Source organism: Pseudomonas cerasi, assembly GCF_900074915.1.
GTDB classification, from domain to species: Bacteria; Pseudomonadota; Gammaproteobacteria; order Pseudomonadales; family Pseudomonadaceae; genus Aquipseudomonas; species Aquipseudomonas cerasi.
In genome coordinates this window covers 1-55953 of the sequence record NZ_LT222317.1, presented here as the reverse complement: position 1 = coordinate 55953, position 55953 = coordinate 1, and the positions used below count along the sequence as shown (strand labels likewise).

Here is a 55953-nt window from a genome sequence, read left to right as displayed (position 1 = left end):
GGACTGAGAATAAAGTCAGGAGCCAAGAGCGGAGGAACCGTCGACAGCGTCAGCTACGCGAACATATGCATGCGCAACGTCAAATTCCCGCTAGTGTTCGACACTAACTACGGCAGCGTCGGCGGAACCTCGTACCCTGATTTCAGTGGTATCACCGTGAAAGGCTTCCACTACCTGGGCAGCCAACGCTTCGGTGGCGGTAAGACGACTTTTGTCGGATACAATGACAACGGCCAAAAACGACCGATTTCCATCACGCTGGATAACGTTGTCTTTGACGGAACCCAACCCAGCTTCACCGGACTCACCTCGACCCACTTCATATTGGGGCCAGGGCCGGTCAGTTTTGCCAACAAACTGGTGCCTTCGATAAAGGATGACGTCACGGTGTCCGTAAGTCCTGGTAACGGAACACCGGTCGATTGCACGGCAGCGTTTGTACCGATGAAATCCGTGGTGCCTGAGGCTCCGTTCTAGGGGGCGGGGGAGCAATGGAACAGCCAACCGACTTAAGGAGCCGCAGGACTCTCCTGCGATCACGGTACTTAATTGCACTTTCTGTTCCATTGCACCCCTGACCCCAAAAATGGGGTTTGGGGATCAGTGCATTCGAGCTGTCATATCCACGCCCAAGGCTCTCATTACCGTCAACATATTGGCAGCTCAATGACGCCAGTTTTGCCCAAGTGGGTCAATTTTACTTCGGCGTTAGTGGGTCAGTTTTACACCGGCGGTACATGTAAGCCCTCGTGCAGCCTGGCCGGTACGCGGGTTCACAGACACCTGCAAACCCCGCCGCTTGTAGGTGGCAGTTACGCATGCTTCGATTGGGCCTCCGCTATTGTTTACCCCCGACGGTGGAGTTGGCGGCAATGACGTTGGCGACAGGTCTCACATCCTCTTTAGGATCGCCACCTCGGGCGATTTGCGTCACGCCTTGCTCGTTCCGAATGCCTAGAAACACCGAGCCGCCTCCATCCAGATTGAGGGTGGAGACTTGGGCGTTCTTGGTAACGCCTTTACGCGTGCCCGATGGATCAGCACCGACACCGGTGATGGTCTGCCAGTCTTCCATCTTCACGCCCTTCGATCGCTGGCTATTCGCCGTCAAGGTGTGAAATACCGCATCGCTCGGAGCGTTTGACTCGTCGTGGAGCACGCTTAAGGCGGCTCGCTCGTTGGCGTCGCAGGCATGGGTAAGTGCGCCGGCAAGCTTGTTTAAGGGATTGTCTTTCCCCTCGAGTCGGTACTGGAACCGATCGGCATTGCCGAGCTTTGTCTGCTGTCCGCTCAACGCGAGCATTGGACCACTCGTGACGGCGACCTGGCCATTTGCAAATCGGAGTTGGCCATTGTCGTGCTCCCAGGCTGGCGCGACCGGCACATGGTCAGTTCGCGTTGCGGTGAGGCCCACGGGTCTACCTAAATAGCTCTTCCCCGCACTCACGCCATCGGGATTCCCGTCGATCCTCAGTTTTTCTTTATGCACGAAGTAGCCACCGTTGATGACAGCCGATGACGGGGGAGCATGTTGGGAAAGCTCTTTTGGCAACTGAGCATCTTCGCCGTTCTCCGTCCCGATCAACATGCCGGACTTTGCGCCGCCAAGGACAGCTAGCCTGGTGTAGGTTGCGCCGTCCTGCAGTTTGTTCAGAATATCGGCGAGCGCTGTGCCCTCGGGAGGCGTGCCCTTAAACCCACCGTGGATATTCGTCTGAATCATTCCGGGGACGGGCTGCTTCACGCTCACCGTGTTCGCTCGTACTTGGTAGCCTCTGAAGGCACTTTGTATGATGGTAGCGGCGTCATCTCTAGGATCCTCGGTGGCGGGCTTTTGCGAAGCACTGCGCGGCTTAAGTCCGGAGATCGCGGGATTATCTGATGCAGTTGTCGACAACGACGTGTTGATAACCGGCGCGTTGAAGTCGACGTGTTCAGAACCAGTGATGTACAGAGTTGACGGTCCAATGATCTTGGTCATTTGAAAGCACCTATCGGATTGACTGGTGGGTAACTATTGATGCATAGGGAAACTCTGAAAAAGACTTCCAAATCTGGTGAAATACGCCAGTCCCAAGCACTGAACGGTTGAGTCCCGATGAAGCAGATGTCCTTCGCTGACGCCGAATACGCTGGCAAACGCAAACAAACCCGCCGTGAACGCTTCCTGATCGAGATGGATCAGGTCGTGCCCTGGAATGGCTTGGTCAAACTGATCGAGCCACACTATCCAAAGGGCGAAGGTGGTCGCCCTGCCTATCCGTTGATGGCGATGTTGCGGGTTCATCTGATGCAAAACTGGTTCGGCTACAGCGATCCGGCCATGGAAGAATCGCTCTACGAAACCACAATTCTGCGACAGTTTGCAGGACTGCACCTGGATCGGATTCCGGACGAAACCACGATCCTCAATTTCCGCCGACTGCTGGAGAAACATGAGCTGGCCGGTGGGATTTTGCAGGTCATCAATGGCTATTTGGGCGACCGTGGTTTGTTGCTGCGCCAGGGCACCGTGGTCGATGCAACGATCATCCATGCGGCGAGTTCGACCAAGAACGAGGACGGAAAACGTGACCCTGAAATGCACCAGACGAAGAAAGGAAATCAATATTTCTTCGGGATGAAAGCGCACATCGGTGTCGATGCCGAATCCGGTTTGGTGCATAGCGTGGTGGGCACGGCGGCGAATGTAGCTGACGTAACTCAGGTCGACCAGTTACTGCACGGAGAAGAAACTTACGTCTCTGGCGACGCGGGCTACACCGGTGTCGAAAAGCGTCCCGAGCATCAAAATCGCCAAATGATATGGTCGATTGCAGCGCGGCCCAGCAGTTATAAAAAGCATGCAAAGGAAAGTCTGATCGGGCGCATGCGTCGCAAAATCGAATACGCGAAAGCTCAACTGCGCGCCAAGGTTGAGCATCCGTTTCGAGTGATCAAACGCCAGTTTGGTTATACGAAAGTACGCTTCCGAGGCCTGCTGAAAAACACTGCGCAGCAGACCACGCTATTTGCTCTGTCCAATCTGTGGATGATGCGAAAACGACTGCTGAATACAGGAGAGGTGCGCCTGTAATGTGGACAATTGACGCTAAAAAGCGCTTGTCCGAAGAAAAAAGAGGAGTTGGGCGAGGCAAAGGTCTGATTTTCGATTGAAACGACGTTTTTTGAAACTTTGAAGCAACGGGAGGGTTAAAAAGTCTGCCTACTTCAGACCTTCCATAGATATACTGAAAGCCCATATCAATATTCAATCAATATTTTGATATGGAGTGCTTTTAATATCTAATCAGTCTTCGCCACCGACCGATATTCCCCGATTCAGGACCTGATCGATTCCAATGTTGATCAGTGCCGCACGGGAGATCCCCAACTTGGCGCTCCAGGTTTGGGCGTGCATCCCCTGATTGGAGATATCAGAAGCTCAGCGCACTGCCAGCTCGTCGCGGACCTTCATGACGGTCGTAGTTGAACACGCAGCATGCCTCGCTACTGCGCGGATCCCGAGCCCTGCAGCCAGCAGCTCACGCACTCGGTTACGCAGCTCTGCGTCTACGGGTCTGCCTTTGTAGACGCCTGAAGCTTTTGCCTTCTCAATCCCTTGTGCTTGGCGCAGTCTTCTTTGTTGATAGTCCTTCCTGGCGATCGCGGCCATCATATCGATCATCATGTAGTTGATGGCCGCCAGCATGCGGTCGGTGAACTCGTCCCCCGACTGGGCCGTCATGCCTTGATGACTGGTAGGCAGATCTACAGAGACGATCCGTATGCCTCGGTTATCGATTGCTGTTTTGAGGGATCGCCAAGCCTGGTCATCCATCCGCGACAGCCGATCGATGCTTTCCACCAGCAGCACGTCACCTCGGCGAGCATCTTTGAGTAGTCGAATTAATTCCGGGCGGTCGGCATGGCTGCCACTGGCATTTTCCATATAGGGGCGAATAGAGAAAACGGAAAAAATTGTACGCTAGCGTGAATTTTGTCAGGTTGAGGTCATAGAAGTTGACGGCGATCCGTCAGGAAATACAGAAAACCGTCCTAGTCTGACAGGGGGCTGGTGAGTGGCCTGACGCCGGGTTGAGGTGTACTTCAATCGGACACAGTCCAGGCTGCACGAGTGCCTGTCTCATGTTGGCAGTGCTTACCGTACGATTTTTTCCGAATTCTGCGGGCACCCCTACATGATGCGTGCGTCTGAAAAATTACGCGCCCAAGGCTCCGTGTGTAAAAAGATCAGGGTGAGCATCCGCACCGGCCAGTTCAATCCTGACGAGGCCAAGTATGCAGATGGCGCAATGGTTCAGCTGCCCTACCCCACCAACGATGTGAGGGTGATGACCCAATACGCGACGGAGGCGGTCTCGCGGATTTTTCGACCAGGTTTCAGGTACAGCAAAGCCGAAGTGCTGCTGATGGATATCTGCCAGCCAGGCGAATTTACTGATGACCTGTTCGCGGTCAATCAGCCGGTGAGTTCAGTTCGACTGATGGCTGCTTTGGATTCAATCAACGGCAAGTGGGGTCGTGGGACTTTGCGCACTGGTTCAGTGCCAATGACGCCGAACTGGGGCATGCGGCGTGAGCAGATGAGCCAGAGCTACACGACGCGGCTTGATCAGCTGTGGGTTGTAAAGGCTAAGTAAACACATGCCCAATACAGCTTCAGCTTAGCACGCTTAAAATCCGCTTTCTGAAGCGCACCCTTATCGACAAGTAGTAGCCAGTAGGCTACAATCGAAGCCATGACGGATCTCATCGAAAACACCATAAACACTACACCTGAGTTTGATGATTGGCTTGATGGTGTGAGGAATGCCCAGGGTAAAGCAGCTCTTTTGGCTCGTTTGGATCGAGCCAAAGCAGGCAACTTCGGTGATTGTGAGCCAGTGGGGGATGGTGTCAGTGAAATGCGGGTCTTTGTTGGGCCTGGGTACCGAGCTTACTTCGTTCGCACTGGCGGGACCACTTACCTGATGCTTTCGGGTAGTGACAAAACGGACCAAAAACGCGGGATCAAGGAAGCAAAAGCGATCCTTGATGCCCTTACGGGGAAAACGAAATGACTGAAGCCAAATTCAACCCCAAGGATATGCCTATCCTCGAACTGAACACATCCGGTACCAGCCGTTATGAAGCTTCGCGCTTTCTCGACAACCCGGAAGCGATCAGCGCTTACCTTGCAGAAAGCATGAAGGAAAACGACCCGGAATTGCTCATGCGGGCGCTTTCTGAAGTCGCAAAAGCGCAAGGCGTTAACAAGGTTGCCAAGGACGCTGGAGTCAATCGGGAAAGCCTTTATAAAACGTTCAAAGGTGGCGTTAAAACACGATACGACACCATTAGAAAGCTGATGGAGGCTGTAGGGGTAGAGCTTACCGTGCAGCCTATTGCCTCAAAAGCTGCGGCGGTTAGCTGGTCAGTTGCGCAGCCGCGCAAAGCATCTAAAGCAGCGGCTGCTAAGCCTGACGGTAGGCCAACCGCTAAGGCAGCAACCAAGCCAAGAGCGACTACAAGACATGTTGGCGCATGATTTTCAAAATATTAAAAGAAAAGGACAACGCTCCATGAGTGATAACCCCTATGCCGACTGGCCGTTGCATCACTTGGTGTTTGTGAAGGTGCGCGACGGCGGCGGTCCTGCCGCCATTGCGCACAGTGTCGCCCAAGTGCATGGAATCAGAGTGGATGAACTCAAGGCCCTCTGCCGCAAGACCGGTGACGAATGGATTGCTCGCGATGGCACATTAGACCCGATCAATCAGGCAGTGTACATCTGGGCGCAAGAGTAGGCCCCGCAGCGTTACGAACGGAGATTATGTAGAATGGCCCCTCCTAAGGGGAAGGTTGCAGGTTCGAACCCCGCCTGGGACACCATACAATTCAGCGCTTTCAACGACTTCTTATATTTCCGAACGGTGGCCATGACAGCAGGGTGACAGCGGCATACTTTACGGTCTGCCTTTTTGATCTGTCATCGCGTGTCTTAATTCTCCAAATTCATTGAGCGCATAAGCAGCCCATGTTCACGGATGTAGGCACTGGCAATCTCTGCGCTTACGAACTCGTTCTCCTTAGGCACGGCCCTTTTAGGTATCTGTTCGTCTGCGTATTGTTTCAATTGTGGAAAAACCCACTCCTTGTCTGCCGGGTCGGTAACGTTGTCCTTGAAAACAAAGATTTCCTTCTTCAGCGCTTCCATCCGAGCGATCAAACGACTGGGATCGGCGGCGCCAGATTCGCGTTTGATGTAGTCGATCTCATCAGCAATTTTTTTCAGCGTCCCACATACGCCGGTTCGTGCTTCCGTACGCAGCACGCAATCATGGCGAGATTTAGTCAAAAACAGGCTTTCGGATATCGCGTAGTCCGATACGCGCTTGGAGTCTGCCGCGAATAGCTCTACGCTCTGCCGGAAGTCGGGATACTGGGCTATACCCGCGTATAGGGTCCCCAGAATTGTGAGATAAATTTTGAGTGATCCTTCCTTAAGCTCAACCTCGGTTCCGACGTCTTTGTAGAGAAAGAACTCCGCCCTCACGCCCAGAAAGCTTTCTAGCTCTGCTTTGAGGGCTGCCTCGTCTAAGTCCTTTGGCACTGGGTCAATGTGAAGGTATGCCTGGCATATGATGCTTTTGTTGATGTAGTCGGCCACTGAACTTCCTTTCTCTTGGGCGGAAAAGCCTTGCTCATCACATTACCCGATACAACCGCATTAATGCAGGTTGCTTCACCGCGAAACTTAGGTGCGGGCGCACCTTCCCTCTGTCAGGGCTCCACGTACCTCATCTGCGCGATCGCCTGAGCGTTTGAGGATCACTCCAAAAACGCAGACGGTCAGGGAACAATTCTAAAAGCGTACTTAGCGATAGTTTCGGCATCAAGTCTTTGTCTGTTCAGCGGATGCTCGGGCTTGTCTGCCAGGTATTGGGCAAGTTTTTTCATATCCATGAATGTAAGGGCCTTGTTTACCTCTTGGCTGTAAGGCTGCGGCTTATCCGTCGGATTAACCGCTAGACCTATCACCTGCTGATCCGGATTACTCAGTGACAAATCTTCACCAAAAAGGCAGGACGTCGCGTTGTCGGGATGATCTGCCGCATCTCTGAAACCCAGCTCTTCAGATTCAGCATCGGCCTTCGAGATCGTACGCAATTGATTAAACTGTGGAGCTATATCCAAGGCTGCGCGGATATCATCCACAACTTGCTGTCGAGCCGCCGGGTCAGTTATAAAGGATGCAACTACCCTACTTACATCCGCACCCGGGTTCAGTCTACGCAAGCGTATTGCGTAAGCCACATTACTTTCGTCATGCTCCTGCGGCGGCATCGCCGCCAATCTTGCAGCCCTATTGAGGCTTGAGGATTGAGGCTCTGCTTCCTGCCGAATGTTCTGCTCAATCCATTCTCTGATTTGGCCAGACAAAGGTGGGGAACGTAGCAGCCTCCGGCTTCCGGATTCCGCAGGAGATGCGGGCGGCGGCAACTCCGGACTGTTCGCCGAACTGGCACTGCTACTGGAGTCATGTTCGCGCTCAGTTACTGGCTCGCCGTCTGTGCGCAAATGCCAAAAAAAATTTGATGGCCCTGCTCCGTTGATACCCGGCATATAGACTCTCCACTCCTGATCTTGTGTTTGCGGACTGTTCCGTCCTCGGCAATTGGACATGAGTTGGCGATCGGACATGATAGGTTCCACTACTGGTGCATATCAGATCGAGCGCCTGAGTGGTACTAACACGCAGGCACACCGCGCAACATTGAGATTTGTCATGATGTGGCCTTTTTAGGTATACCCAAATAAGCTGAGCTTATCAGCTATGGCTCAATTGACCTAAAGGCAACCCTAATGAGCCGTGCCAGAAAGAACTACTCTTTTGAGCCATACCTAACGCCAAGGACATGGTTGTGTTGGACCAGCCGGAGCTGACACCTTGTCACAGCAAGAAATACATGCTTTCATGAATAAATGCTTTCATGAAATTATTCTTTCAGTATACTGTCTCACGCTGGCATTGCCGACCAGGCAGATAATTTCAACATTTCAGCATTTCATGAAGTCGGAGTAGCCATGGCTATCATCGCGGTATTACAGCAAAAGGGTGGCGTCACCAAGTCAACGCTTGCTAGAGCTATTGCCACAGAGGCTGCGAGAGCTGGCTTGGATACTCTATTGGCAGATATCAACCCACAACAACAGACCTCGTACCTCTGGTCTGTCGCTCGCGATGAGGCGTCACTGCAACCTAGAGTCGATTCTACGGTTTACCATCGTTCTGATAAGTTGATTCGAGAAGCAGAAGGACGGCAGTTGGTTGTAGTGGACGGCGGGCCTCATGCAAGCAATCAAAGTCTGGAGATTGCTAAGGTAGCTAGCGTGATAGTGATTCCTACAGGTGTCACAAAGGACGATTTACGAGAAGCACTGAAACTAGGAACAGAGTTTGTAGCAGAAGGCGTACCACGGACCAAGCTTCTCTACATTTTGAGCCGAACACCACAGTCTGACCGTGAGCTAGATAGCGCTAGGTCTAACATTGAAGCTTTTGGGTTTGCGTGTGCCACGGGCTCTATACCGCTTTCTACGGGGTATGGCGCGGCGATGGATTTGGGTCTAGCAATTACTGAAACTAGGTTCAAAGGGCTTAATGACAAAGCGTTATCTGTCGTGCAGCAGGTGTTCAACCACGCGAATAATGCATGATATAATGAAAGCATTAATTCATGAGAGCATGAAGTATGACTGATAAATCTCCACCAAACCGCAAACCACAGGCTCCAAAAATTGATGTGGGCGCGTTTGGTGCCGCTTCAAAAGCACCCACAGGCCCGGTCAATATTGAACGCAGCTCATCAAACCTACCGAAGCCCATTCAGATTCGTGTGCCTATTGAAAAGCATTCCGAAATCAAGGCTTACGCTGCTGAGCAGCAGATGAGCATAACCGATCTTTTGATGAAGGCTTACGAGGAGTACAGGACGAGACACAAATAATATGAATTCATTATTTCATGAAAAAATGAATTCATGATTGTTCGAAGGAGTCTCGAAATGTTTCGTATGGATTGTGAGAGCTTCAAGGGAATTGGCATGAATTCATTGTTTCATGCTAGACGTATCGCTGTGTAATAGCAGCGAAAAAGGTGGCCCGCAGGGAAGGTGAGAGTTCCCAACGGGCCGTATAACACAGAGAACCCACACGAGGGAAAACCATGTCACATGCTGAATATATCATGCTGCGCAGCATTAAAGTTGTGGACTTATGGCGTATGCAACCAAATCAGGTAGCTGCTTTCGCCCAAACCTGCTCTGGGCGATTGATGGCCACTATCGAATTAGCCATGCTCAGGAGAAAAATATCTGCCGAGCGACTTGTGCCGATGAGGTGCCGCAGTACGGTATCGAAATGACCAAATAGATTTCTAGGGGAGAGGGTATGGACGCAGTAACAATTGAGCGTTGGATTAAAAATCTAGGTCGGCAGCATTCAGAGTTGGTATTAGAAGCAGTCATCCCCGACTTGCCGCTTGCGTGTCTTTTCATAGATGACGACGGACTGCAGATGGAGCCTGAGAACGCTATCGAGCTTCATTTTGACCCACGAACCATGCGGTTCGAAGAGATAAGCTTCATTCTCCATGAGCCTGAGCCTAGTCCTTTTGAAACGTACAAGGGCGAGCTGCCCTGGCCGTTTACGATAGATATGGGCAGACGGCAGGTATGGCTTGCAATGGGAGGGGAACCTATCTCAACTTATTCTGGCTGCCCAAGACGCAATGATACCTACATGCTTGATCCAAAGTACCACCCCGACGCTATTGTGACATTTCAATACACGGTAAATCACAAAGTAGAGCGATTGACATTCACGGTGGGTGATCGTGCATTTTGGTTTGGGTGAAGTGGGGGGAGCACTCTAGCCTTCAACATATAAAGCGTTCGCTGCCACAGGATCGAGTTGTCGCACTCTCATCAGTGCCGGGGGAGGGAGCTTAAAGCCTCCCCGGGTGAAGGATATGGAGCTCGTCAACGATGCCTGCGAAAACCTTGCTGAGGCATTTGGCCATAGCGATAGATGCTCGCTGCTCACCGTGTCCTATCCTCGAAAAATTGTCAGTGTCTAGCTTCAGATCGCTGATTGCGGATGCCCTAACGCACACATCTTCGATATTTATAATACTGACCTTGGCCATTTAGCGTCTACAACACGGCCAATTATCTGCCAGTCCTCATCAATTTCAATTGTGCTATAAACAGGATTTAGGGGCCTAAGATAAGATCGCCCTGAATCTTTATAGAACTGTTTGAAAGTTGCTTCGTTCGTATCAGTAATTTTGGCAACAACATATTGGCCGCTTTGAATGTCGAATCCTGGTGCGATGAGGATTAACATTCCTTCCACAAAGGAAATTCCTCCTGGGGCAGTCATTGACGGGCCTTTGACCTTTAACCAAAAACCATTCGGCCCAGCCCAAGCATCTGACGGGTGGACTTCGCAATTCGCTACATTTCCAATCACTAAAGCCTCCGTGGCCGCGCCAGCTTGTACCCAGCTTATTTCAGGGTATTCATAAAATTTCACCGGTGCTAAGGCGGGTTCTACGTTCGCATCAAATCCTGAAGTTTCAGGGAGCATGCCTCCCTGACCGTTTACCAGCCATTCAGCGTTAACTCCGCATGCTTTCGCGATACTGACTACGAAGGCGCTGCCAGCATTTTTTCCTGTCTCGAGCTGCGAAATCACAGGTTGCTTTATCCCCGCTTTTAGGGCGAGTTCGCCCTGGGATAGACCTGCGTGAGCGCGTGCGATTTTGAGTCTGTCGGCTAGGTTAGTCATCTGATCAGCTTATAAGTTCGCTTATGGCGTTGCAAAAAATAAATCTTATATTTATTGTATAAATATTCTTATTAGGACTACCTCCCTATGACCCCTATCCAGAGGCTTGTGAATTTTTTTGGTGGCCAAGCGAAAACTGCAATCGCTCTCGGCGTTACCCAAGCTGCGGTTTCATATTGGGTTTCAGGAACCCATCAAATGGGTGCTGCCAAGGCTTTCCTCGCCGAAGAGTTAACTGGAGGGATGGTCACGGCACGTGATCTATGCCTAAACCAACCCAACCGAACTGAGAAATCAACCAATTACGGCGACAAATAGTGCCATTTGCAGAGGGTTTTTTATGAGAGGCATCAAAAATATAAGAAAAATTATTGCTTCGGCAGATAAGGAATATTATATTTCGAGTGCCGGTCCTCTTGGTGTTCCGCATAGGCGCACAGGGAGCGGGTTTAGAGGCAGCGATGGGTCGGCCTTAACGGCTCAGAGGGTTGGCAACTGGCCCAGGGTGCGCAGCGTAAAGCCCCAAACAAGTTTTCTGGCGGACAGGGTCGCGGCCGGAAATACGATTTAAGACCCCTCGATCTCATTATTGGGAGATCGAGAGGTTTCACCAAATGGCCTTGTACAAGGCCATTCGGGAAACCTCCCATAACGTAAGGAACCTGCAATGCTCACCACCAGCGCCTTCCTGGCCCTGGCTATGCAATGCGCTCCCTCTATACACCCTGCCACGCTTACCCCCATCGTCAAGACAGAATCCTCCTTCAATCCCTATGCCATTGGCGTGGTCGGCAAAGTGTTGCCGCGTCAACCGCAAAGTCTGGATGAAGCTGTATTGGTGGTGAAGCAGCTGGTACATGGCCATCGTCAAACGTTACGTCGCGCAGTTCTTGCCCGAAAAACGTTACCTCAGTGCCGAAGTGCGTTTTGGCGTGAACGGCCACATCTTCGTTGCGCGCTCCACCAAAGTGACGCAGCCCGGTTGGACGGCGCAGGTCACTGAAGAAAACGAGCAAGACGAAGACGCGTCGGACGCCGCAGAGGTCGCAAGCCCCTTCGATGCACTGGCGGATCTGAAAGTTGGTGACGCCGGAGTGTGCGATGGCATCACGGTGGCCAAGGAAAAGACCAAGCCCCTGCCGCTCTACACCGAAGCCACGTTGCTCAAGGATCTGCAGCGCGTGGCCAAGTATGTGAAAGACCCGCGCATCAAGCAGCTGCTGATCGACCGCGACCAGGGCAAGAAAGGCGAGAACGGAGGCATCGGCACCCCGGCAACCCGCGCCGCGATGCTGGCCAAGCTTCAGGAGCGTGGTTTTTACGCGGTAGAGAAGAAAAAACTGATCCCCACCCAGCTGGGGCTGGAGTTCATTGCCGCGTTGCCAGCGATTGCCACCACGCCGGACATGACCGCGCTCTGGCATGAACAGCAACAGATGATCGAGGCCGGTGAACTGACCGTGGACGCGTTCCTGGACGAACTGGAGGACTTCATTGCCCACCACCCGCGTCCTGATCCGCTTCACCAAGCTTTTCTGGAAAGACCTTGGCCTGGCCTATGTTCATGAACGCGTGCAGAAGTCGGCCAAGAAGCGTCGCAATGCTCAGCTGCGCGACATAGGGCAACAGCGCTTGGCGGACATGGAAAAGCACTCTCTGGAACTCCAGCGCCGTGAAACGTCGCGTCAGCGCTGGCAGGCCAAGGAAAATCGGGAGGCGGGCGTACCGGATACGCAAGATGTCGCGGACTCCAGCACATCGCCGCCAGTGAGCAACACCGTGTTCAGTGCGCTGGATAGGCTCCTGGCGTCGAGGAGCAAAAAAGCCTAACAGGCCCCCACTTTGTCCGAAAACTGCATCCGCTCACGCGGAGCCATTGTCACGCCTGCGTTTTAAGGGAGGTGGGTGACCCTATGGCCAGGCACCACCAGGACCGCTCGACGGCGCTGGTTGTGCCGCTTTTTAGCGTTACCAACTGCTCTTTTTGGCCATTTTGCAGGTGTCGTTCTGAAGGCTTTGAAATAAATGAAATTTTATCCCCCCTTCAGTTACCCCTTTCAGGAAAAACAGGGATTTACGCGGTGGGAACCCACCTCATAAAGCAGTAATGCACGCGCAAGTCGTGCCTTCGGCACGGCGCGTATGATCTGCGCCTGAAACACCGTGGGTCAGCCTGTCTAAGCGGCCCAGGGCGATGAAGCTGCCCTGCCCTGGCCTGCGGCCACCCTGCGGGCGCTAAGACCCGGATAAATCGGCCTGGAACGGCAAGCCGCCCCAGTCCTCAACCGGGCACGTGTGCGCGCAGGCTGCTCAAATAATTATGTGCATGGTCAATCGCTCTTTGCCTTCAATGAAGGCATGCGTTTTGCGCAGTTGGTCGGCTTGATGCATAGGAATTTCAAAATGCCTATGCATCAAGCTGACGCTGTGGAAGGAGCGTCATGCCTTCAAAGCGATGCGTAGGAAGACGCTGAGGCGTTACTTATGCAGTGAAAATCCCTATCAACAAGCATTAATGCAGGTTATTTCACCGCGAAGCCTAGGTGGGGGGTGTAAGCCGGAACCCCGGAAAATTCCGTCGGAAAACGTCACCAGAGCGGTTTACGGCTGCTTTTGCTATCCGACACGGTTTTCCGTACATGTTTTGGCCGCTCAATCAAACAGTTTTCGGCTTGGCGACGTCGCAGCCGGAAAATAAATGTTTGGCGTCAATCCGCACCATTACTGGCTTCCCGCCCATGACGGAAATTTCTGGGGTTCCGGCTTACAACCCCGCACAGCACGCAACTGAACGGATCCTGTTCTGGAACCTAATCAACGGATACGCCACTAAGGTACGCGTTACTCAAGACTTAGTTAAAATCAAGATAAAATATTATTGGAGTGAATTATGTTGAATTCGCCTGGTTCTATTGGCATTAGCGGCCCATCATTGCATCATGAGCCTGATAGATTGGAAGGCGTAAGTGCCAATAATTTATTTCCAAAACTCAATCCTGCCGCACTACAAAAAGATAGCAATGTTCTATCGCAACTAGCGGCCTTAAACAATATAGAGATCGATACTAAAAAAATTATTGTTCAGGAGCTGAAGGATAAGTTATCTAACGTTTGTTGTCTTGACAAGAAATATGTGGAAAATGATATTGATTTAATTAAGCAGATATTGTCTGATATCTCGACGGCATCAAAAGGATCGCTTAACCTTGTTTTAAAGAATCATGCAGTTAAAGCTGTAAAGGATGCTGTGTATTGCTTTACTTTTGATGACTTTTCTATAACGCACCCCAATGTAAATAACGAGTCTTCAAACTTTAATCGCATTTTGCCTAGTCTTGGTTGTGCTGCTCAAAATTATGGATATTTTGGTCGAAAGATTATTTTGCATACTGCCGAGCAGATGTTGAGCGACTATAAAAAAGCTGATCGACTAGGAAAATTTGAAAAAGTAATACTAAATGATCCAAGTAACGAGGCGACTGAACTATCGACTGGTGATTATTATATGAAATATCTCACAGACCACGGTATCTCCTTAGATGAGGAGTACGACAAGACCAAAATGTCTTAAGTGGGGAGCGGAGGTTTGGGGTGCAATGGAACTGAAAACGGAGGCCGGGGATCACTCAAGCGGCGCGGTTTGCACGTCGGGATTTTCGGTGCGCTGCACACCTATGGCCGGCGGCTCAACTGGCATCCCCACGTCCACCTGTCGGTGACCGCGGGCGGCCTGGATGAGCAGGGCGTCTGGAAAAATCTGTCGTTCCACAAAGAGGCCCTGCGGCGGCGCTGGATGTGGCTGGTGCGCGATTACCTGCTGGGACAGCCGCTTTCGCAACTGACGATGCCGCCGCCGCTGGCCCACATCCTCTGTGAAAGCGACTGGCGCCGTTTGATACTGACCGCTGGCGGCCAGCACTGGCACATCCACTTGTCGAAGAAGACGGAAAACGGGCGAAAGACCGTCAATTACCTGGGCCGCTACCTGAAAAAACCGCCGATCTCGGGCAGTCGTCTGGCGCATTACACCTCCGGAGCCACGTTGAGCTTTACCTACCTGGATCACCGCACGCAGACCTATCAGCAGGAAACGCTAAGCCAGGCCGACATGCTGCGCCGGGTGGTGCAGCACATCCCGGAAAAGCATTTCCGGATGATCCGGTATTTTGGTTTTCTGGCCAATCGGGTCTGCGGGCAGTACCTGCCGAAGGTCTATGAAGCACTGAAGATGGCGACGCCAGGACCGGTACCAAAGCTGTATTTTGCGCAGATGGCCAAAGCCTTTCTAAACGTCGATCCGTTCCGTTGCGTGCTGTGTGGCGCACGGATGGTATACACGGCGGCAATCAGCGGGCTGACGGTGCAGGGACTGGTCCTCAACGCTCAGGCGATCGCGCAGATGAGGTTCGTGAAGCCCTGAGAGGGGGAAGGTGCGTCCGCACCTGGGGTTGTAAGCCGGAACCCCAGAAATTTCCGTCATGGGCGGGAAGCCAGTAATGGTGCGGATTGACGCCAAACATTTATTTTCCGGCTGCGACGTCGCCAAGCCGAAAACTGTTTGATTGAGCGGCCAAAACATGTACGGAAAACCGTGTCGGATAGCAAAAGCAGCCGTAAACCGCTCTGGTGACGTTTTCCGACGGAATTTTCCGGGGTTCCGGCTTACACCCCCTGATAGCCGTATAAAGCCTGCTTTTGCTGGGTTCATGGCATTGCATAGAGCCTGACCATGGCGCGACTTCCTTTTCGTACGTAAGTGAGTAAGTACGTGCTTACGTAATTATGTATTTACTTTTTTATGTTCTCCCTGTATAGTGTCTCTGTCAGGCAATAATAGGGAGAAGACTATGACTACATATGCGGTGGTGAACACCAAAGGTGGTGTTGGAAAATCAACAAATAGTATCCATCTGGCTTGTCATTTATCAATTGCGGGTCCGACGTTGCTGATTGATGGAGATCCCCAGGAAAGCGCCGCGACCTGGGCCGCATGGCGCCGCGATTGTAACGAGGCCAAAGGCTTGCCAATGCCCGTAACTATATGTCTAAGGGGTAAGGCTATCTATGATGAGGGCCGGCACCTGGTTACCAACTATCAGAATACAGTAGTTGATGCAGGTGGCCGCGATGCTCCAGGTTTGCGCAACGCATTGCTATTGGCTGACGTCGCGATAATTCCGGTCGGTGCATCTGATTTGGATGCCGCTGCAATGACTGACCTGTTAGAAGTGGTTGATATTGCAAAAGACTACAATCCAAAGCTGATAGTGAAAGTGCTACTAGCGCGAGTTGACCCCCGCACCAAAGACACACGCGATATGCTCGTATGGCTTGCAGACAATAAACTGAATGCCCTTGCTGCACGAGTGTGTGAGCGCGTGGTTTTCCGCCGAGCAATTGGTGAAGGCAGAACAGTAGAAGAATTGGCCAAAGATCCGCAGGCAATCGCGGAAATGGCAGCATTTTACAAAGAGGTGACGTTATGAGAAGCAAGCCAACTTTGGATGAGTTTCGTTCGGGTGGGGCAGAGGGAGCTGTGGAGGAACAAGCTCCTAAAACAAAGCAGTCGAACGTAAGCCCGCCAGCAGTTGATGAAAAGCAAAACAAAACCATCCGAATCCGAAAGTCTTTCAATTCGCGGCTTGCCGACGAGGCTTTTGCAAGATCAAAGGTCGAAGGCCGTAAGGTCAATGAGTCAGATATTGTGGATGAAGCCCTAGGTGAGTGGTTCGCCAAGCTGGATCAGGCACGATCAGAGCAATCCATCTGAATTACTTACGTACGTATGTGTTTACGTAATTACGCATGTATGTAATTACAGGTAGGCTGGAATTTTGAGCGTAAAAAAACCGAAAGCCCAGCCAGGCTTTCGGTTCGGTGCTTACCGTACTGAGACATACGAAATGCACGCACCAATCCGATCGGCCTGACAGTTACGCGGTTGAGGCTTTCTCCCCCATCAAGCGATTAGCGGGTGGCTCCGTTCTTCAGCATCCAACCCGGCGTCAGGCCGCTCACCGGCACCCCGTCAGAGTAGGGCGGTTTTCAGTATTTCCTGGCGGATCGCCGTCAACTTCTATGACCTCAACCTGACAAAACTCACGCTAGCGTACGTTTTTTTCCGTTTTCTCTATTCGCCCCTAACAGGCTGAAATCGACCGAAGCTATCCGTGGTGGATCTTCAAGTTGTGGGTCGTGGAAACAGAGGCGTCCAGACACCCACCTTCGCTTTGTAGAGTATCGGTAATGAATTGTTCGGGCACGTCTCAGGAAGAACCAACAGCAAGCCCTGATTTTTGAACCCTAGGTGTAACGACCTGCAATCGAAATGGCCTCGACCTGCAATCATCGCATTTTTCGACCGGGATTAATTGCGTCTATCCGAGCCAGCAGACCGAGATTATTTGCGAATGAACCTGCATTCATCTGATTCGACCTGCAATCGACCGTCATGAACCGGAATTGACTGCGAATGAGCGCACGCCGTTTCTGTCTCATTCGAGTACCCTTATGAGACGCGTGGCTGACTCGTTTTTTGCGTCTCAATAGGGTGGTTTTTCATTATTTGATACGGTAGGTTCTCCACTTCTAGAGCCTAATGAGGCAAGTTTGGCGACGGCCCTTTACGGATACGCTCGTGTTGCAGGTCGAGGCCATTTCGATTGCAGGTCGCTATAACTACACCTTCCTGAGCGGTAAAATAATCGACCTGCACGCGCTCACACCAAAGTCCCGGCCCCAAGGGCGAGTTTCATGTTGAAGCCAGGTCGGGCGTCTCGCCATCATGAGGTCACCAACTGTTTGATCTTCTCGATGCCTGCGCCAAATCTGGCCGCCAACTCCTGGCGTTGCTCGACAGTGCTGCTGGCATCGCCGTTTAATTCTTTCAGGGCTTTATTCAAGCCAAAGTGGATCGCTAAAAGTTCATTAAAATTTAACTGCCCAGAAGATTCAGAGCTGTCCAGATGTAAATGTTTTTCCACTTTCAACAAGTCTTCCATGACCGATACTTGGCCTGCCGAAAAGCATTCAAATATAGGCTCGGCCGGTCGGAAAGAATTCATATGCGCGTTCCGAATAAACAAGCGACTTTTATCAGCTGCCAACTCAGTGTTGTGACTCGATAAGGAAATGAAGTCACCTTCAAGCTCGTCGCGGCGTCGCACTCGTTCTGTTGAATCTGTTATTTCGTTGGGCAGCAGTGGACGATGTTCTCTTACCATCGCTGCATTGAAGCCGGGTGTGCCATTGCGTTCTGGAAGTTTTTCTAAAACAGCGGTAATTTCTTTTTCAGTCAGAATGTCTTTCCCTATTATTTTTTTGCCTAAGTGCTTCAGATTTTCGAGTATTATACCGACATTGTTTTTTTCTAATTTGCCATTAAACTCAAGATGGTAATGCGGGAGCATTTTTCCATTATCGGCATAACTGACGCCTAGCGTGTGGTAATAATCGTAATCCTTTTCATTCGATTTGCGTGGAATATGTCGATCCTCATACACCTTGCCATCGCCCTTCAGATGATTTTCATGAATACTGATCGGTGCTTCCCCATGCTCGGCAGCCATCTGGTTATAGGTCATTACGATACTGGTGACGGCGCGCTGAAGATCGCGTTTTTCTGTTTGACTAAGTTCGCCGCTGCAAAACTTTTCCGATCCGGTCAGATTCAGCAGGCCTTTTTCAGGACGCACTTCGATGTTCTGCAAAAGTAAACCGGGTGAGCACGTCACACGATCCCATTGACGCTTGTCGTTCTGAGCTAGCATTAAAATTCCTGCATTGAGATTGCTGGCATTTTCAGCGGGATGCAGCAAGGTGTCGAACCGCCGGACGTCGGGTGCTAGTTTATGTGTTGTTTCTGCGGGGGTTGAATTTGAACGCCGTAGCGAGGGAAAAAGTGCATTTAATTTCGATTGCAACGCCTTGTCGTGCATCGAATTAGCAACCGAGGTTGTGCCCGATGTTTTATCCAGCTGTGACGACGGTGCTGGCGCTGGTGCTGGTGCCGCCGACACCGCTACGGGTTGCTGATAGTCCGTTGACAACTGATGTTTTTGTAACAGGGATGGATAGGGTTGAGCGCATGATTCCCCTCATAAAGGTGACAGGTTATAAAATCGGGGCTAGTGCGAATCTTCGGCGCGTTTCGTGAGTTAAAGGCGCATCTTCCCTGCATAAGGGCCGACACGTCCCCCCAAATGCGCGATGCGTTGGGCATTGTTGACCAGGACCTGAACTATCTCAGATAAATTAATTGGATCCTATGTGTGGTCGCAAGAGCCCGTGGGTTCCGAAGACAGGCTCAAAACTGACGAATGGGTCGATCGGGAAGCACCATGATGACGTGGACTCAAATTAGACAGACACGGCGTGCGCTCACTCGCAATCACTTTCGGCTCATGACGATCTATTGCAGGTCTAACCAGATGAATGCAGGTTCATTCGCAAATAATCCCGGTTTGCTGGCTCGAATAGACGCAATCAATCCCGGTCGAAAAACGCGATGATTGCAGGTCGAGGCCATTTCGATTGCAGGTCGTTACAGGTATGGTCATCCTATGTTGGTACGGATCGATCTCCACCTGCAGTCCGATGATTCTGTACTGCTAACCTCGCGGGGGAGGGAACACCGGAACACCAATCAAAAACGCAAAATGCGTCAGTGTTCCACGCGTAGAATGGGACAACTTTCAATCTTGCCACACTGGCGACCTGGCCTTGGCAAGGTGGGCTTTTTCCAAAACTGCTTGGGTCCTTCGTGATGATGAGTAAATGAGTAAGTACCTGACCTCTTTTCCAAGCAGCGAGCGGAAGAGGGGACCCGGTGACCGCGCCCGATCGCCATTGCGCACCAGGTACACGTAGATATGTTCAGCAGCAGCAACCAGTTGCAGGGGCAGATAGCGGATCTTGCCGCCCTTACCGTGGATCCGCAGGTGCTTTACATCGCCGGAGCTTCTGCAGGTCACCTGTCTACAGCAGGTATAACTCTTCACGGCGCAACCCGTGGTTCAGCAGCACTGCCAGAATTGCTCGATCGCGCACTCTCCGGAGCGATGCCCCATCCGGCGCATCAGCAGACGCTTGGCCTGGTCATCGCCCAGTGCTGCTAAATCTGGGGCCGTTTGACGTCATGCACGAGGCTGCCTACGGCGACTGCGTTGTTCTCCAAGCGATGATCAAACAAGCTGGTCAGCGCCGCCAGTTTGCACCGGATCGAGCACAAGCCAGGCCTCGCTGTTACAACTGTGTGCCGGGCTAAAACGTGAGAGCGGGTCACCTTTAAGTACTATTGGCAAATCACTTCTGCATAATCAGTTTGAGTACCTCCGCTGCCCGAGGCGCGCTGGCATGAGCACCTTCGGGCGCAAGAGCGTCGCTTTGTACTATTGTCTGCCCTGCATTACTAAGCTCCCTCAAGGCAATCCGAACGGCTTTGGATTGCGCCTCCGTCAATTTTTTGCCTTCGACAGTTATCTGGGCCTCGATCTGTATGGGGCTTGCCTTAATCATCATGTGTAGCAACATGCACACTGAGCTGATTACTATTGCAATGAAGATAAACGGCCCGATTCCATCAACGAGACGCGACTGCTCAATTTCCACGTCCATGAGATGTAAAATCATGGAGATCAGGACGTAACCAAAAAGAAGAATTACGCCGCAGGAAAGAGCGATAGCTTCAAGTTTTTGCAGTTTCGGTGTGACGTGGAAAAGAATAGATTTCAGCATGGAAAATTCCTTTGCAATAATTGTGAGACGTTGTTGGCCGTCCTCATGCTTGGGATGAGGTTCGTTATCCATTGTATGGATGCTAGCGGATCGAGCGAAAAACGCCTACAGCGGCAGTGGCTGTCCTTTGATTGCTCCTTACATCGCTGTTTTACGCCAGAGACAGAGCGCTGGCCCAGTTGTCCATGGAAAGAGGAAAATCGTATGCTCCTTCTGACTCGCCGCGAAGGTGAAAATATTATGATTGGCGAAGGAATTCAGATCCAAGTCCTAAGCGTTTCAGAGGATACTGGGGATGTACGTATCCAGATTGAAGCTCCAGATGCCGTCGAGGCCCAGAGCAGAAACGTTGATAACGAAATGACCGATGGCAAGCCTGGTCCTGTTATTACTCATAAGCGCCGGTGGCGCTCGTTGGTCACTCGGTAGGAAGTTTGAATGACCAACCATATCAGGAGCACAAGATGGCATTGATGAGCGTTGAGCTGCTGCTGGATCAAGCTGAGGACGAGTACATGAGCGTAGACCAACTGGCCTTTTTCAAAGATCGGTTGGAGGTTAAAGCCGCAGAGCTTCGTGATCGCTTGCTCAGCTGTCAGGCCAGTTGCCAGATCGAGCGTCACCCGGACGAAGCAGACTTCGCTTCCGATGAGGAAAACAGAGCAGTGGCAGCAAGCATGATAGAAAGGGACAGACAGACGTTGAGCCATGTGCTTAAGTCCCTGGAAATTCTCGCTCTGGGCGACTACGGTTTTTGTCAGGAAACTGGCGAGGCCATAGGCATAAAACGGCTGCTACTGGTCCCCGAGTCGTTGTACTCGGTAGAATCGATGCAGGCGCTGGAGGCCAAGGGAATGCACCAACGCCAAGCGGCCCAGTAAAGTAGCCGCAGCGAAGTGATCCAGGAGAATTGCGATGACTGCAGAAAGTGTCGAGCGCGATGTGGCGATCTCAGAGCTTGCCAACCATTTGGAGCGCGATTTGATGCCTTGTCCGGCAGGACGTACCGCACTGCTGACGTGGATAGAAAAAAAGCTGGCTCAAATAGCGCTCAATCCTGTACCCACAGCAGCTGATGCTACGTGGTTGATCGAAAGCGCTTATATCCAATGGGCCGCTGCAGAGCCAAAGGGCTAAGGAACATTCTATGAACGCGATTCCTACCCCCGCCATGGGGTTCATAACCAGTACTGAGCCGCTTCAGGCAAAAGGCAATGGGTATGACTATCCCATCCTGGTTCGGATCGAATTCGAGCGACAGTCAGATGATTCAGTCCAATTGATTTCCCGGGGAGGGCACACAGGAACACTGATCAAAAATGCTAGAAGGGTGAACATCTCAAGCCACGACTGGGACAACCGCCCGTATGACCCCCTTGATAGCCTCGTCCTGACCCGGTGGGCTTTTTCAAAAGCGGGCTGGGTGCTTCGTGACGATGAGTAGGTCAGTGCCTATTGGCCTTAACCGACTAACGTTGCGCCAGCTCGTCGCGGACCTTCATGACGGTCGTAGTTGAACACGCAGCGTGCCTCGCTACTGCGCGGATCCCGAGCCCTGCAGCCAGCAGCTCACGCACTCGGTTACGCAGCTCTGCGTCTACGGGTCTGCCTTTGTAGACGCCTGAAGCTTTTGCCTTCTCAATCCCTTGTGCCTGGCGCAGTCTTCTTTGTTGATAGTCCTTCCTGGCGATCGCGGCCATCATATCGATCATCATGTAGTTGATGGCCGCCAGCATGCGGTCGGTGAACTCGTCCCCCGACTGGGCCGTCATGCCTTGATGACTGGTAGGCAGATCCACAGAGACGATCCGTATGCCTCGGTTATCGATTGCTGTTTTGAGGGATCGCCAAGCCTGGTCATCTATCCGCGACAGCCGATCGATGCTTTCCACCAGCAGCACGTCACCTCGGCGAGCATCTTTGAGTAGTCGAATTAATTCCGGGCGGTCGGCATGGCTGCCACTGGCATTTTCCATGTAGCACGATGCGATGGCCTTGCCGTAGCCGGAGACAAACGTTTCCAAATAATCGCGCGCTCGACTTGCGTCCTGGTCATCGGTCGATGCTCGAAGGTATGCACGAATGAACATCGGTAGATCTGTCTCATTTTGGGTGTAGTCAAATAATTGTATCAAATTGGGTGTACGTTAAGTGCGCAAAGCTGAAATCTGTTGGGGCTGATTTTCGTGTCACCTGGGGTAGACCCAAAATGAACGGCCATTGGGCTGCATAGATCGCTGCCGATTCCCGAAGTCGCCAGGGAGGTCAAACCGCGGCCCCAAAAAGCCCACCAGGACGGGCTTTTGTGGAGGGCCTATAGAACATAGATCACGTGATGAGCACTGCCTTGCGCGCACTGCCCTTCCAACGTAGCAATCATCTTTGGAGGATTCGTCCGCCGTATAGCATGAGAAAAACAGCATCGTGTATTCAACTGCTACACGCGTGTAGACAAATGATATACGCTGGTGTATATTGCCTTCCGTGGGTCATGCTTGACCCCGCCCTTTTCGGCTCACGCCATTTACGTACCTCAAGGAGTCTATCCATGTTTAGCAGAGTAAAAATGCGTTCCGCATTAAAGTCTTAAGGAGGCAAAGAGTCGAAGAACACCAAACCCAATCGGGAATTACACCATGAATGCAACATTAGAAACGTCAGAAAAAGCCAGGCCCGTAGCCATAAACATGCGTGCCGACGAACGAAAACGAAACCTGATCGATATGGCCGCTGCACTGTCGGGCCGGGATCGAACGAGTTTTATCTTGGAAGCTGCCTGCCAAAAGGCAGAGGAAGTGATCTTGGATAAGCGCTTGTTTGTTCTCTCCGATGCTGCATTTGACTCCTTCGAGCAGGCCCTTGAAGCCAACCCTCTAAGAGGTAACAAATGTCTACATCAACTGCTCGACAGACCGAAGCGTTGGAGCTAACCGCTCCAGAAAAACTCAACGACTTGCACGACCTCTCTGAGTTCGACTGTAAAGAGCCGTCGATTACCGATTACCTTCAGAAAAAGGCACGGAAGGCACAAGCAGATAGGCATGCTGTGGTCTATGTGTCGTGTCGGAAAGGGACCTTGGTGGTCATGGCTTATTACACGCTCTCTAGCGGTTCAGTGAATCGCGAGAATGTTGTGCCCAAAAGTCACCAGCGTAACTCGCCAGCTGAACATCCAATCACCCTTTTGGGTCGAATGGGGGTCAGTGAAGCTGCTCAAGGTCAGGGGTTTTCTCTTGATCTGTTGAAGGATGCAATTGAACGAGCGATGACAGCAGCGCAAAGCGTCGCTTCATCAGCAATCGTGGTTCATCCATTGAACGACCGGCTTGCTGAGTTCTACGCCAAACACGCAGGGTTTGTACCATGTCCGGCGCTTTCACCCGTTACGATGATGCTGCCCTTGCGGTAACTAAATCAGTAACAAAAAAACCCGTTATAGCATTTGCGATAACGGGTTATTTTTTGGCCGCAGTTTGAGGCGATGACCAAGTTCGCCCCAACCAGAGCCTTCAAAGCGAGCTCTGAGGTCCCATTTCACGCGCGCTTTCAACTGAACTAACGGTATTCATTAGACAGCCGGAGGCCGCGCTATCCTCCAGAGGCAAGCGAATAGTGTCCGGTCTGAATCGGCCCTGATTTCGTAAATGCTCAATGGCCGCTCCTGGCCGATTCCTGCCCTCGGTGAAGGGCAGCCATGGGTCGACAGCTGCCTTTCGTGACTGGCCGCTATCGGCCAAAAGCGGACATTTTCACCCTGGAGGTAGAAATGGAAACGTGGCAAGTCATTTTGTTCATCGCCGGTAAAACTACGCAGCGCTGTCTTTGCGTACTGGATCAGAGTGAATAGACTTATCCCATCCCTGCAAGAGCGTGATAGTCCACGCCCTCATCCCAACGCAAAACATCTCAAGGAGGCCCATGAAATACGATGACGCAAGCTGGCACCACGGCGGAGACTTTCCAGCAGATCAACCAAAGGAGCACGGCGGCACACACATCGCGTTGTTCTTGAGATGGTGTTTTGTTAAAGGCTGGGCTGGCGACTTTCACGTCAAGGAAGAGCCTGAAGCCGTCGACCAGGTGATCAACGGCGAACTCACCGCCACCGAGTTTCTTTTCAAGTATTGCGATGGCAAATTTACGGATGAGGACTTGAACGACGCTGGAAATGAGATCGCGCAGCAGTATTACGGAAGCCATGGCCTTTACCTTCAAGACTACGCCGACCATTTTGGCGATTTGATGTATGTAGCGCCGGAGCCCGCGCATAGTTTTGAGGAGTTTTCCGCGATACTGGATGCTCGGGTTAACAGTGGCGTTCTGGTTAAAGCGGAGGCTTAACCACCGGCTCGGCGCCGCACATCTTGCCGTACACCCCTGGCATCAGTGAAGCGTCCGCTTTGGGTCGAAAGCGGTCAGTCGCGACCGACTGCAATCGGCCTTTTGAAATTATCTGAGGAAATTACCTAGTGACCCCAGTCAATTGCTCAATGAGAGTTTCGGAATGCCCGTCAGGAGCGCTAGCGCTGAACCTATAGCGAACTCACCTTCGGATCCAACCGCGCCAGTACCTGCCTGCTATTACCGCCGCCGAACACACTCACCAAGTCCATGACTCGGACAGGTTCTTTGGGGTCTATGCTCAATTGGATGCCGTCGTTTTTGCCTTTGAACAACTTGACCATCAGCTCGCAGCCGTCAGTGAGCATTGAGGCGTTTGCCCGCATTCCGCTTTCACAGCTTTTCTGCCAGTTATCCAGGCTTCTTTCAAACCAGGCCTGGCGCTGTTTGTCGGCGCTGCCAGCAGTCGGGTCCAACGGCGTAGCGTAGCGTTGGTGGAGCAACGCGCTACGTTTAACCATGCCATTGTCCTGGAAACTGACTTTCAACTCGCTCAACTCAGCCCGGGCAAATGCGCCATGCAGGCTCTGCGCTGTAACGCCAAGCCCGGCATAGGTGGCCACTTTCCCGCCACGCTGCAAGTCGTTGACCAAACGGTGTAGGCCCTTGACGTTATCCACACGGTAGCTGGCACTGAAGGTGAACAGGTCTGGCATGTCCACAAACGTTTCACCTGTGGCACGGGTGGCGTCGTCATCCAGGTCCAGGGACAGCATGAAGTCGAACGGTTTGAGTTCGTTGCGACCACTGCTCAATAACGGGCCAAAATTATTCATGCTCCTCAAGCCACCGCCCATGCCCATGATGCTGGCCATCGCACCCAGGCTCTGCAGGCTTTGTAACGAGCCATTGGAAGCCTGTACGCCGGTGGCTTCGATGCGCACACGGGTGCGGCTGTCGTCGTTGATCAGATCGGTCAAGGTAACTTTATCGGCACGCAAGCCGCCTGCCTTGCCATCACCCAACTCGACGCCCTTGATCACGACCTTGCCGCCAAATGGCGAGGAGCTGACCGAGGCCCAGCTGATTGTGCCGTTGAGCTGATTGTCATACACGAAGTCATCCAGGCGCTTTTGCGCCTGATTGCTGGCATAGGCACACAAGCCAAAATAGCCCGCTGCGAGTATCGCCACAGCGGCGGCAGGGACCAGCAGTTTTTTTTGCATCATTGCACATCCCCCTGAATGTTCCGGTCAGGCCAGGCTTGTTTGAATACCTGACGCGCAGCGTCGGGTGTCCAGCTGTCATCGCCCAACTGCATGCGCATGATTTTCAGTGGGTCACGCAAGTCGGTACAACCGTCTTCGCTGCAGGCTTGCAGGTAAGTGACCGCCACCAGGGTCAGCGGCAGGTCTTCGCCGTCTCGCTTGACCGGGTCCAGAGTGACGTCGCCTTTGGCCAGGAACCAGCCTTTTTCAGGCTTCAGGTTGGGGCCGACAATATCCAGCTGCGACTCATAGGGGTAATCGGTTTCCCAGCGCCCATCCTCCTTGCCGACGATGTGCACAATCTGGCTGTACGCGGCTTTGCCGCCGGCCACCAAGCGCGCATAGCTCCCTCCGGAAGCGGGCACGTAGCTGACGTCGGCGAGCAGTCGAGACTGGACGTATTTGGCGTCGCTACTTTCGGTTTTCAATTGGGCAAACTGCTGAAGTTGGGCCTGCGCCTCATAGCCAGCCTGCTGACGTTTATTCTGCTCTTCGTACTGGCGCTGACGGTCGGCAGCGCGTTTTTGCTCGGCTACCCGCGCTTCATGGATAAACAGATAATTGCTAGCGTTTTGCGGGTTGAACTGCCAGATTTTGGTGCTCCAGTTTCGGCTTATGTTGCTTTCATAAAGCCAGCTGTCGCGGTCATTCTTGATAATCCCCTGCGGTACATCCCGAACGGCGATGAAGCTCACGTTCGGGGTTTTTGGCTGGACCTGGTCCAAGGCCCCCAAAGCGCTGAATACCGTGGTTCTAATGGTTTCAAGCTGGCGAAAAAGCTCTTGATTTTCGGTCACAGCCACCAGCGCCGGGCTGCGTGTATCCCAATGACCACTCCAGCTGTAAGGCGCTCGCAGCAGGTAATGTATGCGGCTTGCCGGATCACTGGCGAGCAGCATCAGGGCGTTTTTCTGGTTGTCGAAGCCCACGATAGGTAGCTGCGGCGCCCGGTTGTTGAACGGGATGCCTTGATGAAAACTACCTTCATACTCCTTCAGCTTCACCCCGTCTGCGCGCAGCAGCACAACTCCCCCCTCACCTGCAGCATAGCCATCGGAACCGCAGGTAACACCGGTGGATTTTGCACTGACGTATTGGGCGTCACCGTCCGGCTTGTAGGTGGTACGGAACAGGCACCCGTTCTGGTCTTTGATTTCAAAGAAAAAGGTTGCGGCCTTGAGCGCATCAGTCTCGGCGGGCGGCGTCCAGCCCGATACCGCAAAAGCCGGCGTCACATGACTGATCGAGGCATGAGCGGGCGACTCGGTAACCGGTGCCGATTCAGCCGTTTGAGGAGCTGCAGCAGCGGGTGCAGGAACAGGCGCAGGGGCTGGATCTGCAGCCACCGCCGGTGCAGGAGTAATCGGCACGGGTGCTGGTGCTGCAGCAGGCTCGGGTTTGGGCGCAGCGGCCACCTCGGCCGGCGCGACGGCTCCGGCGACTTGGCTGGACCATTCTTCATCCCTGGCAGCCGAGCCATTGGCGAAAAGCTCTCCTTGGGCGTTGTAGCTTTTCCAGGTCACCGTGGCAGCGCTTGGGCACTGGCTGGCAAGCAAGCCTCCGAGCTTGGGCAGCAGGCGCGCCACGGCATCATTGTCTGGCTTGCCTGCGAAGGCAAAACGCAGCGTCAGCGGATTCGTACACCAAGGCTGATTGTCGGCATGATCAACGAATACTTCGACGTTTTCTCCTTTGGAAAAAGCCAGCCGGTAAGCGGCAGCATGAGCGCTCGCGCACACGGCAAGCCCCAACAGGGCCAGTGGCAGCTGTTTGCTAACGTGTTTCATCAGATCAGTTCCCAGGCGCCGTCACCTGCCTGGCAGGCCTTGACCGTCTGCTTCTCGGCTTGACTGTCCTTGGCTTTCACGTCGTAGATAATAGTGCGGCAGGTGGTTTGTGCGGTCAGTTTGTCTTCCACCGGTTTGGCATCGATGGCATCAAGGTCCACGCCTTGTTTGGCAGCACTAGTAGCGTCGAGGTTGTCCAGATCAGTGGCGCTGTCGGCGGATGCTTGTGTGGCAGTACTGCTGGCAACCATTACGGGTTTAGGCGCTACCGCTTCCACCAGTGGGGCGTACACGTAGCCTACGGTGACTCCGCGACGGCCGACCATGATCCAGTCGTTCTGGGTGCGGCCCAAGGCGGTGAACGTCGAACTCGGCGGTAAACCACCTACTTTTTCGGCGCTGCTGTCCGGAGCGCTGCGCAGGTTGGCAGACTTGATGGCCCGATAGGGTTTATTGAGCACTGTCATGTCAGTGACCGGCCGAATCTTCGGCAAGCGCTTCACCGCCACCTGGCGAGATTCGACTTCGGTACTCACAGGCGTTATTTGCGCGCTGCTGCCGCTGTGGTTGGATTGCCAACTGGTCGCCTGGCCGTCCTTGTTTCTACTGAGCACTTGCTGAGTTTGTGCGGCGAGGGCCAGACGGTCACTCTCATCCATTTTCGCACCGATGGTTTTGCCCAGCAGGCCGCCGGCCAGGCCGCCGATCAACATCGCGGCGGTTCGCCCGCCTCCTGCGCCGATGCGGCTGCCGATCAGCACTCCGGCGGCGCCGCCGATTACGGTGCCTATGTTTTCCTTGTTTGCCCAATCGTTACCCGATGTGGCGCAACCGGATGAAAAAACGATGCTCAACACAAGCGAGGCGGCAACAGCCGTCTTTGTAAAACTCATCGCACAATCCTCTGGCGTAAAAGAGAGATATGCAGGGATGATTTAGCACGGTGCGATATTTGATCGGCCTTCATCCCTGAAGAAGTGCGCGGATTACACACAAATTTGGAATGAGTCACAACCGTTTTATGACTGAACCAATGCCCTCCTCGGGTCGGTAGCGGCCTGTCGCCACTGGCAGCAACCGGCCAAAAGCAGCCACTTACTGGCGGTAGATTCAGTTTTGGACTTCCCGGTATGCATCAAGATCCTGGTCTGCGCAGATTACTCCCGATCAACATCGCAAGAGCTGCAGCCATTGCGGTGCTTGTGTTCGCCTACAATGCAGGCTTCGATCGTTGCTTTGCTAAGCGATTGAGCCGCATCTTCACCACTAACCCACGGGAGCGCACAATGCTCGAGCTCGATTGGGCAGGCTAAATAACGAGTTACGGCTAAACGGGGTACGTTATTCGTGCATATTTCAAGGTTACAGCTCGTCAACTACCGCAACTTCAAGTGTGCGAATGTCGTATTCAACAAGGGGGTAAACACGATCATAGGCGAGAACGGATCAGGCAAGACCAACCTGTTCCGGGCGTTGCGTCTCTTGCTCGACGACACGCTGCTGCGCGCGGCATATAGGCTCGACGAGAAGGACTTCCACCGGGGCCTTGGCGACTGGCGCGGTCACTGGGTAGTCATTAGTCTCGAGTTCGATGAGGTATCCCAAGACGAAGCGATTCAATCCCTCTTTCTCCATGGGACCGGTAACATCGCCGACGGCGCGATCGGCAAGGCGACCTACAACCTTATTTTTCGCCCCAAGGCGGCAGTTCGGCGGACCCTGGCCGACGTTGCCGTCGGGGATACCGTAGGACTCGCCGAGGCACGTTCGAAGATCACAATTTCGGATTATGAAACGATCTTCACCGGCAAGAGTACCGCAAACTTCCTCGATCCTGAAACCTACAGGCAACTGGTTGGCGACTTCGATGCGGTAATATTTCCCCAAGAACTGACGAACCCTGCTATTGGAGGCGTCATCCCGGGCATACTCTCGATCTCGCGCGAAGTGTGCTTCACCTTCGTGCAAGCACTGCGCGATGTGGTCGCCGACTTCCAGAACAACCGCACCAACCCCCTCCTAACTCTGCTCAAGTGTCGAAGCGGTGAGATCGATCCGCAGAGCTTCGAGCCGATCACCGCGCTCGTCAAAGGGCTCAACGATGCAATCGAGGGCCTACCAGATGTAGAAACCATCCGCACCGATATCCGCGACACCATCACCGATGCGGCAGGCGAAACCTACTCTCCGCGATCGCTTTCGATCCGCTCAGATCTGTCCGACGAGGCCGACCGCCTGTTCCAGTCGCTCAAGCTGTTTGTGGGCGAGAGCGAGGAAGAATATGAGGGCGCGATTCACGAGTTGAGCCTGGGCGGTGCAAACCTCATCTACCTGACTTTGAAGCTGCTCGAGTTCAAATACCAGAAGCAGAAAGAGTCCTTCGCCAATTTCCTCGTGATCGAGGAGCCGGAGGCGCACATCCACACCCATATCCAAAAAACGCTGTTCGACCGGCTGAACTTTGATGACACCCAGATAATTTATTCGACCCATTCGACCCACATATCCGAAGTGAACAACGTAGTGAACATCAACATCAACATCAACATCCTCGGCCGGCAGGACGGACGATGCGAGGTGTTTCAGCCATCTGCGGGACTTGACGCCGGCCAGATTGGCAAATATCCAGCGCTACCTCGATGCGGTCCGCAGCAATCTGCTCTTCGCCAAGAGCGTGGTCCTGGTCGAGGGCGACGCCGAGGAGATCCTCATCCCAATCCTCGTTAAAAAAGTGTTCGGGCTCAGCCTGGACGAGTTGGGGATCAGCTTGATCAACATCCGCAGCACCGGCTTCAAGAACGTTGCGGTGCTTTTCCACAACGAGCGCATCCGCAAGCGCTGCGCGATCATCACCGACCTTGACCGCGCGTTTATCGATACGACCACGGACATACTAGACAGTGACGATAAGGCGGCCGCCAAGAAGAAAGCACTGGGGTCACAGATCGCTGGACTCCAGCGCGAGGCAGCGCTCAAGGAGTTGTGTGCCGGGAATCCCCTGGCTGACGGCGCACTTCGCCGACCACACTTTTGAGGTCGATTTCGTCTCCGTCGGCAATGTCGGCACCGTCGTTTCGGTGCTGGGCGACGTCTATAAGGATGGAGGGACCATCGCGACGTCTAAGGCATGGAGCTGGAATCGGGCGACATTGCACTTTTCGGGACGCGCGTGCTGACGATGGCACGTTACGCCGGAAAGGGGTGGTTCGCCATCATCCTAGGGCGAATGATTACGCCTGAAACTTCCATTCCGGATTACATCCTCGACGCCATCTTCCAAGCGCATATCCCGGTATCCATCCAGACATGGGCGCGTGTGCTGGACTATCGGGTCTCGATCCTTGCGGCGTCGCAACTACACGCGCCAGGAGACATCGACGCGATGCGCGCGCACATCAGACGTTACCATCGCGCCGAGATCGACTTTGCAGGTGTCCGCGCCGAAATGCTACAGGCCTTTCCTGCAGACGGTATCAACACCATCCTGGCGGATTTCTAGAATGTTTGTCTGGGACAGGAAGGATCTGAACGACGCCCAAGTCGCAGCCATCGAGCACCCAGGCAGCGTCTTCCTCGTTGCTTGCCCAGGGAGCGGTAAAACGAGGACCCTCACCTACAAGATCGCCCGACTGTTGTCGGAGCTTAAGTCGGACAAAAAACGCGTCGTCGCGATCACCTACACGCACCGGGCTGCGGATGAGATTCAGGAACGGATAGAGCAGCTTGGCGTCGATACGAGCCAGCTTTGGATTGGCACGATCCACTCCTTCTGTCTCGAATGGATCTTAAAGCCCTATGGAATCTATCACTCGGAGCTCATGCACGGTTTCCGGGTGATCAATGCCCATGACACCGAACGAATGCACGAGGAGCTCTGCAGCGCGGCGCAGGGCACTAAGCTCAGCAGCTTCGACTGCGCATATTATTTCACGCCGAACGGCTATGTCCTGACATGCAACAAGACCAACAAACATGAAGCAATTGGGGAAGTTTTGCAGGCATATTGGAAGGCGCTTCGTGCCGAGCGGCAGCTCGATTTTGAACTGATCCTTTTCTACGCCTATCAACTCATCGAGAATAATCCGTCGATCAGCGTGCTGCTGGGTTCGATCATCGAATGCGTGCTCCTCGATGAGTTTCAGGACACGCGGGAAATCCAATATACAATCCTCGCATCGATCCTGAAAGCGTCTAAAGGCGGTACGTCCGCCTTCGTCGTAGGCGATCCTAATCAGGCAATCTATGGCTCGCTTGGCGGCTATGCGATCACGGCGTCCGACTTTGGGACGCAGTGCGGCATCGCCTTCAAGGAAATGGAGCTATCACACAATTACCGGTCGTCATCGCGCATTGTGAGCTATTTCGGCAATTACAAGGTCTTGCCTTCGAAGATCGAGGCGGTGGGAAAGGACAAGGACTGCGCGAGCGTAGTGTCGTTCGATCACCAGACGCACCGCGATGCGCTGGAGGAAGAGCTTGTAAGACTCATCAGATTCAACGTCGAAACGCTCGGGATCGCTCAGCATGAGGTCTGCATCGTTGCGCCTTGGTGGGTCCATCTCGCAAGCATGACACGCCGGCTGGTCGCGGCGCTTCCGGCCTATTCATTCGATGGCCCGGGCATGGTGCCCTTCGCGCGCGACGTCGACAATTTCTGGTACAAGCTCGCCCGGATTATTCTGACGGAGGCGTCCCCACAGCTTTATGTACGCCGGATGCGATGGGCGGGAGAGGTAATCGCCGACCTCAGCGACGCGGGCGTAGAGGTTCCAGGTTTGGACCGCAAGACACTGCTGCGCGCCTGCAACGCCATCATCATCACCGAGAACGACGGCCTGGCGTTCCTCCGAGCGTTCTTCGACCAGCTATGTTCCACTTTCGGGATCGATCGCCATACCTACGCGGCGCTTCAAGAGCATCACGACGCTTTCTTTGAATCCTCGCAGAAGCGCATCGATAAGCTCATCAAGGAAGGCGCTGAGGCGATTGCTGAATTGGGGATGTTCAGGAAGGTCTTTGCGGACCGAACTGGTGTGACCGTGTCGACGATCCACGGGGTCAAGGGCGCCGAGTATGACGCAGTGATCGCCTATGGCCTACTAGAGGGAATGGTTCCCCACTTCAGCGATCCGAACCAGACCGAGACAGCTAAGAAGCTCATGTATGTGGTGTCGTCGCGGGCCAGAAAAAACCTACATCTGATCTCTGAACGCGGTCGCAGTCGAGGCTGGAGCGGAGATTATCAACCAACCGACGTACTTACTGGATGTGCATTCCAGTACAACCAGCTTTCTTGACGGGTAAGAATCTTGTCGCAAATGACCGCTCCTGGCCGACTGCTGTCCGTCGTAAGAGGCGATAATCGAACCTAAGCGGCTACCCAGCCCTTCGGCACCGTGCTGCGTCTTCACTGCGCATAACGGGAGCTATGTTCAATAGGCCCTCCAAAAAAGCCCGCGCTGACGGGCTTTTTTGGAGTCGCGGTTTGGCATACTTGGCGACTTCGGGCAATCGGCAGCAATTTAGGCCGCCCAATGGCCGTTCATGTCGGGTATACCCAAAAGTGATGATATAGAAAGGTTGCATGTGGTGACATTTTTGTTCAGAGCCCGTGTGCCATTTCGATTGCAGGTCGTTACACCTAGCCGGAATAGACCCCTATCAGGACAGACGGAAGCGCCCGACGATATTGTTCAGATCCAGCGCCAGCGTCGATAGTTCACGGCTTGCACTGCTGGTTTGCTGCGCGCCCAATGAGGATTGCGCAGACAGATCACGTATGTTGACCAGATTGCGGTCCACTTCCCGTGCGACGTTTGCCTGCTGTTGCGCAGCGCTGGCAATGACCAGATTGAGGTCGTTGATCTCGCTCACCGCCGCGCTGATGACGGTCAGAGAATCATTGGCGCCCTCGGCGATACCGAGTGTTTCACTGGCCAGTTCGGTATTGCCGCGCATCGAGCCCACAGCCCGCTCAGTGCCACTTTGAATGTTGGTCACCAAGCGCTCGATTTCGCTGGTTGATTGCTGGGTGCGGTGCGCCAGGGCACGAACTTCGTCTGCCACTACAGCAAATCCGCGTCCGGCTTCGCCCGCACGAGCGGCTTCGATCGCGGCGTTGAGGGCCAGCAGGTTGGTCTGTTCGGCCAGGCCACGGATCACATCCAGAACCTTGCCGATGTCGCGCGACTGACCCGCCAGCTCGCCAATCAAGGTAGCCGTTTTCTGTACGTCGGTGCTCATGGTGTTGATTGCGCTGACGGTTTTCTTGACCAGCCCCAGACCGGCCTGCGCCGCACTGGTCGCATTGCTTGACGAGCGTGCGGTGTGTTCGGCGTTACGAGCGACTTCTTCCACTGCGCTGGTCATTTCATTGACAGCCGTTGCGGCCTGGTCAATCTCGTTGTTCTGTCGCTGGATGCCTTGAACGCCGTCTTCGGTGATGGCAGTCATCTCTTCGGCAGCGGCGGCCAATTGCGTTGCCGAGTTTGAAATCTGCTGCAGGGTATTGCGCAGTTGCGTCTGCATGGCAACCACGGCAGCGGCGACGCTGGTGTTGTCATTGGCATTGACCTTGATCGTACTGCTCAAGTCGCCCGTGGCGATGGTGCGCGTAATGGTGGCCACGGTAGCCGGTTCGCCACCGATGGCTGCGAGGATGCTGCGTATGGTCAGTAGCGTCACGATGACGCCCAGTATTGCGATCACCAGTGTGGCGCCGATGGCCAGATTGTTGGCCTGGTTGGCGCTGCCTTCCTGTGCTTCAAAGCGCTCGCCGGCACGTTGTTTGCCTTGCTCGCGCAGGGTCTGCAGGGTCTTGAACACCTGCTCGGCAAACGGTTTGACTTCAGTGCGGTTGATGTTGCTGGCAGCAGCGATATCACCCGTCTGGATAACAGTCGTCTGATGGCGCATGCCGTCACGCAGCTTGGTGTAATCGCGCTGCAACTGCTGAGTGAGCGTTACATCCAGCGTTTCAGCAGTGTTCTTGCCGAGCTGGACGGTCAGTTCGTCTAGCCTGGCGAAAGCAGCTTCGTTCTCATTCTTCCAGCCAGCGGTCTGCTCCGGATTGCCGATGGCAATCATGCGCAGAATGTTGATGTCCACGCGGGTCAGTGCACCGTCGATACTATTTACGGCCTCGGTCGCCAGAAAATCCCGGTTGTAGAGCGCATCGACATTCTCGGTTGATGTCTTGAGCGTGTGGATCATGAAAACTGCCAGAGCAATAAACGCAACGATGATGGCGAAGGTCGAGGTCATCAATCGTTTTTTTACAGTGAGGCCGACATAAGCCGCTTGGGTCTGGGACATGAGGGAACCTATAAGACTATTGGGCACATTGAATTAGAAGCTGTGTGAAATTCATCGCAGATTCCAAATCTATCGGCGTACCCGACTCAAGCTTTAAATGGTGGCTGAATGATATTTTTACGATTGTGCAGGCAAGCGACTCCCCCGTCCCTGTTGAGAATCCGACCTTTCAACACCTGTAGTATGTGGAGTGGTTGACTGCGCGGCCAGAGCAGAGCGCTGCTTTTATGAACTCGTACCCGGTAGATCGGCTGACCGTGGCCATCTGATTAGCCTCGTCTCGAGCAAGTGATGGACAGGGTGACGTGTCGCGCTGGCCTCCACCACGCTGCAGGCGCGGTAGCAATTTCGTTAGTCAGAATTGTCTACTGATTTACGGTAGTCAGCATTTGATCTTGCGCGCAGCGGGTAGACCCTAATAAACCACACAAAAAAGTTACAAGTGGTGACAAGTCGGCTCGCTTACAAAAAATGATCATTTGTGGTTACAATAGGTGACTAATTTTGGCGCCAATTGGAAAGGATGTTCGGTGGAGATCAAATCGGACCTCGTAGGCGTAGTGGATCACATACTTCAGACCTATAGCCCTTCGGAAATCAACCAATTGATACGACTGATCAGCCCAGCGCCTGACTGTGCCTTGATGACTGCGGCTGAGTTTGAGCGAGTGATGCATGTGCTCGCTGGTCAGAGTCGAAGCCGGCCATTTTCGGAAAAGTCTATCCAGGCCGCCAGACTGATCCTGGTGATGGGGGCCAGCATGGCCGAGGCGGCCGCTGACGTGGGTCTGGCTAGGCAGGTGGTGCACAGGCTGATGACACGGATTCGGGCTCGCCTGCAGATGTTGCCTGGTGAATGGGTGAAGGTTGAAGCGTGGTTGCCGCCTGCTGCTGCAAGGCAGGTAGCAGACCTGGCTGCTGAACTGAGATTGGCGCATCAAGTGGGGAGAGAGCAAACCGCTGGGGTCAGCGGGGGTTGACGACATAATCATTGATAGGTAGTGTGACTACAGAGCGCGAAATCAGTGGCCTTGCAGGGCAACGACTGACGTAGGTACCCCGGCGATTCTGCAAAATCGGTGGCGGTGAGACCTCTCATCCCATTTCCTGAGGATGCCAATATCAGGATTCAAACCTTAAGGGCAGCCCTCAAAGCTGCCCTTTTTCTTTGCTTTCGATTTCATAACGGCGGTACAGGAGCTCACCGCGTCGGTGAGGATTCATCTTCTTTGACGAGCAATGCATGAAATTCCAAAGGATATTTCCTCCTTTTACATCGACGATAACCAGCATGTCGTTTTTCGCTTCGTATGCTCCAACGAACGCTAGGCGATAGTCGCCGTTGTCGTACTGCACCCGCCAAACCTCAAATGGCCCGGAAAGCGTGTCTATGGCATGTCTGACGTAGCGTTCCCGGGAGTCCGGACGTTTCTCGACAATATGTGCCAAGCTTGGTTTGAGAACCGTTACTGAGCCTACGGGGGTTTCGAACGTCCGGGATGTGACCGAGGGCACCGACATTCCGAAGTGCTCGTGGATAATTGCCAAAGCCTCTTCAAACGTGTCGCCTCTCTTGATTTCCGATATAGCTGGTGAGCGCAGCTCCCTTACAAGGTATCGAAGATCTGGTAGACCCAAATCCTCCCAACCGGATTGCCCTGGTAATTCCTTGATCATCGCCGGCTCTTCAAACGCTAAAAAATTTCGCCGAGCGGATCGTCATAGCCAGCCATGGGGGCTGCGGGTGACGTGTTTGGATCTGGCATGTGCTCGATCCGCAACAGCGTGGAGTGCAGCTTACCAATCTCTTCTTGCAATGACTCTATAACACCTGCGACTGATGAGACACCGCCTCGCCGAGGCGGCCGACGAAGTTGGCCTGGCCAGGCAGGTAGTGCACAAGCTGATGCGCAGATGTTGCCTGGTGAATGGGGGAAGGTAGGGGAGTGGGCATCCACCTTTTGACTAGGTGCAGCTGGACCACTGAGGGTTCCTCCTGGGCGTTCCCTTCGCTGCGCTCAGGGCCGGGCTTTCGTGCTGCGCATCGAGCCAGGCCATGAAGCCGGCCCGTCTCGACCCTTCGGGCTTCAATCCTCGCCGGCAAGCCGGCTCTAACGCCTCCGGCCTCTCGGCCTGCGCGCTCCGCTTGCCGTCGCTGCCTGTACCTCCCGTATCACCTGCAGGCTTTGCTGCGCACCTTTCGCCGTGCGCCCGATCGACCTAAGCGCATCGGCGAAAGGCACTCAGCAAAGCCGGCACAGAGGTGAGACGAAATGAACAGACAAGCAAAGCAACAGCTGATGAAGCGCTTCACAAGCGGTCAGGTCGAGATCTGCAAAAAGCTGCTGAAACTGAGTCGCCAGGTACACAAGTTCAATGCCCGCGTCGAGTTCCTGGTGCTGACGTTCAAGCATGACCTGGCAGACGCCGTAGTCCGGTATGAACTTTGGGACAACGGTTTCGAAGGCCTGGGCGAACGCCAGTTCGACAACTGCTTTGAAATGGGTGACTCGGCCGAGGTGGTCGCCGAACTAATCACCACAGCGCGTCGTGAAGGCTTCGTGGAAAAAATTCAGACCTGGTGCGGCAACGAATCGTTTGCCCGCTGGTGCAGCTACGCCGACCGCCAGGGTGACCTTTTCGCCGCTTAACCCCGCTTACGCCCGTCAGGCCGGGCGCTACACCAGGAGAAAAAATATGCGTATGTCCAGCAACTTCCGTAACCCATGCATGATCCGCAGTGACGTCCCACTGAGCAACGATCAGATCGCCCACTATGTGCCTTCCATCTTCGCCGAAGAAGCGCACGACAGCAGGTCGGCACGTTATCTGTATATCCCGACCGTGCAGGTACTTGATGCGCTGCGCGCCGAAGGATTTGAACCATTCATGGCCTGTCAGACACGCGTGCGTGACCAGGGCAAACGTGAGCACACCAAGCACATGCTGCGCCTGCGCCATGCGAGCCAGATCCTGGACCAGGAAGCCAACGAAATCATCCTCCTCAACAGCCACGATGGCAGCAGCAGCTATCAGATGATTGGAGGAAAATTCCGTTTCGTGTGTGTAAATGGACTGGTACTGGGAGACGTTGCCGCTGACCAGAAAGTGCGACACAGCGGTCGTGGTGATGTGGTGCATGACGTGATCGAAGGCGCCTTCGAAGTGTTGAAGCATTTCGAACAGATCGACCACATCACCGCTGACATGAAGCATCAACAATTAGACCAGGACGAGCAAGAGGCTTTTGCATTGGCTGCCTTGGCGTATCGCTACGATCCGGCAGAAGGACCTGCGCCTGTTACCCCGTCCCAGTTGCTCATGCCACGCCGTCGGGAGGACCGTAGCAGCGACCTTTGGACCACCTTCAATCGAGTCCAGGAAAACACCATCAAAGGCGGTTTGACCGGGCGTAACAAGCAAGGCCGACGCACGACCACGCGAGCGGTCAATGGGATTGATCAGGACGTGAAACTGAACCGGGCCTTGTGGGTACTTGCGCAGGCTATGGGTGAGCACAGAAAAGCCGCTTAATTCAACACAACTGGGCGTTGGCGGCGCCCAACTCTGACATCAACGTAAGGATGAAGATAATGAACGGCTACGTAGTCACCTGGACCATCTACACAGAATCAGTAGGCGCACATAAAGAAGCCGCCCTTGACGTCGCACAGCGTTTCTTTCAGGCACGTATCGCTGACGGCGAACCAGACAGCGCGTGTACCTTTGTTGTCACCGGTATGGATGGTCAATCGGAAAAAATCGATCTTGCTGATTATCTTTACACTGATTGAAGACGGTTGCCTTGGAACAAAAAAGCCCCTCGATGTGGGGCTTTTTTGTTGGATGGCTTTGAGCGCTCAGGCAACCTGAGGCTTAGCCCGAGGTGCCGCACGTTTGCGCTTAGTGGTCAGGTCGGTAATTTCCCGAACACTCACGTTCAGACCAACATCAGCGAGAGCCTGTTTAACCTCCGAGACGGAGTAACCCTTGGCCGAACACAGCTCAACGATTTGTTCTTTGAGCGACTGTAGCACTTCGGCCTGGCTCATTTGTCCTTGCTCAGGTCTGGCAGATCGGCCAGTTTTTGACGGGCGGCTTCCAGGTCTTGTTGGGTGAATGTTTTCTGCTTGGCCATAGGCTGGGTATCCTGATGTACTGATGGGTTACTCTACATTAAGTTAGTGCTTTGAGCCGTGCTCTCGTTTCTTTGACCGTCTGGCGTATTCAGTTACCAGCAACGCAATACGTGCAGGGGATGTTCTCACACCTATTGTTCTGAGGGCTTCTTGTATGGCCAGCAGTGAGTATCCCTTTTCTTGAGACAACGTGTGAAATCTATCCGCAAGCGCGCTCAGAAATTGACCTTTCGACATTCTGTCCTGACTGAGGTCCGGCAAAGCCGCAAGAGCTTGCCTGGCGACCTCTACCTGATCTAGCGTGATTTTTTTCTTTTTATCCACGTATGCACCCGCATTCTGCTGATATCAATACACCGTGATGGGGCACGGGATTCAGGCTGATCAATGTCAAGCGTGAACATCACTCTACGCATCGTGCGCAGTTTGTCTACCGTCGAGCTGAATCCATGCTTTTCTAGGAAGTGCAAAATATCCGTGAGGGTAAAGTCTTCATCGTGCAGGGCCGCGTACAGTTTTTCGCTGACTGACGCTTTAGGCCCAAAGCGCTGGAACTTGTCCACCTTCAGCGAGGGGAGGCCGTCCAGAAACTCTCGGGCCGCAGCCAGATCATGCTGGGTGTACAGCCTTGTCTTTGCCATGAAAATCAGCCCCTTACGTGTCCTGCGCTTTTCAAAGGTCTGGAGAGCCTGCTCGAATTTCGGGCCCCAACCACCCCCGCAGCGCTCTTGCCCGCTTTAGGGTAATATGGTATTTAAAAGGTGTAAAGACGGTTTAAGATATTGACCGGAAATGTTTTGTACGGACGGCCCGCACGCGGTCCATCCGACAAAACCCGGATCAGGGCTCCGCCCCGACACCCCGACAGCGTCATTCAGTTAGTTAAGGTTGAGTCAGAGCATGTCGAAAAGCACAGCGCGTCAAGCAACGGTGAGGATCGAAATTCGTTGCACTGAAGAGGATGCAGCCTTGATTCGCGAAAAAGCGCTGGCTGCCGAGATATCTGTTTCAGATCTGATGCGTCGTGCTGCGCTGAATCGCAAAATCAAGACACCGACTGACAAGAAGCTTATGGCCGCGTTGCTACAGCTCGGTGGTTTGCAAAAGCACCTGTTCAACCAGATGCAGGACAGCATGACAACTGATCTGAGCAAGCAATTCTCTGACGTGTTGGTCGCCATCCGAAATGCCGTCAATGCCATCGATCTGTCCCAGACTCGCATCAAGTAGCTAATCAGCCATGAACGTCATCATCCCCCCGAAACGCGGCGATAAGGGCTCCAGCTTTAACCGGCTGGTGAGCTATATCAGCGACCGTGGTGACAAGCCCAAAGATGATGATCTAGTCAGCGCTACGCCTCGCCAGAATGCTTCGCGCACCAAGAAGGCGATGTTTGATCGGCTCGTTGATTATGCGGATCGAAATGATGGAGACGACCGTGCCGTCGTGATCACCGACATGTTCCCCGATGGTCGTCAGCGCTTGATCAGTGGGGGCATTTCTTGCGAGACAAACTGCTTCTCCTGGGAGACATCGGCGGCGGAAATGAACATGGTTGCCGCCCAAAGTCGTCGCTGCCAGGACCCGGTCTATCACTTCATCTTGTCGTGGCGCGAAAACGAACTGCCTACAGATGCGCAGATATTCGAGTGCGCCGAACACTGCATTCGTCAGCTGGGCATGGAAGAACATCAGTACGTCACCGCTATTCACCAGGACACCGACAATACGCACTGTCATGTAGCCGTGAACCGAGTCAATCCCATTACCTACAAAGCCGCCGCCTTGTGGAATGATGCTGACACGTTGCAGAAAAGCTGCCGCGTTCTCGAACGCAAATACGGATTCATTCAGGACAATGGGAGTTGGCAGTGGGGTGTCAACGACCAATTGGTCCGTGCTCCTTTTCGGTATGGCAGTGCTCCGCAAGGGACTGTGCCATTGCAGGTCTATTCAAACACCGAGAGTCTCTATCATTACGCCGTGCGTGAGGTGCGCGAAAAGATATCTGAGCTTATCGAATCGCGAGAGATTACCTGGCGTCAAATCCATCTGGCCCTGCATGAACGTGGCTTGGGATTGAGGGAGCAAGGCGAAGGTTTGGTGATCTATGATTTCTTGCGCCCCGAGGGTCCTGTGGTCAAGGCTTCTTCGGTTCATCCGACGCTGACCAAGTTTCGATTGGAGGCCCACATAGGCCCGTTTGAAGGACCACCCACCTTCGAACATGAAGAATGGAGCTATGGTATTTCTTCCTATTACCAGCCTGCATTTGAACTCCGAGATAAAGACGTGCGCTTCGATCGCCGGCAGGCGAGAGCTGAGGCTCGGCTGGACTTAAAAATGCGCTACAAACGCTATCGTGAGGGATGGGAAAAACCTGATCTTCATGTCAAGGATCGATACCAGCAAGTGGCTGCTCGCTACCAGGCAATGAAGGCGGACGTCAAACGCTCTCAGCACGATCCTTTGCTTCGCAAGTTGCTGTATCGAGTTGCCGAGTTCGACCGGATGAAAGCCATGGCTGAGTTGCGCATCGAGCTTCGTGACGAGCGGCAAGCGCTTGCCGAAAAGGGCTTGCTTCGTCCGCTTGCATACCGTCCCTGGGTCGAGCAGCAAGCTCTCAGAGGAGACGTTGCGGCTGTCAGTCAACTGCGTGGATTTGTGTATCGAGAAAAGCGGAAGGAGCGCACTCCGAACGGTGGGTTTGATCGTCTTATCCAGTGCGGCCAGGCAGATGATTCTGCTGTCTATCACCTGCGCTCTTACACGTCACATTTGCATCGTGACGGCACTGTCGAATATCTGCGCGATGGCCGGGTGGGTGTGATCGACCGTGGCGATTTCGTCCACGTAAAACCGGGGTTCAATGACGACGATGAGTTGGACAATTATCGGCTGGCCGCCAACCTGGTATCCACGAAAAGCGGTGACGCTGTGAGGATCATTGGTGATGACCAGTTCGTAGACCAGGTGCTTGATGCGGGATGTGGCGTCAACCATCGCGGAAGTCAGTATGTGTTCCAAGTGACCGATCCAGAACAGTTGGCGCGCTACGACGTGATCGAGAGGGATCACCGTCAGTATTACGGCTACGACGAGCCGGAGGTGAGTACCCACTCCCCAGCTCGGCATGACCCGATGGATGACGTCCCCGATGATGATTACCAGCCTCCAAGGCCGTTCGTTGGTTGAGGCGAAACATTGACCAGGACCGCGATAATCAGCATTTGGATCAGTAGGATCGCGGTGGCCCTTTAGTGGAAGTTGAGTGAGCCTAAGTAGTACCCTGATGCGGCGGCGAAGCTGGTGTGCATGGCCCCCATATGGAGGAGAAGTCAAAGCCCGTCATGCGGGCGACAACGACGTTGGCGAGCGCTACCAAGATTGACGTGGCCAAACCGCACAACGCGATGCCAAAGCTTTCGAGTAAGCCCTTCATTTATCACTGGATTCTGCGCGGCAGCTCCTTGTACATTCACGATGCTGACAAGCTGTCCAAGGAAGCGATCCGGATCAACCGTTTCATCGAGGTGGCCCCGCCAGCGCTGGACACCTTGTTGGCCGGTGCGCCTGCTCACATTCGGCGCAGCTATCCGCGCGCGGACCGCGTGCAGCAGATCCTGTACCACCTGGCGATGAAGCCTGGCCGTTCAGACCTTGAAAACCTGGTGCTGACAGATCCGACGTTGGTCGTCTTGAACGAGCTGGGAGAAGAGTGGCGGCTGATCTGGCGTCGCCGTCCTGGAGCGGCAGTGCGCAGCACCTTGTTATGGCACACAGCGCTGGAGCATGTGCCCAAGCGCGGAAGCGGCTACGTGGCGCAATCGTCCACGGCGCTGGATCTGACCGTCGGCAGCAAGCGGTTGCAGGCCTACCAGGCGCAGCACATCGATCCGGCCAGAGCGCCGAAAGTGAAGGGCAAGGCGCCTGCACCTAGAGCCGCAACGCCTGTTCCACCAAGCCACGACCAGTCACCGCCCTATTTCGACGACGGATCGTATTCGCCGGCGCCGTTCGACTGGGATTAATAGACCGCAACCCTGTGCCGCGCCGATACCGATGCGCCGGCGCAGGGTTGTGTCGCATGCGTAAAAAGGAGCTGTAAATGAGTAACCGCAAAACGCAGAAACTGCACGCGCAGCACGTGCTTGAAACCATAGCCCTCGGCATTGCACGGCCTGTAGCGCTGCCCCGGGAGACAATTGAAGTGGCGCTTCGCGAAGCCATCATTGATGGGCGGCTTGAACCGGGTGAACCCCTTACGCATCAAGCCATTGCCAATGCCTTCCAGGTCAGCCGTATGCCGGTGCGCGAAGCGCTGCGTTCGTTGGAGACGCAGGGCTATATCGCCGCGCAGTACCACAAAAGCTACCTAGTCACGAACGGCAATGAGCCTCCCCAGTACGGTCATCTGCCGGGCTTGCTGAGGTGCGTTGCAGAACGCCATACAAAGCTGGGCGATTTCGAATCAAAAGTGGCCTTTGAAAACGAAATCCTGCGTGTCCTGGGTCAACTGCGCCCTACCACGTGCTGATGACTGACCTAGCTTGTTGAAAGCAACGGATTTTGTAACGCGAAAAGCGAGGCTCCCATGCTACTATCCGGCACAGTTTTATTTGCAGGAAAGCGACGATGTAGATTCACGAATTGCAGAAACCAAAAAGCCCCGCTTGCCGGCGGGGCTTTTTGGAAAATCTTGAACAGGCCCTTAGAGATGGGAACACCTGTTCAACACACATAACGTGAGCTGATTATGGCGTTCACTGCGGCTTTGTGCAAGCCGTCAAAAGTGAAGCCTTCAGTTCACCGCTGAACGGTGGACTTATGGAAAAGATTCTTCAGCAGGCTGTGCCCCTTCTAAAGGCAGACCTGTACCCCCAGCATCACCAATACCTGACACGTTTTACCGTTGCGCATGGCCTTCATGGCCAAGGCGGTGAAGCATGAGGCACCTCAAGGCCGTCAGGCTCTCCCCTTCTGACCCTCACTCCGCTTTACGTCGCCCCGGTCGGGCAATGCCTGCCCGTTATGCGGCTCCCCGTCATCTCTCTGAACAACAGCTTAAAAATCCCCTGATCCGCTCGGCCTACGAGCGCCTGAGCAACATGGACAGCTACCGGGGCCAATACCTGCGCCGCCTGGATGGCGTTCACGGAGATCGGCGTACCCGGCGGGAGAAGTTTCTGGCCATCGAGCGCGTGGCCGAGCAGCTGCTGGTGCGCCTGGACCTGGCCACCAGCGTGCTGGGCTACATCGACCCCGACAATGGCCGTTATGTGCTGAACACTCAGTGTGGCATTGCCGAGGATGCCGGTATCTCGGCACCGGCGCTGTGTCGCCTGATGAAAACCCTGGATGATGCGGGGTATGTGTACCGCCGTATTGAGCGCATTCGCCTGGACGAGAAGGACGATAACGGTCTGCACCTGGTGCGCACCCGCGTCCTGATCCGCTTCACCAAGCTTTTCTGGAAAGACCTTGGCTTGGCCTATGTTCATGAACGTGTGCAGAAGTCGGCCAAGAAGCGTCGCGATGCTCAGCTGCGCGACATAGGGCAACAGCGCTTGGCGGACATGGAAAAGCACTCTTTGGAACTCCAGCGCCGTGAAACGTCGCGTCAGCGCTGGCAGGCCAAGGAAAATCGGGAGGCTGGCGTACCGGATACGCAAGATGTCGCGGACTCCAGCGCATCGATGCCTGGCAGCAACAACGTGTCCAGTGCGCTAGACAGGCTCCTCGCGTCCATGACCAGGAAAGTCTAAGCAACTCATCACTTTGTCCGAAAACCGCATCCGCTCACGCGGAGGCATTGTCACGCCTGCGTTTTAAGGGAGGTGGGTGACCCTATGGCCAGGCACCACCAGGACCGCACGACGGTGCTGGTTGTGCCGTTTTTTGGCTGTGCCAACGGCTCTTTTTGGCCATTTTGCAGGTGTCGTTCTGAAGGCTTTGAAATAAATGAAATTTTATCCCCCCTTCAGTTACCCCTTTCAGGAAAAACAGGGCTTTACGCGGTGGAAACCCACCTCATAAAGCAGTAATGCACGCGCAAGTCGTGCCTTCGGCACGGCGCGTATATCTGCGCCTATACGCCGGTGAAACAGCCTGTCTAAGCGGCCCAGGGCGATGAAGCTGCCCTGCCCTGGCCTACGGCCACCCTACGGGCGCTTGACCCGGATTCTGAGGCCCAGGGCGACAAGTCGCCCCAGTCCTCAACCGGGCGCGTGTGCGCGCTGGCTTCGCATAAATATCAGAACCTATGTGGCCGCTGTTTGCCTTCAATGAAGGCATGCGTTTTGCGCAGTTGGTCGGCCTGAGTTGACGTGTGACCGCAGTGAGCCGTTAACTGTACATCCATACAGTTAACTCTGTTTCCAGCCAGGTTTGCATCATGAACGTCAAAATACTCGGTCGATTGTGCGGGTCCGGAAAGGTCATACCCTTCTACACTTTCAAAATCCCTGCCGGTTTTCCTAATCCTGCTGCGGACCACATCGAGCAGGACTTTTCATTCGACCGACTGATGGATTTGCGTGCGCCTCACATCTACGTGGCCAAGATCGATGGCGACAGCATGGAGGGCGCAAAGATTTTTCATGACAGTCTGGTGCTGTTAAGCGAAGCAGAAGGCAATACGGAGCATGGCGTTATACGCCAGTCATGCTCTGATCCCGCGCGGTCGGAGACCCTGTGCACGTCGGGAAGTCCTTCACACAGAAACTGGGAGATCTCGGCGATGCCCGGTGCGCAAGCACCGGGCGGAGCAGGAAAGGCCAAAAGCCGTAACCCTGCTGCCTACGTCGCTGAGAAGTCGGATACGTCCGTAGTACCTGAGAAGCCATCGAACAAGGGGCCAAGCCCTGCGGAGATGGTGGAGGAAAGGGCCGTAGCCAAGGGAAACACCGACACGCCCCCCGCGTCCCGGACACAGAGCCGGATCAGTTGCGCGTCGATGGGACTTGAAGGTGTACGTAAAGCAGCCCGAAGGAACAAGGGCATGCAGTTCACGGCATTGCTGCACCACATCACACCGCAGTTATTGGCGCAGAGCTTTTATGCGCTTCGCCGCGATGCTGCGGTGGGTGTGGATGGCATGTCGTGGCGAGAATATGAGGAAGGTCTTCTCCAGCGGGTGACCGATTTGCACGGAAGGCTCCACAGTGGAGCCTTCCGTGCAACGCCATCGCGGCGGGTCTATATCCCCAAAGCCGACGGCAGGCAGCGCCCGCTGGGCATTGCCTCTCTGGAGGACAAGATCGTACAGCAGGCGGTCGTTACCGTTTTGAATGCGATCTATGAAGAGGACTTTCTGGGATTCTCGTACGGGTTTCGGCCGGGACGCAGCCAGCACGATGCGCTGGATGCGTTAACGGTCGCGCTGAAAAGCCAAAAAGTGAACTGGATATTGGATGCGGATATCACGTCGTTCATGCATAGGAATTTCAAAATGCCTATGCATCAAGCTGACGCTATGGAAGGAGGCGTCATGCCTTCATAGCGATGGGTAGGAAGACGCTGATGCGTTACTTATGCAGTGAAAATCCCTATCAATCCGCATTAACGCAGGTTATTTAACCGCGAAGCTTAGGTGCGGACGCACCTTCCCCCTGTCAGGGCTTCACGTACCTCATCTGCGCGATCGCCTGAGCGTTGAGGACCAGTCCCTGCACCGTCAGCCCGCTGATTGCCGCCGTGTATACCATCCGTGCGCCACACAGCACGCAACGGAACGGATCGACGTTTAGAAAGGCTTTGGCCATCTGCGCAAAATACAGCTTTGGTACCGGTCCTGGCGTCGCCATCTTCAGTGCTTCATAGACCTTCGGCAGGTACTGCCCGCAGACCCGATTGGCCAGAAAACCAAAATACCGGATCATCCGGAAATGCTTTTCCGGGATGTGCTGCACCACCCGGCGCAGCATGTCGGCCTGGCTCAGCGTTTCCTGCTGATAGGTCTGTGTGCGGTGATCCAGGTAGGTGAAGCTCAACGTGGCCCCGCAGGTGTAATGCGCCAGACGACTGCCCGAGATCGGCGGTTTTTTCAGGTAGCGGCCCAGGTAATTGACGGTCTTTCGCCCGTTTTCCGTCTTCTTCGACAAGTGGATGTGCCAGTGCTGGCCGCCAGCGGTCAGTATCAGACGGCGCCAGTCGCTTTCACAGAGGATGTGGGCCAGCGGCGGCGGCATCGTCAGTTGCGAAAGCGGCTGTCCCAGCAGGTAATCGCGCACCAGCCACATCCAGCGCCGCCGCAGGGCCTCTTTGTGGAACGACAGATTTTTCCAGACGCCCTGCTCATCCAGGCCGCCCGCGGTCACCGACAGGTGGACGTGGGGATGCCAGTTGAGCCGCCGGCCATAGGTGTGCAGCGCCCCGAAAATCCCGACGCGCAAACCGCGCCGCTTGGCGGCGTAGATCAGGTTATCGGCCGCCAGCCGAAACAGCGCATCGAGCAGCCAGCGGTTGTAGAAGAACAGGGGCCACAGCGTGTCGGGCAGCGTGAACACCAGATGCTGCCAGGGGCAGTCGGGCAGACGGTTGTTTTGCACGGCGATCCACTGGTCGGTGGCCTTTTTGCCGCAGGAGGGACAGGCCCGGCAATGGCAGGTGTTGCACAGGTATTTGACGTGCGGGCAATGCTCATTGCCACAGGTGTAGTGTTTGACGCCCAGTATCGAGGTGCCGCAGGCGAGCATTTTGCTGATCGACTCCACTTCGATTTGGCGCAGACCGCCGGCTTCCAGCAAATCTGCCCAGCAGCCGTTGGCCGTGAAGAGGTTTTTGAGCGGTCGAGGTGTGTAAGCAGGCGGTGCAGAGGCCACGTCAGCAGGGCGGCTCCTCATCGTGGTGAATGACGGCGGTGATGGCGAATCCGCCTGGCCCTTCTCTCATCGAAACGCTTACGCAAGAAGCGTCGGGAAACATGTCGTTCAGATACGTTGTCTGGCAGCAACTACAAAGATCGACATCACCGAAAGGATCGATATCGAAGGAAAAGTCGGTATCGGGCACGAAGGTGGTATGCCCGGCGCGTTGGAGACGGGTCTGCTTTGCCTTGGCTTTTGCCCGGCTCGCCCGTTTACGTTTTTTTGTCTCTGACGCCATGTGTAAGCCTGTGCTGAGGAGGTATCGACTCGATTTCGGCTATGATAACCGATTTCAAAATCCCACAATTTGCAGCCGCAGGCTGCCCAGTTCTCAGACGCTGAACGTGAATTGGTGATCAAAGGATTGCAAGCACTGCGTCGAGAACGCGGTTTCGCGTGGAATGTAGCGTGTGATGTGGCTGCGCGGAGTAATGTGACGGTGTCACCGTCACTTTCCCTATATGGCATCACCGAGATTGAACACCTGGCGCGCCGATTTGGTGGGTCAGCGTTGCATTGGAGCGAAGCATGACAACACGGACCGATCACCCCGATACGTCAGGCGGCGATTTTTGGTTGCCCCCTAACATTTCTGTTACCCGCCAGCCCTTGCCTGAAGGGATGGTGTACGCCTTTCGTGACATCGATATGGGTGAGTTGGGCAGGTTGGGGTTGTAAGCCGGAATCCCAGAAATTTCCGTCATGGCCGGGAAGCCACTACTGGTGCGGATTGACGCCAAACAGTTATTTTCCAGCTGCGACGTCGCCAAGCCGAAAACTGTTTGATTGAGCGGCCAAAACATGTACGGAAAACCGTGTCGGATAGCAAAAGCAGCCGTGAACCGCTCAGGTGACGTTTTCCGACGGGATTTTCTGGGGTTCCGGCTTACAACCCCTGCTAAATTATTTTCAGTCTCTCGGTCAACAGTATCAAACCCTTTTCATTAGGCATAAAAATGCTCGATTTATCCGCAGAGCAACACCAGCTGGCGAAGACAGTCCATGATTATGCCAGTCGATTTCCATCGACAGAAAGTGGCGATAGCCAGCTACTACAGGGCTGCTATGACTATATGATGGTTTTCAAACAGGTGCTCGACAGCTCATCAAAAATCCAAATGGACTATATCTGCCTGCAATATCCAGGTTTTTTTCGTTTCGCGAAAATGATGGAGTTGCTGGCACAAGGTATTGCTGATGGCTTCATTAAGGTACCGAAAGAACACTAAAAGTGACACACCCGGAAATCCGTTTTCTGAACCGCCGCATTCGGGGGAGATCACAAGCCAAAACAGAGGCAGAAACCATCGCCATCTTCCACGCCAGTACCAAGCCGATAGCACGTAGCGCCGGACGTTCGTACGTTGCTGCTGCCTATCGGTCTGGTACTAAGCTGGTTGATATCCGCACCAGTCTTGTCCATGACTACACACGGCGCGGTGGTGTTTTTTCCACAGAGATCATGTTTCCGGACGGCACCAGCACCGAGCGTAATGCTCTGTGGAACGCCGCCGAATCCGCAGAAAAGCGCAAGGATGGCCGGACTGGTCGAGAGTGGATCATCGCGCTACCCGCCGAACTGGATGACGGAGCGCGCCAAAAACTGGCATCTGCGTTTGGCATCAAGCTGGCCAACCTGTTGCCTTTCCAGATGATATGGCAATAGGTTTTTGCATCAGTTGCGTAACGCTATCCAGTCTCAAAGAACGCGTTTATAGGCTGGCCGGAAATTTCGGCGGTTTGGGCGTACAACCCCCCTGTAAGGAGAAGGCACGATGAAAAGTCTGCCACCAAAGCAGTCAAGGGCTCGATCAGTTGTCTTCGCGGAAGGCGCGCAGTGGATACGCGCAGACTTTCATCTGCACACACGAGCTGATCGCGAATTCAAGTACACGGGCGATGACAACTTCTATCACAGCAACTACGTGGATGCGCTTGAGAAAGCTAGCATACGGCTGGGCGTCATCACTAATCACAACAAGTTCGACCTTGATGAGTTCAAAGCGCTGCGAAAAACGGCTCAGAATAAGGGCATTGCCCTGCTGCCGGGCGTCGAGTTGTCGGTCAACGATGGGGCCAATGGCATCCACACTCTTGTTGTATTCTCAGACGAATGGATTGATGAGCACGACCACATCAACCCCTTCCTGACAAGCGCATTCGAAGGTAAAACGCCGGCGCAGTACGAGCAGGAGAACGGCCGTTCCTCCTGGTCTCTTTTGGAGACGATCAAGAAACTGGAAAGCTATCACCGCGACTTCTTTTTAGTCTTCGCCCACGTCGAAGCACCGAGTGGCTTGTGGGCGGAGCTGGATGGCGGCCGACTCACTGATTTGGGGCAAAATGAATTCTTCCGGCGCAGAACGCTGGCATTTCAGAAGGTTCGCACTCACGACGGGGCGGGCAAAGACAAACCTTGCCGCACTAAGATTCAAAGCTGGCTGCAAAGCTGGTACCCCGCGGAACTCGAAGGCAGCGACCCCAAGGGTATAGATGAAATTGGTCGGGGCAAAACCAGCTACTTAAAGCTAGGCGAGCTGTCCTTCGGGGCGGTGAAGTTTGCCTTGGGTGATCCCGCTGCGCGGGTGGCTATGGAACCGCAGAAACATAAGGCCTCGCACATTCGAAGCATCCACTTTGATGGTGGCATTCTCGACGGTCAGACGCTGCACTTCTCCTCCGAGCTCAATGCGCTCATCGGCATCCGGGGCAGCGGCAAGTCCTCTCTCTTGGAGGCTGTGCGCTATGCTCTTGATATTCCGCGAGGCGAGAAGGTACAGGACACCAAGTACAAAGATGAGTTGATCCGCCACACCTTGGGCAGCGGCGGCAAGGTGACGCTAACGGCTTGCGATATTTACGGCCAAGAGTTCACCATCTCCCGCATCTTCCGCGAAGCACCTAACGTTTATCTGGGCGGCACCTTGCAACCCGGCGTTTCGATTCGAGAAACAGTGCTGCGCAGCCCGATCTATTTCGGGCAAAAAGATCTCTCAAGTACCGGCGAAGGCTTCGAGACCGATCTGGTGGAGAAACTGGTTGGCGAAAAGCTCCGTGTGCTGCGCGAAGCAATCGAAACTCAGCGCCAGCGCGTGTGCGAAGCTGCGCAACGCTGGCTCAAGCTCAGCAACATTGCCGAAACTAAACGTGACTTCAACGCTCAGCTTACCGATGCGAACTTCCGTCTGAAGAAGTTCGAAGAGTACGGTGTCGCCGACAAGCTCCAAAAGCGTCTGGGATTCCAGCAGGACGCAACTGCGCTCGCGCGCATGGCGGAGCGTGCAGACGACTTCATCCTCGCCTTGGGCAGCCTCATCGCCGAGCATGAGGACGAACTGCGCAACGCGACGAGCTACGTTTCCAAGCAGAATCCAGACTTCTTCGTGGCTTACAACGCCGAATTTTCCAACCTCGTTGCCGGGGTCGATCAGCTCAAGCAGATCGAGCAGGACATGCGCGCTGTTGCGGCTCGTCTCGGGACCAAGCAGTACGAGTTTGAAGGGGCTAGTAAGAGTCTTCAGGAGGAGTTTGCGCAAGTCGAGCGGCAACTGGCTCAAGAACTCAAGCAAACCGGTATGACAGCCATCCAGCCGGACGATTTTCTGGCCCAGCAACAGCGCAAAACCAAGGCGGAGCAAATGCTGGATGCTTTAGCCAAGCAGGAATCACAGCAGACCACCATTCGCGATGCGTTATTTGCCGAAATCGACAAGCTCAATGAACTTTGGCTGAGGGAATTTACCACCATCAAGACGGAGCTGGATCGCGTGAACGCTGTCAACACAGCCTTGCAGATCGAAGCTGACTTCAAAGGTGACAAAGAAGCCGCTATTAGCTTCATGCAGCAGCTTTTTAAGGGTAGTAACATCCGCGAAACCACCCTGCGAGCGGTTATGGAGGACTATGCCGATTTCGGTGGGCTGCTGCGTTCACTGCCTGGGGCTTTAGTCAAGGCTGGAAGCGCGCCTGAAGTCTTTGAGAAGACTTTTATGCAGTACCTGGTCGAGTTTAGCGCATGGCAGGTGCCAAACCGCTTCGTGATCCGTTATCGCGGCAAGGAGCTGAGGCACCACTCGCTCGGACAGCGCGCTTCGGCCCTGCTGTTATATGTACTCAGCCAACGACAGAACGATGTCATCATTATAGACCAGCCGGAAGACGATTTGGACAACCAGACCATCTATGACGATGTGATCAAACTGCTGCGCGAGATGAAACCTCACGCCCAGTTCATCTTCGCTACCCACAACGCCAACTTCCCAGTGCTGGGTGACGCAGAGCAGGTGCACGCCTTTCAGTACCAAGACGAGAAGGTCGCCACACAAAGCGGTAGCATCGATGCCCATCCGGTGCAGGAGGCCATCATCAACATTATGGAAGGAGGCCAGGAAGCCTTCAACCGCCGTAAAGAGGTTTACAATTTATGGAAACTACAGAGCTGATCGACGTCATCAGTCGAGGCGAGGACAGCCGCCAGCAATTCAAAGCTGACATGACCAATGCCGATGCGTTGGCCGCCGAGATCGTTGCTTTTAGCAACACCGCTGGCGGGCGCATCCTCATCGGCGTGAATGACGATGGATCGGTGCGCGGGCTGTCCGGTGCCGACTTGGCTCGCCTCAACCAACTTGTCTCCAATGCGGCTTCTCAAAACGTCCGTCCAGCTGTAAATCCGTTTACAGACAACGTGCCGCACCCAAATGGCACAGTAATGGTCGTCTCTATTCCTGAAGGCATCAGCAAGCCATACATGGATAAAAACGGCACTATTTGGGTGAAGAATGGCTCAGACAAGCGCCGTGCCACCTCACGCGAGGAACTTCAGCGCCTATTTCAGCAAGCGGGCCTGGTACATGCCGATGAAACACCTGTGGCGGGCTTGGGCCCGGGGGAGGTGGACTTGCCCTATTTCGAAGCATTTTTTGAGCAGCAATTCGGCGAGCAGCTGGCGTTACACAACCAGCCGCTACCTCAGTTGCTGACCAACATGAATCTGATGAACCAAGGACACCTCAATGTGGCCGGCAGCCTGCTGTTTGCCAAGGTGCCGCACTACGCACTGCCAGCCTTCATCATCAAGGCAGTGGCCTTTGTAGGCAACGAGATTGAGGACGAGCGCTACATCGACAGCCGCGACATAACCGGCAAGCTGGCTGACGTGTTCCAGCAGGCTCTGGGTTTTATCATCGCCAATACCCGCGCCGTGCAGGGTGCCCAAGGCTTCAACTCTCCGGGTCAGGCCGAGATACCGCGCATCGTCTGGGAAGAATTGGTTGCCAACGCGCTTGTACATCGCGACTACTTCATCAGCGCCCCGGTGCGCGTGCTGGTCTTTATGGATCGAGTCGAGATCATCAGTCCTGGCCACCTACCCAACAACCTGACCATTGAAAACATCAAAGCAGGTAACTCCAATATGCGCAATCCCATCCTGGCTTCCTTCGCCGCCAAGCTCTTGCCTTACCGTGGTCTGGGTAGCGGCCTGCTGCGCGCACTGAGGGCCTGGCCGCAAATTGAACTCGTCGATGATCGTGCCGGGAATCTGTTCAAAGCCATTGTAGTACGCCCCGGTGTGTTGTAGATAGATACGCTGGAGCCCTCGGAAATTTTGTCGCTTAAGATCCAGCCCGAGCACCAGCGCGTCTGAGTCGATGGGCTTACGGCCCAACGAGGCCCTCACGTGCGTCTTTCATCAGGGTCCGAGCGATCAGCTCAAGATGACCGTTTGTAGTACCGCAGTCCTTCACCTTCTTTCCGTCGATCCGGCACATGCAGCGGAGTCAAACAGAAACTATTGGGCTTGTGCTCAATGGGGAAGCCCTTGGTGTCCACGATCACCCGCGACCTCCAACGCAGCTATTCATAAGACCGAGAATAGTTGTTAAGGTGAACGTGGGTATGGCCGCTTGAAAGCGCTGTTGCGTAGTAATCTTCGAATGATCGGTATGCTGGCACGATTCCGCCGCCGTAGTCGTGTGCGGCGTACCACATCGACGGATTCCCGTAGCCTAGTGATTCTATGACAGGTCGAGCCTCCGTAAAATATTTGACCATGTCTTCGATCGTTCCATACTCTGCTCTTTCGGCGTTATGAGCCGCGCGCCGCTGACCTATTCGTCCCTGCTGGAAACTGGAACGGATCTCCGCAATTTCATTGGCCCGGCTCAGGTTTGAGAGTTCAACCAATAATATATTGAGAGATTGATAGTGACTTCCTTGAACGTTGCTTGCTGTTGTCTCTGTCAAGGCAATAGACCGAGTTGCCGGTCTTGTTGCGGCATGCCCAAAGGAATGGCCGATCTCACTGTCTGGCACGATCCTTATCGTGACACCACCTTCGCCCGCAACTGCGTTCATTCTTTTTCTAAAAGTGCTTGATGCCTTGTAAATTTCTTCTGCCATTGTCAGCAGATGGTCGATGCGCGGATCTTCGTCAGGATTTCTTACTTGCGCAATAACATTGCGCCAGCTGGTATCCGTGGTCCTGTAAAGCGGCGTTTCCGAGTTCAGACCTAGGTTTCGCATTGGGTCAAAGCGATCAAGAAAATCATCTCGTGCCTCAGCGGAAAGTTGATACACCGAGGTTAGGCCTTGACCGCCTACACTGTGCACCGGTGTGGACGAACCCGATACATGTCGAGGGCTTACTGGCGGACTATATACATAATGGGAGCTGGAAGTACCACAAATATTACCCACAAACAACACCCCTCAATTAAAATCGAAAGTTTTTTTAATTTCAGCTGCTACGCCTAGCAAGTTCTCAAACACCTCTCGCATCTGGACGTTATCAACCTCCAGCAAAGGGGTACGCGCATGTAACTCTCCAATTTTTTTGCTATTCAAACCCAGTGTAAAGAAAGGCTTTCTAAAACTGAAAGTGTTGAGATAAAGTATACTAATCAACGTATCGGCATCAGTTTTATGGAGCTGACCGATTTCGGCCACGAAATACACCCAGCGAAATTTGTCTTGGTAAATTTTGATTGAGACGCCGGTATTAAATTCAAAACAATAGATTTCGTGCTCATGTTTCTTCTCAGGAAAACTAGGCATGCCATAGTCTTTTGCGAGCCCATCGATTAAGCGGTCGAATGAATTTTTCATGGGGTCCCCTTAGATATTGAGCCAGCTGAGTGGTACGACACCCTATTGAAGTTCCACCAACTGTTCCTGTATAGGGGTTGTAAGCCGGAACCCCAGAAAATCCCGTCGGAAAACGTCACCTGAGCGGTTCACGGCTGCTTTTGCTATCCGACACGGTTTTCCGTACATGTTTTGGCCGCTCAATCAAACAGTTTTCGGCTTGGCGACGTCGCAGCTGGAAAATAACTGTTTGGCGTCAATCCGCACCAGTAGTGGCTTCCCGGCCATGACGGAAATTTCTGGGATTCCGGCTTACAACCCCTTTCAGGAAAAACAGGGATTTACGCGGTGGAAACCCACCTCATAAAGCAATAATGCACGCGCAAGTCGTGCCTTCGGCACGGCGCGTATGGTCTGTGCCTGTGACAAAGTGGATCAGCCGTCTAAGCGGCCCAGGGCGATGAAACTGCCCTGCCCTGGCCTACGGCCACCCTGCGGGCGCTTGACCCGGATTCTGAGGCCCAGGGCGACAAGTCGCCCCAGTCCTCAACCGGGCGCGTGTGCGCGCTGGCTTCGCAT

53 protein-coding genes and 12 pseudogenes (1 of these 65 only partly in view) are annotated in these 55953 nt (G+C 54.0%); 43 read left to right on the top strand and 22 right to left on the bottom strand.

The window, feature by feature from the left end; translation table 11 throughout:
* A protein-coding gene (locus tag PCPL58_RS02355) for a glycoside hydrolase family 28 protein (RefSeq protein ID WP_232002795.1) crosses the window boundary here: on the top strand, window positions 1–477 show its 3' portion. 1140 nt of this gene lie to the left of the window's left edge; the window shows 477 of its 1617 coding nt (coding positions 1141–1617); its start codon lies beyond the left edge, outside the window; the stop codon is at window positions 475–477.
* A gap of 361 nt (window positions 478–838) precedes the next feature.
* Here PCPL58_RS02355 and PCPL58_RS02350 read toward each other — a convergent pair whose 3' ends face one another.
* Complete coding sequence (locus PCPL58_RS02350) at window positions 839–1981, bottom strand: IQ calmodulin-binding motif-containing protein (RefSeq protein WP_065348723.1); 1143 nt, start codon at window positions 1979–1981, stop codon at window positions 839–841.
* 117 nt (window positions 1982–2098) lie between these two features.
* Between PCPL58_RS02350 and PCPL58_RS02345 the strand changes: the two genes are divergently transcribed.
* Window positions 2099–3076 carry an IS5 family transposase gene (locus tag PCPL58_RS02345; RefSeq protein WP_065348561.1) on the top strand — a complete coding sequence of 326 codons (978 nt, stop codon included), beginning with the start codon at window positions 2099–2101 and terminating at the stop codon, window positions 3074–3076.
* Window positions 3077–3424: 348 nt separating this feature from the next.
* On the opposite strand, the pseudogene PCPL58_RS02340 reads toward PCPL58_RS02345, so the two are convergent.
* Window positions 3425–3934: pseudogene (locus PCPL58_RS02340) on the bottom strand (recombinase family protein); the annotation flags it as partial.
* Between the two features lie 247 nt (window positions 3935–4181).
* Between PCPL58_RS02340 and PCPL58_RS02335 the strand changes: the two are divergent.
* From PCPL58_RS02335 to PCPL58_RS02320, 4 genes are all read left to right on the top strand, one after another.
* Window positions 4182–4643, top strand: coding sequence for a DUF4113 domain-containing protein (locus PCPL58_RS02335; protein WP_083188296.1), 462 nt, complete (start codon window positions 4182–4184; stop codon window positions 4641–4643).
* Window positions 4644–4742: 99 nt separating this feature from the next.
* Window positions 4743–5063, top strand: coding sequence for a type II toxin-antitoxin system RelE/ParE family toxin (locus PCPL58_RS02330; RefSeq protein WP_032616419.1), 321 nt, complete (start codon window positions 4743–4745; stop codon window positions 5061–5063).
* Window positions 5060–5530 carry an addiction module antidote protein gene (locus tag PCPL58_RS02325; RefSeq protein ID WP_024421059.1) on the top strand — a complete coding sequence of 157 codons (471 nt, stop codon included), beginning with the start codon at window positions 5060–5062 and terminating at the stop codon, window positions 5528–5530. Before PCPL58_RS02330 ends, PCPL58_RS02325 begins: the two co-directional genes overlap by 4 nt.
* A gap of 34 nt (window positions 5531–5564) precedes the next feature.
* On the top strand, window positions 5565–5789 hold the full coding sequence (locus PCPL58_RS02320) for a hypothetical protein (protein WP_065348722.1): 225 nt from the start codon (window positions 5565–5567) through the stop codon (window positions 5787–5789).
* 194 nt (window positions 5790–5983) lie between these two features.
* Here PCPL58_RS02320 and PCPL58_RS02315 read toward each other — a convergent pair whose 3' ends face one another.
* Window positions 5984–6652, bottom strand: coding sequence for a hypothetical protein (locus PCPL58_RS02315; RefSeq protein ID WP_065348721.1), 669 nt, complete (start codon window positions 6650–6652; stop codon window positions 5984–5986).
* A 182-nt stretch (window positions 6653–6834) separates the two neighbouring features.
* Window positions 6835–7500, bottom strand: a pseudogene (locus PCPL58_RS31670) (Effector protein hopAB1); the annotation flags it as partial.
* A 570-nt stretch (window positions 7501–8070) separates the two neighbouring features.
* Here PCPL58_RS31670 and PCPL58_RS02305 point away from each other — a divergent pair.
* The 3 genes from PCPL58_RS02305 (at window position 8071) to PCPL58_RS02295 (ending at window position 9900) form a co-directional block, all read left to right on the top strand.
* Window positions 8071–8703, top strand: coding sequence for a ParA family protein (locus PCPL58_RS02305; protein WP_003381804.1), 633 nt, complete (start codon window positions 8071–8073; stop codon window positions 8701–8703).
* 35 nt (window positions 8704–8738) lie between these two features.
* Window positions 8739–8993 (top strand): hypothetical protein, encoded by a 255-nt coding sequence (locus tag PCPL58_RS02300; RefSeq protein WP_003381801.1) that lies wholly within the window; start codon window positions 8739–8741, stop codon window positions 8991–8993.
* A gap of 442 nt (window positions 8994–9435) precedes the next feature.
* Window positions 9436–9900 carry a hypothetical protein gene (locus tag PCPL58_RS02295; protein ID WP_065348720.1) on the top strand — a complete coding sequence of 155 codons (465 nt, stop codon included), beginning with the start codon at window positions 9436–9438 and terminating at the stop codon, window positions 9898–9900.
* Window positions 9901–10170: 270 nt separating this feature from the next.
* Here PCPL58_RS02295 and PCPL58_RS28855 read toward each other — a convergent pair whose 3' ends face one another.
* Entirely contained in the window at window positions 10171–10836 is a 666-nt protein-coding gene (locus tag PCPL58_RS28855; RefSeq protein ID WP_024668590.1) for a LexA family protein, read from the bottom strand.
* Window positions 10837–10923: 87 nt separating this feature from the next.
* On the opposite strand from PCPL58_RS28855, the gene PCPL58_RS02285 reads away from it, so the two are divergent.
* The 9 genes and pseudogenes from PCPL58_RS02285 (at window position 10924) to PCPL58_RS02255 (ending at window position 16606) form a co-directional block, all read left to right on the top strand.
* Window positions 10924–11154 (top strand): transcriptional regulator, encoded by a 231-nt coding sequence (locus tag PCPL58_RS02285; protein ID WP_053486254.1) that lies wholly within the window; start codon window positions 10924–10926, stop codon window positions 11152–11154.
* A 349-nt stretch (window positions 11155–11503) separates the two neighbouring features.
* Window positions 11504–11692 (top strand): annotated as a pseudogene (locus PCPL58_RS28850) (lysozyme family protein); the annotation flags it as partial.
* Window positions 11691–12404: pseudogene (locus tag PCPL58_RS28845) on the top strand (DNA topoisomerase); the annotation flags it as partial. The pseudogenes PCPL58_RS28850 and PCPL58_RS28845, both read left to right, overlap by 2 nt.
* Window positions 12331–12666, top strand: a pseudogene (locus PCPL58_RS28840) (hypothetical protein); the annotation flags it as partial. The pseudogenes PCPL58_RS28845 and PCPL58_RS28840, both read left to right, overlap by 74 nt.
* Before the next feature lie 809 nt (window positions 12667–13475).
* On the top strand, window positions 13476–13733 hold the full coding sequence (locus tag PCPL58_RS30525) for a hypothetical protein (protein ID WP_157893880.1): 258 nt from the start codon (window positions 13476–13478) through the stop codon (window positions 13731–13733).
* Window positions 13727–14407 (top strand): hypothetical protein, encoded by a 681-nt coding sequence (locus tag PCPL58_RS02270; RefSeq protein ID WP_157893879.1) that lies wholly within the window; start codon window positions 13727–13729, stop codon window positions 14405–14407. Before PCPL58_RS30525 ends, PCPL58_RS02270 begins: the two co-directional genes overlap by 7 nt.
* Before the next feature lie 57 nt (window positions 14408–14464).
* Window positions 14465–15256, top strand: a pseudogene (locus PCPL58_RS02265) (IS91 family transposase); the annotation flags it as partial.
* Between the two features lie 427 nt (window positions 15257–15683).
* Complete coding sequence (locus tag PCPL58_RS02260; protein ID WP_019740374.1) at window positions 15684–16322, top strand: ParA family protein; 639 nt, start codon at window positions 15684–15686, stop codon at window positions 16320–16322.
* Window positions 16319–16606 carry a hypothetical protein gene (locus tag PCPL58_RS02255; RefSeq protein ID WP_019740373.1) on the top strand — a complete coding sequence of 96 codons (288 nt, stop codon included), beginning with the start codon at window positions 16319–16321 and terminating at the stop codon, window positions 16604–16606. Before PCPL58_RS02260 ends, PCPL58_RS02255 begins: the two co-directional genes overlap by 4 nt.
* Before the next feature lie 411 nt (window positions 16607–17017).
* On the opposite strand, the gene PCPL58_RS32870 is transcribed toward PCPL58_RS02255, so the two are convergent.
* The 4 genes and pseudogenes from PCPL58_RS32870 to PCPL58_RS02240 all read right to left on the bottom strand — a co-directional run bounded on the left by PCPL58_RS32870 (window position 17018) and on the right by PCPL58_RS02240 (window position 20643).
* Entirely contained in the window at window positions 17018–17185 is a 168-nt protein-coding gene (locus PCPL58_RS32870) for a phosphoribosyltransferase-like protein (protein ID WP_462687358.1), read from the bottom strand.
* 433 nt (window positions 17186–17618) lie between these two features.
* Window positions 17619–18884, bottom strand: coding sequence for a hypothetical protein (locus PCPL58_RS02250; protein WP_232002792.1), 1266 nt, complete (start codon window positions 18882–18884; stop codon window positions 17619–17621).
* 750 nt (window positions 18885–19634) lie between these two features.
* A pseudogene (locus tag PCPL58_RS31945) lies at window positions 19635–20119 on the bottom strand (tyrosine-type recombinase/integrase); the annotation flags it as partial.
* A 20-nt stretch (window positions 20120–20139) separates the two neighbouring features.
* Window positions 20140–20643 carry a hypothetical protein gene (locus PCPL58_RS02240; RefSeq protein WP_020339809.1) on the bottom strand — a complete coding sequence of 168 codons (504 nt, stop codon included), beginning with the start codon at window positions 20641–20643 and terminating at the stop codon, window positions 20140–20142.
* Window positions 20644–20775: 132 nt separating this feature from the next.
* Here PCPL58_RS02240 and PCPL58_RS02235 point away from each other — a divergent pair, with 132 nt between their 5' ends.
* The 4 genes from PCPL58_RS02235 to PCPL58_RS02220 are packed head-to-tail and all read left to right on the top strand — an operon-like array spanning window position 20776 to window position 22015.
* Window positions 20776–21000 carry a carbon storage regulator gene (locus tag PCPL58_RS02235; protein ID WP_024421145.1) on the top strand — a complete coding sequence of 75 codons (225 nt, stop codon included), beginning with the start codon at window positions 20776–20778 and terminating at the stop codon, window positions 20998–21000.
* A gap of 35 nt (window positions 21001–21035) precedes the next feature.
* Window positions 21036–21452 carry a TraR/DksA family transcriptional regulator gene (locus PCPL58_RS02230; protein ID WP_065348715.1) on the top strand — a complete coding sequence of 139 codons (417 nt, stop codon included), beginning with the start codon at window positions 21036–21038 and terminating at the stop codon, window positions 21450–21452.
* 34 nt (window positions 21453–21486) lie between these two features.
* On the top strand, window positions 21487–21708 hold the full coding sequence (locus PCPL58_RS02225; RefSeq protein WP_057446101.1) for a hypothetical protein: 222 nt from the start codon (window positions 21487–21489) through the stop codon (window positions 21706–21708).
* Between the two features lie 10 nt (window positions 21709–21718).
* Window positions 21719–22015 (top strand): hypothetical protein, encoded by a 297-nt coding sequence (locus PCPL58_RS02220; protein ID WP_057446100.1) that lies wholly within the window; start codon window positions 21719–21721, stop codon window positions 22013–22015.
* 25 nt (window positions 22016–22040) lie between these two features.
* On the opposite strand, the gene PCPL58_RS02215 is transcribed toward PCPL58_RS02220, so the two are convergent.
* Window positions 22041–22661 (bottom strand): recombinase family protein, encoded by a 621-nt coding sequence (locus tag PCPL58_RS02215; protein WP_065348714.1) that lies wholly within the window; start codon window positions 22659–22661, stop codon window positions 22041–22043.
* Between the two features lie 546 nt (window positions 22662–23207).
* Here PCPL58_RS02215 and PCPL58_RS02210 point away from each other — a divergent pair.
* From PCPL58_RS02210 to PCPL58_RS02205, 3 genes are all read left to right on the top strand, one after another.
* Window positions 23208–23501 (top strand): type II toxin-antitoxin system TacA family antitoxin, encoded by a 294-nt coding sequence (locus PCPL58_RS02210; protein ID WP_065348713.1) that lies wholly within the window; start codon window positions 23208–23210, stop codon window positions 23499–23501.
* A complete protein-coding gene (locus PCPL58_RS28825) occupies window positions 23459–23980 on the top strand; it encodes a GNAT family N-acetyltransferase (protein WP_083188294.1) in 522 nt (173 codons plus the stop codon). Before PCPL58_RS02210 ends, PCPL58_RS28825 begins: the two co-directional genes overlap by 43 nt.
* A 509-nt stretch (window positions 23981–24489) precedes the next feature.
* Window positions 24490–24912: a DUF7832 domain-containing protein gene (locus PCPL58_RS02205; protein WP_065348712.1), complete on the top strand. Its 423-nt coding sequence runs from the start codon at window positions 24490–24492 to the stop codon at window positions 24910–24912.
* 191 nt (window positions 24913–25103) lie between these two features.
* Here the strand turns inward: PCPL58_RS02205 and PCPL58_RS02200 are convergent, their stop codons facing one another.
* Genes PCPL58_RS02200 through PCPL58_RS02190 form a run of 3 tightly spaced genes read right to left on the bottom strand, consistent with a single transcriptional unit; the run spans window position 25104 to window position 28860 of the window.
* Complete coding sequence (locus PCPL58_RS02200; RefSeq protein WP_083188293.1) at window positions 25104–26141, bottom strand: hypothetical protein; 1038 nt, start codon at window positions 26139–26141, stop codon at window positions 25104–25106.
* Window positions 26138–27967, bottom strand: a complete 1830-nt coding sequence (locus PCPL58_RS02195; protein ID WP_065348711.1) for a hypothetical protein — start codon at window positions 27965–27967, stop codon at window positions 26138–26140. The genes PCPL58_RS02200 and PCPL58_RS02195 overlap by 4 nt, the downstream gene beginning before the upstream one ends.
* Window positions 27967–28860 carry an SH3 domain-containing protein gene (locus tag PCPL58_RS02190; protein ID WP_065348710.1) on the bottom strand — a complete coding sequence of 298 codons (894 nt, stop codon included), beginning with the start codon at window positions 28858–28860 and terminating at the stop codon, window positions 27967–27969. Before PCPL58_RS02190 ends, PCPL58_RS02195 begins: the two co-directional genes overlap by 1 nt.
* 454 nt (window positions 28861–29314) lie before the next feature.
* Between PCPL58_RS02190 and PCPL58_RS32510 the strand changes: the two are divergent.
* Window positions 29315–31466 (top strand): annotated as a pseudogene (locus PCPL58_RS32510) (ATP-dependent nuclease).
* A gap of 1 nt (window position 31467) precedes the next feature.
* On the top strand, window positions 31468–33264 hold the full coding sequence (locus tag PCPL58_RS02180; protein ID WP_065348709.1) for a UvrD-helicase domain-containing protein: 1797 nt from the start codon (window positions 31468–31470) through the stop codon (window positions 33262–33264).
* A gap of 364 nt (window positions 33265–33628) precedes the next feature.
* Here the strand turns inward: PCPL58_RS02180 and PCPL58_RS02175 are convergent, their stop codons facing one another.
* On the bottom strand, window positions 33629–35281 hold the full coding sequence (locus tag PCPL58_RS02175) for a methyl-accepting chemotaxis protein (protein WP_083188291.1): 1653 nt from the start codon (window positions 35279–35281) through the stop codon (window positions 33629–33631).
* A 530-nt stretch (window positions 35282–35811) separates the two neighbouring features.
* On the opposite strand from PCPL58_RS02175, the gene PCPL58_RS02170 reads away from it, so the two are divergent.
* On the top strand, window positions 35812–36261 hold the full coding sequence (locus PCPL58_RS02170; RefSeq protein ID WP_031599008.1) for a TrfB-related DNA-binding protein: 450 nt from the start codon (window positions 35812–35814) through the stop codon (window positions 36259–36261).
* Between the two features lie 169 nt (window positions 36262–36430).
* On the opposite strand, the gene PCPL58_RS02165 is transcribed toward PCPL58_RS02170, so the two are convergent.
* Window positions 36431–36958, bottom strand: coding sequence for a PBECR2 nuclease fold domain-containing protein (locus PCPL58_RS02165; RefSeq protein ID WP_031599007.1), 528 nt, complete (start codon window positions 36956–36958; stop codon window positions 36431–36433).
* Window positions 36959–37554: 596 nt separating this feature from the next.
* On the opposite strand from PCPL58_RS02165, the gene PCPL58_RS02160 reads away from it, so the two are divergent.
* Genes PCPL58_RS02160 through PCPL58_RS02150 form a run of 3 tightly spaced genes read left to right on the top strand, consistent with a single transcriptional unit; the run spans window position 37555 to window position 39075 of the window.
* The gene (locus PCPL58_RS02160; RefSeq protein ID WP_065348707.1) at window positions 37555–37932 is read left to right on the top strand and encodes a hypothetical protein; all 378 of its coding nucleotides are present in this window, start codon (window positions 37555–37557) and stop codon (window positions 37930–37932) included.
* A 46-nt stretch (window positions 37933–37978) separates the two neighbouring features.
* A complete protein-coding gene (locus PCPL58_RS02155) occupies window positions 37979–38815 on the top strand; it encodes a DUF932 domain-containing protein (protein ID WP_065348706.1) in 837 nt (278 codons plus the stop codon).
* A gap of 59 nt (window positions 38816–38874) precedes the next feature.
* Complete coding sequence (locus tag PCPL58_RS02150; protein ID WP_004666908.1) at window positions 38875–39075, top strand: hypothetical protein; 201 nt, start codon at window positions 38875–38877, stop codon at window positions 39073–39075.
* Between the two features lie 66 nt (window positions 39076–39141).
* Here the strand turns inward: PCPL58_RS02150 and PCPL58_RS02145 are convergent.
* Both PCPL58_RS02145 and PCPL58_RS02140 read right to left on the bottom strand, forming a co-directional pair.
* A pseudogene (locus PCPL58_RS02145) lies at window positions 39142–39419 on the bottom strand (mobilization protein).
* Window positions 39420–39716: 297 nt separating this feature from the next.
* Window positions 39717–40061: a hypothetical protein gene (locus PCPL58_RS02140; RefSeq protein ID WP_065348705.1), complete on the bottom strand. Its 345-nt coding sequence runs from the start codon at window positions 40059–40061 to the stop codon at window positions 39717–39719.
* Between the two features lie 259 nt (window positions 40062–40320).
* Here PCPL58_RS02140 and mobA point away from each other — a divergent pair, with 259 nt between their 5' ends.
* The 7 genes and pseudogenes from mobA to PCPL58_RS31920 all read left to right on the top strand — a co-directional run.
* Entirely contained in the window at window positions 40321–40650 is a 330-nt protein-coding gene (gene mobA / locus PCPL58_RS02135) for a plasmid mobilization protein MobA (protein WP_003344297.1), read from the top strand.
* A gap of 10 nt (window positions 40651–40660) precedes the next feature.
* Complete coding sequence (traI, locus tag PCPL58_RS02130; RefSeq protein ID WP_065348704.1) at window positions 40661–42616, top strand: TraI/MobA(P) family conjugative relaxase; 1956 nt, start codon at window positions 40661–40663, stop codon at window positions 42614–42616.
* Between the two features lie 260 nt (window positions 42617–42876).
* Window positions 42877–43452: pseudogene (locus tag PCPL58_RS02125) on the top strand (F-type conjugative transfer protein TrbC); the annotation flags it as partial.
* Between the two features lie 77 nt (window positions 43453–43529).
* Window positions 43530–43958 (top strand): GntR family transcriptional regulator, encoded by a 429-nt coding sequence (locus tag PCPL58_RS02120; RefSeq protein WP_011107000.1) that lies wholly within the window; start codon window positions 43530–43532, stop codon window positions 43956–43958.
* Between the two features lie 481 nt (window positions 43959–44439).
* On the top strand, window positions 44440–45186 hold the full coding sequence (locus PCPL58_RS02115) for a hypothetical protein (protein ID WP_065348702.1): 747 nt from the start codon (window positions 44440–44442) through the stop codon (window positions 45184–45186).
* A gap of 629 nt (window positions 45187–45815) precedes the next feature.
* Window positions 45816–46010 (top strand): annotated as a pseudogene (locus PCPL58_RS31925) (S24 family peptidase); the annotation flags it as partial.
* A 150-nt stretch (window positions 46011–46160) separates the two neighbouring features.
* Window positions 46161–46853: pseudogene (locus PCPL58_RS31920) on the top strand (reverse transcriptase domain-containing protein); the annotation flags it as partial.
* A gap of 181 nt (window positions 46854–47034) precedes the next feature.
* Here the strand turns inward: PCPL58_RS31920 and PCPL58_RS02105 are convergent.
* Window positions 47035–48264, bottom strand: a complete 1230-nt coding sequence (locus PCPL58_RS02105; RefSeq protein ID WP_065348575.1) for an IS91 family transposase — start codon at window positions 48262–48264, stop codon at window positions 47035–47037.
* Window positions 48245–48526: a hypothetical protein gene (locus PCPL58_RS02100; RefSeq protein ID WP_060402791.1), complete on the bottom strand. Its 282-nt coding sequence runs from the start codon at window positions 48524–48526 to the stop codon at window positions 48245–48247. The genes PCPL58_RS02105 and PCPL58_RS02100 overlap by 20 nt, the downstream gene beginning before the upstream one ends.
* Before the next feature lie 69 nt (window positions 48527–48595).
* On the opposite strand from PCPL58_RS02100, the gene PCPL58_RS32400 reads away from it, so the two are divergent.
* Window positions 48596–48820 carry a hypothetical protein gene (locus PCPL58_RS32400; RefSeq protein WP_081079935.1) on the top strand — a complete coding sequence of 75 codons (225 nt, stop codon included), beginning with the start codon at window positions 48596–48598 and terminating at the stop codon, window positions 48818–48820.
* A gap of 13 nt (window positions 48821–48833) precedes the next feature.
* On the opposite strand, the gene PCPL58_RS30510 is transcribed toward PCPL58_RS32400, so the two are convergent.
* Entirely contained in the window at window positions 48834–49091 is a 258-nt protein-coding gene (locus PCPL58_RS30510; protein WP_157893878.1) for a hypothetical protein, read from the bottom strand.
* 153 nt (window positions 49092–49244) lie between these two features.
* Here PCPL58_RS30510 and PCPL58_RS02095 point away from each other — a divergent pair, with 153 nt between their 5' ends.
* From PCPL58_RS02095 to PCPL58_RS02080, 4 genes are all read left to right on the top strand, one after another.
* Window positions 49245–49517 carry a hypothetical protein gene (locus tag PCPL58_RS02095; protein ID WP_015060672.1) on the top strand — a complete coding sequence of 91 codons (273 nt, stop codon included), beginning with the start codon at window positions 49245–49247 and terminating at the stop codon, window positions 49515–49517.
* Between the two features lie 2 nt (window positions 49518–49519).
* Window positions 49520–49954 (top strand): MobA/MobL family protein, encoded by a 435-nt coding sequence (locus PCPL58_RS02090; RefSeq protein ID WP_015060673.1) that lies wholly within the window; start codon window positions 49520–49522, stop codon window positions 49952–49954.
* 109 nt (window positions 49955–50063) lie between these two features.
* Window positions 50064–52730 (top strand): TrlF family AAA-like ATPase, encoded by a 2667-nt coding sequence (locus tag PCPL58_RS02085; protein ID WP_005740914.1) that lies wholly within the window; start codon window positions 50064–50066, stop codon window positions 52728–52730.
* Window positions 52712–53869, top strand: coding sequence for an RNA-binding domain-containing protein (locus PCPL58_RS02080; protein ID WP_005740916.1), 1158 nt, complete (start codon window positions 52712–52714; stop codon window positions 53867–53869). The genes PCPL58_RS02085 and PCPL58_RS02080 overlap by 19 nt, the downstream gene beginning before the upstream one ends.
* 275 nt (window positions 53870–54144) lie before the next feature.
* Here the strand turns inward: PCPL58_RS02080 and PCPL58_RS28800 are convergent, their stop codons facing one another.
* Window positions 54145–54987: an AvrPphF family type III effector gene (locus tag PCPL58_RS28800; protein ID WP_083188297.1), complete on the bottom strand. Its 843-nt coding sequence runs from the start codon at window positions 54985–54987 to the stop codon at window positions 54145–54147.
* Between the two features lie 12 nt (window positions 54988–54999).
* Window positions 55000–55395, bottom strand: coding sequence for a CesT family type III secretion system chaperone (locus PCPL58_RS02075; protein ID WP_005740917.1), 396 nt, complete (start codon window positions 55393–55395; stop codon window positions 55000–55002).
* Window positions 55396–55953 lie beyond the last annotated feature (558 nt).

Excerpts from the sequence above, each read along its gene's own strand:
- PCPL58_RS02350 (WP_065348723.1), bottom strand. The coding sequence starts at position 1,981 with ATGACCAAGATCATTGGACCGTCAACTCTGTACATCACTGGTTCTGAA.
- PCPL58_RS02345 (WP_065348561.1), top strand. The coding sequence starts at position 2,099 with ATGAAGCAGATGTCCTTCGCTGACGCCGAATACGCTGGCAAACGCAAA.
- PCPL58_RS02335 (WP_083188296.1), top strand. The coding sequence starts at position 4,182 with ATGATGCGTGCGTCTGAAAAATTACGCGCCCAAGGCTCCGTGTGTAAA.
- PCPL58_RS02330 (WP_032616419.1), top strand. The coding sequence starts at position 4,743 with ATGACGGATCTCATCGAAAACACCATAAACACTACACCTGAGTTTGAT.
- PCPL58_RS02325 (WP_024421059.1), top strand. The coding sequence starts at position 5,060 with ATGACTGAAGCCAAATTCAACCCCAAGGATATGCCTATCCTCGAACTG.
- PCPL58_RS02320 (WP_065348722.1), top strand. The coding sequence starts at position 5,565 with ATGAGTGATAACCCCTATGCCGACTGGCCGTTGCATCACTTGGTGTTT.
- PCPL58_RS02305 (WP_003381804.1), top strand. The coding sequence starts at position 8,071 with ATGGCTATCATCGCGGTATTACAGCAAAAGGGTGGCGTCACCAAGTCA.
- PCPL58_RS02300 (WP_003381801.1), top strand. The coding sequence starts at position 8,739 with ATGACTGATAAATCTCCACCAAACCGCAAACCACAGGCTCCAAAAATT.
- PCPL58_RS02295 (WP_065348720.1), top strand. The coding sequence starts at position 9,436 with ATGGACGCAGTAACAATTGAGCGTTGGATTAAAAATCTAGGTCGGCAG.
- PCPL58_RS28855 (WP_024668590.1), bottom strand. The coding sequence starts at position 10,836 with ATGACTAACCTAGCCGACAGACTCAAAATCGCACGCGCTCACGCAGGT.
- PCPL58_RS02285 (WP_053486254.1), top strand. The coding sequence starts at position 10,924 with ATGACCCCTATCCAGAGGCTTGTGAATTTTTTTGGTGGCCAAGCGAAA.
- PCPL58_RS30525 (WP_157893880.1), top strand. The coding sequence starts at position 13,476 with ATGTTTTGGCCGCTCAATCAAACAGTTTTCGGCTTGGCGACGTCGCAG.
- PCPL58_RS02270 (WP_157893879.1), top strand. The coding sequence starts at position 13,727 with ATGTTGAATTCGCCTGGTTCTATTGGCATTAGCGGCCCATCATTGCAT.
- PCPL58_RS02260 (WP_019740374.1), top strand. The coding sequence starts at position 15,684 with ATGACTACATATGCGGTGGTGAACACCAAAGGTGGTGTTGGAAAATCA.
- PCPL58_RS02255 (WP_019740373.1), top strand. The coding sequence starts at position 16,319 with ATGAGAAGCAAGCCAACTTTGGATGAGTTTCGTTCGGGTGGGGCAGAG.
- PCPL58_RS32870 (WP_462687358.1), bottom strand. The coding sequence starts at position 17,185 with ATGATTGCAGGTCGAGGCCATTTCGATTGCAGGTCGTTACACCTAGGG.
- PCPL58_RS02240 (WP_020339809.1), bottom strand. The coding sequence starts at position 20,643 with ATGGATAACGAACCTCATCCCAAGCATGAGGACGGCCAACAACGTCTC.
- PCPL58_RS02235 (WP_024421145.1), top strand. The coding sequence starts at position 20,776 with ATGCTCCTTCTGACTCGCCGCGAAGGTGAAAATATTATGATTGGCGAA.
- PCPL58_RS02230 (WP_065348715.1), top strand. The coding sequence starts at position 21,036 with ATGGCATTGATGAGCGTTGAGCTGCTGCTGGATCAAGCTGAGGACGAG.
- PCPL58_RS02225 (WP_057446101.1), top strand. The coding sequence starts at position 21,487 with ATGACTGCAGAAAGTGTCGAGCGCGATGTGGCGATCTCAGAGCTTGCC.
- PCPL58_RS02220 (WP_057446100.1), top strand. The coding sequence starts at position 21,719 with ATGAACGCGATTCCTACCCCCGCCATGGGGTTCATAACCAGTACTGAG.
- PCPL58_RS02215 (WP_065348714.1), bottom strand. The coding sequence starts at position 22,661 with ATGTTCATTCGTGCATACCTTCGAGCATCGACCGATGACCAGGACGCA.
- PCPL58_RS02210 (WP_065348713.1), top strand. The coding sequence starts at position 23,208 with ATGAATGCAACATTAGAAACGTCAGAAAAAGCCAGGCCCGTAGCCATA.
- PCPL58_RS28825 (WP_083188294.1), top strand. The coding sequence starts at position 23,459 with ATGTCTACATCAACTGCTCGACAGACCGAAGCGTTGGAGCTAACCGCT.
- PCPL58_RS02205 (WP_065348712.1), top strand. The coding sequence starts at position 24,490 with ATGAAATACGATGACGCAAGCTGGCACCACGGCGGAGACTTTCCAGCA.
- PCPL58_RS02200 (WP_083188293.1), bottom strand. The coding sequence starts at position 26,141 with ATGATGCAAAAAAAACTGCTGGTCCCTGCCGCCGCTGTGGCGATACTC.
- PCPL58_RS02195 (WP_065348711.1), bottom strand. The coding sequence starts at position 27,967 with ATGAAACACGTTAGCAAACAGCTGCCACTGGCCCTGTTGGGGCTTGCC.
- PCPL58_RS02190 (WP_065348710.1), bottom strand. The coding sequence starts at position 28,860 with ATGAGTTTTACAAAGACGGCTGTTGCCGCCTCGCTTGTGTTGAGCATC.
- PCPL58_RS02180 (WP_065348709.1), top strand. The coding sequence starts at position 31,468 with ATGTTTGTCTGGGACAGGAAGGATCTGAACGACGCCCAAGTCGCAGCC.
- PCPL58_RS02175 (WP_083188291.1), bottom strand. The coding sequence starts at position 35,281 with ATGTCCCAGACCCAAGCGGCTTATGTCGGCCTCACTGTAAAAAAACGA.
- PCPL58_RS02165 (WP_031599007.1), bottom strand. The coding sequence starts at position 36,958 with ATGATCAAGGAATTACCAGGGCAATCCGGTTGGGAGGATTTGGGTCTA.
- PCPL58_RS02160 (WP_065348707.1), top strand. The coding sequence starts at position 37,555 with ATGAACAGACAAGCAAAGCAACAGCTGATGAAGCGCTTCACAAGCGGT.
- PCPL58_RS02155 (WP_065348706.1), top strand. The coding sequence starts at position 37,979 with ATGCGTATGTCCAGCAACTTCCGTAACCCATGCATGATCCGCAGTGAC.
- PCPL58_RS02150 (WP_004666908.1), top strand. The coding sequence starts at position 38,875 with ATGAACGGCTACGTAGTCACCTGGACCATCTACACAGAATCAGTAGGC.
- PCPL58_RS02140 (WP_065348705.1), bottom strand. The coding sequence starts at position 40,061 with ATGGCAAAGACAAGGCTGTACACCCAGCATGATCTGGCTGCGGCCCGA.
- mobA (WP_003344297.1), top strand. The coding sequence starts at position 40,321 with ATGTCGAAAAGCACAGCGCGTCAAGCAACGGTGAGGATCGAAATTCGT.
- traI (WP_065348704.1), top strand. The coding sequence starts at position 40,661 with ATGAACGTCATCATCCCCCCGAAACGCGGCGATAAGGGCTCCAGCTTT.
- PCPL58_RS02120 (WP_011107000.1), top strand. The coding sequence starts at position 43,530 with ATGAGTAACCGCAAAACGCAGAAACTGCACGCGCAGCACGTGCTTGAA.
- PCPL58_RS02115 (WP_065348702.1), top strand. The coding sequence starts at position 44,440 with ATGCCTGCCCGTTATGCGGCTCCCCGTCATCTCTCTGAACAACAGCTT.
- PCPL58_RS02105 (WP_065348575.1), bottom strand. The coding sequence starts at position 48,264 with ATGAGGAGCCGCCCTGCTGACGTGGCCTCTGCACCGCCTGCTTACACA.
- PCPL58_RS02100 (WP_060402791.1), bottom strand. The coding sequence starts at position 48,526 with ATGGCGTCAGAGACAAAAAAACGTAAACGGGCGAGCCGGGCAAAAGCC.
- PCPL58_RS30510 (WP_157893878.1), bottom strand. The coding sequence starts at position 49,091 with ATGTTTTGGCCGCTCAATCAAACAGTTTTCGGCTTGGCGACGTCGCAG.
- PCPL58_RS02095 (WP_015060672.1), top strand. The coding sequence starts at position 49,245 with ATGCTCGATTTATCCGCAGAGCAACACCAGCTGGCGAAGACAGTCCAT.
- PCPL58_RS02085 (WP_005740914.1), top strand. The coding sequence starts at position 50,064 with ATGAAAAGTCTGCCACCAAAGCAGTCAAGGGCTCGATCAGTTGTCTTC.
- PCPL58_RS02080 (WP_005740916.1), top strand. The coding sequence starts at position 52,712 with ATGGAAACTACAGAGCTGATCGACGTCATCAGTCGAGGCGAGGACAGC.
- PCPL58_RS02075 (WP_005740917.1), bottom strand. The coding sequence starts at position 55,395 with ATGAAAAATTCATTCGACCGCTTAATCGATGGGCTCGCAAAAGACTAT.